This window comes from Pseudoalteromonas sp. MMG012 (assembly GCF_018100875.1).
Lineage (GTDB): Bacteria > Pseudomonadota > Gammaproteobacteria > Enterobacterales > Alteromonadaceae > Pseudoalteromonas > Pseudoalteromonas aurantia.
In genome coordinates, this window is record NZ_JAGJEF010000043.1 from 1 (window position 1) to 40,790 (window position 40,790).

At 41.8% G+C, this 40,790-nt stretch carries 36 protein-coding genes; 25 read left to right on the forward strand and 11 right to left on the reverse strand.

What is annotated here, in order from left to right:
- Nucleotides 1–574 precede the first annotated feature (574 nt).
- The 16 genes from J8L97_RS14270 to J8L97_RS14345 all read left to right on the forward strand — a co-directional run bounded on the left by J8L97_RS14270 (nt 575) and on the right by J8L97_RS14345 (nt 14,261).
- Nucleotides 575–1,492: a baseplate J/gp47 family protein gene (locus J8L97_RS14270; RefSeq protein WP_211050568.1), complete on the forward strand. Its 918-nt coding sequence runs from the start codon at nt 575–577 to the stop codon at nt 1,490–1,492.
- Complete coding sequence (locus tag J8L97_RS14275; RefSeq protein ID WP_211050570.1) at nt 1,489–2,430, forward strand: phage tail protein I; 942 nt, start codon at nt 1,489–1,491, stop codon at nt 2,428–2,430. Before J8L97_RS14270 ends, J8L97_RS14275 begins: the two co-directional genes overlap by 4 nt.
- Complete coding sequence (locus J8L97_RS14280) at nt 2,431–2,988, forward strand: phage tail protein (protein ID WP_211050572.1); 558 nt, start codon at nt 2,431–2,433, stop codon at nt 2,986–2,988. It begins immediately after the preceding gene.
- A gap of 22 nt (nt 2,989–3,010) precedes the next feature.
- On the forward strand, nt 3,011–3,817 hold the full coding sequence (locus J8L97_RS14285) for a hypothetical protein (RefSeq protein ID WP_211050574.1): 807 nt from the start codon (nt 3,011–3,013) through the stop codon (nt 3,815–3,817).
- A 2-nt stretch (nt 3,818–3,819) separates the two neighbouring features.
- On the forward strand, nt 3,820–4,071 hold the full coding sequence (locus J8L97_RS14290) for a tail fiber assembly protein (protein ID WP_211050575.1): 252 nt from the start codon (nt 3,820–3,822) through the stop codon (nt 4,069–4,071).
- A 70-nt stretch (nt 4,072–4,141) separates the two neighbouring features.
- Nucleotides 4,142–4,744 (forward strand): hypothetical protein, encoded by a 603-nt coding sequence (locus tag J8L97_RS14295; protein WP_211050577.1) that lies wholly within the window; start codon nt 4,142–4,144, stop codon nt 4,742–4,744.
- Nucleotides 4,745–4,746: 2 nt separating this feature from the next.
- Nucleotides 4,747–5,427 carry a phage baseplate assembly protein V gene (locus tag J8L97_RS14300; RefSeq protein WP_211050579.1) on the forward strand — a complete coding sequence of 227 codons (681 nt, stop codon included), beginning with the start codon at nt 4,747–4,749 and terminating at the stop codon, nt 5,425–5,427.
- A gap of 2 nt (nt 5,428–5,429) precedes the next feature.
- Complete coding sequence (locus J8L97_RS14305; protein ID WP_192507061.1) at nt 5,430–5,729, forward strand: PAAR domain-containing protein; 300 nt, start codon at nt 5,430–5,432, stop codon at nt 5,727–5,729.
- A 40-nt stretch (nt 5,730–5,769) separates the two neighbouring features.
- Nucleotides 5,770–6,105 carry a GPW/gp25 family protein gene (locus tag J8L97_RS14310; RefSeq protein WP_192507062.1) on the forward strand — a complete coding sequence of 112 codons (336 nt, stop codon included), beginning with the start codon at nt 5,770–5,772 and terminating at the stop codon, nt 6,103–6,105.
- Nucleotides 6,106–6,209: 104 nt separating this feature from the next.
- Nucleotides 6,210–7,544, forward strand: a complete 1,335-nt coding sequence (locus J8L97_RS14315; protein WP_210997006.1) for a phage tail sheath subtilisin-like domain-containing protein — start codon at nt 6,210–6,212, stop codon at nt 7,542–7,544.
- Nucleotides 7,544–8,053, forward strand: coding sequence for a phage major tail tube protein (locus J8L97_RS14320; RefSeq protein ID WP_192507064.1), 510 nt, complete (start codon nt 7,544–7,546; stop codon nt 8,051–8,053). Before J8L97_RS14315 ends, J8L97_RS14320 begins: the two co-directional genes overlap by 1 nt.
- 6 nt (nt 8,054–8,059) lie before the next feature.
- Complete coding sequence (locus J8L97_RS14325) at nt 8,060–8,317, forward strand: phage tail assembly protein (protein WP_010364460.1); 258 nt, start codon at nt 8,060–8,062, stop codon at nt 8,315–8,317.
- Nucleotides 8,318–8,780: 463 nt separating this feature from the next.
- Nucleotides 8,781–12,560, forward strand: a complete 3,780-nt coding sequence (locus tag J8L97_RS14330; RefSeq protein WP_211050581.1) for a hypothetical protein — start codon at nt 8,781–8,783, stop codon at nt 12,558–12,560.
- On the forward strand, nt 12,560–13,006 hold the full coding sequence (locus J8L97_RS14335; RefSeq protein WP_210997004.1) for a phage tail protein: 447 nt from the start codon (nt 12,560–12,562) through the stop codon (nt 13,004–13,006). Before J8L97_RS14330 ends, J8L97_RS14335 begins: the two co-directional genes overlap by 1 nt.
- A 12-nt stretch (nt 13,007–13,018) precedes the next feature.
- Nucleotides 13,019–13,240 (forward strand): tail protein X, encoded by a 222-nt coding sequence (locus J8L97_RS14340; protein ID WP_192507067.1) that lies wholly within the window; start codon nt 13,019–13,021, stop codon nt 13,238–13,240.
- 10 nt (nt 13,241–13,250) lie between these two features.
- Complete coding sequence (locus tag J8L97_RS14345; RefSeq protein WP_211050583.1) at nt 13,251–14,261, forward strand: phage late control D family protein; 1,011 nt, start codon at nt 13,251–13,253, stop codon at nt 14,259–14,261.
- Between the two features lie 410 nt (nt 14,262–14,671).
- On the opposite strand, the gene J8L97_RS14350 is transcribed toward J8L97_RS14345, so the two are convergent.
- Nucleotides 14,672–15,568, reverse strand: coding sequence for a DMT family transporter (locus J8L97_RS14350; RefSeq protein WP_211050585.1), 897 nt, complete (start codon nt 15,566–15,568; stop codon nt 14,672–14,674).
- Between the two features lie 170 nt (nt 15,569–15,738).
- On the opposite strand from J8L97_RS14350, the gene metA reads away from it, so the two are divergent.
- The 6 genes from metA (at nt 15,739) to hrpB (ending at nt 25,866) form a co-directional block, all read left to right on the forward strand.
- Entirely contained in the window at nt 15,739–16,686 is a 948-nt protein-coding gene (gene metA / locus J8L97_RS14355) for a homoserine O-succinyltransferase (RefSeq protein WP_211050587.1), read from the forward strand.
- Nucleotides 16,676–17,746 (forward strand): homocysteine S-methyltransferase family protein, encoded by a 1,071-nt coding sequence (locus tag J8L97_RS14360; protein WP_211050588.1) that lies wholly within the window; start codon nt 16,676–16,678, stop codon nt 17,744–17,746. The genes metA and J8L97_RS14360 overlap by 11 nt, the downstream gene beginning before the upstream one ends.
- 10 nt (nt 17,747–17,756) lie before the next feature.
- Nucleotides 17,757–20,387 (forward strand): methionine synthase, encoded by a 2,631-nt coding sequence (metH, locus tag J8L97_RS14365; RefSeq protein WP_211050589.1) that lies wholly within the window; start codon nt 17,757–17,759, stop codon nt 20,385–20,387.
- A 221-nt stretch (nt 20,388–20,608) separates the two neighbouring features.
- Entirely contained in the window at nt 20,609–21,490 is an 882-nt protein-coding gene (locus J8L97_RS14370) for a hypothetical protein (protein ID WP_210996998.1), read from the forward strand.
- Between the two features lie 29 nt (nt 21,491–21,519).
- Nucleotides 21,520–23,331: a diguanylate cyclase gene (locus J8L97_RS14375; protein WP_247688684.1), complete on the forward strand. Its 1,812-nt coding sequence runs from the start codon at nt 21,520–21,522 to the stop codon at nt 23,329–23,331.
- Nucleotides 23,332–23,439: 108 nt separating this feature from the next.
- Entirely contained in the window at nt 23,440–25,866 is a 2,427-nt protein-coding gene (gene hrpB / locus J8L97_RS14380) for an ATP-dependent helicase HrpB (protein WP_211050594.1), read from the forward strand.
- Nucleotides 25,867–26,022: 156 nt separating this feature from the next.
- On the opposite strand, the gene ygjK is transcribed toward hrpB, so the two are convergent.
- From ygjK to J8L97_RS14410, 6 genes are all read right to left on the reverse strand, one after another.
- Nucleotides 26,023–28,302, reverse strand: coding sequence for an alpha-glucosidase (ygjK, locus tag J8L97_RS14385; RefSeq protein ID WP_211050596.1), 2,280 nt, complete (start codon nt 28,300–28,302; stop codon nt 26,023–26,025).
- Between the two features lie 114 nt (nt 28,303–28,416).
- A complete protein-coding gene (locus tag J8L97_RS14390; protein WP_192507077.1) occupies nt 28,417–29,355 on the reverse strand; it encodes a LysR family transcriptional regulator in 939 nt (312 codons plus the stop codon).
- Nucleotides 29,342–31,090: a bifunctional isocitrate dehydrogenase kinase/phosphatase gene (aceK, locus tag J8L97_RS14395; protein WP_211050598.1), complete on the reverse strand. Its 1,749-nt coding sequence runs from the start codon at nt 31,088–31,090 to the stop codon at nt 29,342–29,344. Before aceK ends, J8L97_RS14390 begins: the two co-directional genes overlap by 14 nt.
- A 77-nt stretch (nt 31,091–31,167) precedes the next feature.
- On the reverse strand, nt 31,168–31,641 hold the full coding sequence (locus J8L97_RS14400) for a DUF4124 domain-containing protein (RefSeq protein ID WP_211050604.1): 474 nt from the start codon (nt 31,639–31,641) through the stop codon (nt 31,168–31,170).
- Nucleotides 31,642–31,703: 62 nt separating this feature from the next.
- Nucleotides 31,704–33,197: a DUF3413 domain-containing protein gene (locus J8L97_RS14405; protein WP_211050606.1), complete on the reverse strand. Its 1,494-nt coding sequence runs from the start codon at nt 33,195–33,197 to the stop codon at nt 31,704–31,706.
- A 4-nt stretch (nt 33,198–33,201) separates the two neighbouring features.
- Nucleotides 33,202–33,414, reverse strand: coding sequence for a DUF1414 domain-containing protein (locus J8L97_RS14410; protein WP_192507081.1), 213 nt, complete (start codon nt 33,412–33,414; stop codon nt 33,202–33,204).
- Nucleotides 33,415–33,479: 65 nt separating this feature from the next.
- On the opposite strand from J8L97_RS14410, the gene yejK reads away from it, so the two are divergent.
- Nucleotides 33,480–34,493 (forward strand): nucleoid-associated protein YejK, encoded by a 1,014-nt coding sequence (gene yejK, locus J8L97_RS14415; RefSeq protein ID WP_211050608.1) that lies wholly within the window; start codon nt 33,480–33,482, stop codon nt 34,491–34,493.
- A 56-nt stretch (nt 34,494–34,549) separates the two neighbouring features.
- On the opposite strand, the gene J8L97_RS14420 is transcribed toward yejK, so the two are convergent.
- Genes J8L97_RS14420 through J8L97_RS14430 form a run of 3 tightly spaced genes read right to left on the reverse strand, consistent with a single transcriptional unit; the run spans nt 34,550 to nt 37,810 of the window.
- Nucleotides 34,550–35,575 carry a hypothetical protein gene (locus J8L97_RS14420; protein WP_247688685.1) on the reverse strand — a complete coding sequence of 342 codons (1,026 nt, stop codon included), beginning with the start codon at nt 35,573–35,575 and terminating at the stop codon, nt 34,550–34,552.
- Nucleotides 35,523–36,137 (reverse strand): penicillin-binding protein activator LpoB, encoded by a 615-nt coding sequence (locus J8L97_RS14425; RefSeq protein ID WP_211050610.1) that lies wholly within the window; start codon nt 36,135–36,137, stop codon nt 35,523–35,525. Before J8L97_RS14425 ends, J8L97_RS14420 begins: the two co-directional genes overlap by 53 nt.
- A 5-nt stretch (nt 36,138–36,142) precedes the next feature.
- Nucleotides 36,143–37,810 carry a hypothetical protein gene (locus J8L97_RS14430; protein WP_247688686.1) on the reverse strand — a complete coding sequence of 556 codons (1,668 nt, stop codon included), beginning with the start codon at nt 37,808–37,810 and terminating at the stop codon, nt 36,143–36,145.
- A 225-nt stretch (nt 37,811–38,035) separates the two neighbouring features.
- On the opposite strand from J8L97_RS14430, the gene J8L97_RS14435 reads away from it, so the two are divergent.
- Together J8L97_RS14435 and J8L97_RS14440 are read left to right on the forward strand one after the other, a co-directional pair.
- Nucleotides 38,036–38,614: an LPP20 family lipoprotein gene (locus J8L97_RS14435; protein ID WP_192507085.1), complete on the forward strand. Its 579-nt coding sequence runs from the start codon at nt 38,036–38,038 to the stop codon at nt 38,612–38,614.
- A 74-nt stretch (nt 38,615–38,688) separates the two neighbouring features.
- On the forward strand, nt 38,689–40,050 hold the full coding sequence (locus tag J8L97_RS14440; protein ID WP_211050614.1) for a transglycosylase SLT domain-containing protein: 1,362 nt from the start codon (nt 38,689–38,691) through the stop codon (nt 40,048–40,050).
- A 462-nt stretch (nt 40,051–40,512) separates the two neighbouring features.
- Here J8L97_RS14440 and J8L97_RS14445 read toward each other — a convergent pair.
- Nucleotides 40,513–40,790, reverse strand: a 278-nt coding sequence (locus J8L97_RS14445) for a hypothetical protein (protein ID WP_211050616.1), incomplete at its 5' end; no start/stop codon positions are given.

Genomic DNA, 40,790 nt, shown 5'->3' on the forward strand with positions numbered 1-40,790 from the left:
GGTAAGATACACCTATGCTAGACAACAAGCTCAAAAGAGTTTGCTTTAGCATAGTGCGCTGATTTTAGGTTTTCTAAACATCTCACTTGTCCAGATTAAAGTCGGTTTAGTGTACTTTCGAGTATGGTTAAATCGGCTTTTTGTTCTATGATGTGAATTTAAGCGTTTTGCTTATATGGTAAATGGATCCTGACCTGCGTCAGGAAGACGATGGAGTGGGGTGAAGCGTAGTGACAGTAGAGCAACTGTTATCGAGCAAATTATCTACCACCTTGAAGTACATATCTTCTTCGTCTCCCTGAACTTGCTTCAGGGTCTAGTGAAGATAACGACATACAAATAAACACATTCAAAATGATTTATTTAAGCGAATCATTCTGAATGTTTTGAGAGGGTCAGCATTGACCTGTTTCAACTCCAAAAAACCGGTAAGATATACCTAAGCTGGTTAATCGAAGTAAAGAGACATAGCGCTGTTATTAAAAAGTCATAGCGCTTTATAGATTCCAACTCCACCAATTAAGCCTGCACAGTGTGTAGGCTTTTTTATTGGTGCTAATTGAAGGTGCTGCAGATGAATGTGTTTAATCTACTTGATATGTCAAAAGTACCGTTGCCAGATAGCATCACAATATTGGACTATGAGCAAAAGTTTCAAGCGCTGAAAGATAAGCTATTAGCAAAGCACCCTGAATTTTCAGATGCGCTGACCTTAGAATCAGAGCCATTGGCCATCATGCTAGAAATGATGGCGTATCAAACATTGTTATTTGACAGTCAATTAAATGATGCAGTTAAAGGCAATATGTTAGCTTCGGCGACAGGCAATGATTTAGATGCTATTGCGGCGCGATATAACTTATCTCGCCAAGCTGCGAGCTCAAATGTTCATGAAAAAGAAAGCGATACGCGTTTTAGACGCCGCATTCAAATGGTGTTTGAGGGCTTAAATACAGCAGGAAGTAAACAGGCATATCAGTTTCATGCTTTATCAGCTGATGCTCGTGTTAAAGATGTTTATGTTTATAGTCCACAACCCTGTGTTGTTGAACTCACGATATTGAGCCATGAAGGTCATGGTATACCTTCTAATGAGTTAGTAGCAAAGCTACGTAACCATTTTGGCTTATTACCCGATGGCAGAGGGCCAAGTGAAGAGGCGTCAAAAGTGAGGCCATTGGGCGATAAAGTGTCGATTTTTACCCCAAATGTTGTGCCGTATCATATTGAGGTTAACTTAGTAATTGCTCCCGGGCCTTCGGCATCAAGTGTTGAGGCGACGGTTAAAGCGGCGCTTGATGAATATATTGCACAGCAAACTTTATTAGGGCGAGACATTAGCCAAATGGGGCTCTTTAGTGCCATTAATCAACCAGGTGTTGAAAATGGCCAAGTATTAAGCCCAAGTACAGATGTACCAATATCTGCCGACTCAGTCGCACACTGCACAGGTATGGTGATTAATGCATCGGTGCGCCGAGGTGATGAATGAGTGACTTTAAAGCATTACCTGATCTGTTGCCCCATAATGCGTCACTGTTGATGCGCTCACTTGCTGAGTTATTAACATACCCTGATAAATCACGGTTATTAAAACACATTTGGCATCCACATGAATGCCCTGCAGAGCTATTACCTTGGCTTGCTTGGGCGTTGTCGGTAGATGATTGGAATGATGTGTGGTCTGAACACACTAAACGGCAAATGATTGATGATGCGTTTGTCGTCCATCAATTTAAAGCCACACCGTTTGCCTTAAAAAAAGCATTAGACAGTTTAAATATTGAAACCGATATTCATGAGTGGTGGCATCAAATAGATGCGCAGCCCGGCACCATCGTGGTTAACGCGATGGTGAACGAAAACCTTGATAGTAACGAGGAAGGGTTACTGACCAAAGCAATGCTTGCGCAAGTAAAGCGTATTATTGATACCGTTAAACGCGCTTCTATTCATGTCGAAGTGCAGTTGGGCATTTCGTTAAAAGAACAATTTGGTATGGGTATACATGCCAGTGCAGGGACGGGATTATTCTCCAAGGAAGGCGTATTCAAGGGGGTAAAGCCAGATGCGGGGTATGTTGATTTAGCCGCGTCGCTTAATGCTCAACCCGGTATTGGGTCTTTGCAACATCAAGGCGACTTTAACGGTGTGACACCGAATGACACTGAGGCAACGCTTGGCGCTGTACTTACGGGTCAAAAAGGGATTGGTGCGTTAGAGCATAATCTTGATATGACGGGGGTGGTGCCAAATGTAATGGCCGCAGGCTTAAACCTATACGGCTATGGCCAAGCGAATATTGCAGCAATGGAGGCGCAAGCGAGCTGGAAAGGTGTATGGCCAGAGTCATGTACTGCTACTACTGTGGTGTCAGCTGCATTATCTCAACTTCAACTTACTTATTTTACTCTACAAGGAGCGACGTAAATGTCTGCATTAACCTTGCAATTTACTCAAGCTGGTTTAAACGCGTTAATGACCGCCACACAGCGCGGTTTTAAAGGCAAAATCAGCCACATGGCATTTGGTGACAGTGCCTATACACCAGATAAAACTCAAACAGCGCTTAAGGGCGAAAAAGAACGGGTCGCCATTGCCGACACCGATTATTCCGATGGCGAAGGCAGCAGCTTAAAAATAGCAGGTAAGTTTGATGCGCCGATTGAATATGCGATTCGTGAAATAGGGGTATTCATTGAATCACCAAACTATAGCGGCGAAGGTGAGCTTGAGCTTATTTTACTGGGTGTGTACTCGAAACCAGATACGACGCTTGGTTATCGTACACCCGATGTAAAAGTACTCCAGTGGTTAACCTTATCGTTGGCTCAGTTACCTTCGCAGAGTGTTGAGATAAAAGTTGGCGTTGATAATCTTAACCTGATTGTAGATAGAGAGCTGGCTGATATGACCTTGGTTCAACTCAACACCATGGCGCGTCAAATTGAACAAGAGCTTCGTTTGGTTGCCCTCGAACAAGCTTAATCAACAAAGTTAAGGAAATACGATGTCAAATCAAGAAAAACCGATGAGCCAACGGCTCACGGACGTGGTGGTCGCCGCCGACAACCTAACTCAAACCGTACAAGATAAAATTGGCAATATTGATGCTACAGTAGCTGCAAAATCAGCAGAGGTTGATCAAAAAATTGCAAGTGCAGAAACAGAGTTTAATAATTGGAAAAATTCAATTGTAGAAACAATTAATGGTCTTAATGTAACGAAAATAGGCAATGAAAAACACTTTTCATTTGAGCGAATACTTAGTGCTGGAGGGTACACTCGCGAAGCTGATGGTTCTGATGCTGATTACCCATATTGTGCAAACCCTCAACCTCCATATTACATTAACATGTTGGAGTTTAAATCGACAACGAACCACCTTACATATGGTGATTATGGAGACTACTTCAAAATTGAATTTATGATGTGTCACCGAGGTATGTTTGCAACAGAGGGATATACAGATCACTTAATATTAACAGGGACTTCTTACCAAGACTCCGTTGCCTGTCAGCTAGAAGTTAAGAAAATAGCGAATGACAGTAGCTTAAGCGTATTTATTTCAGAGCCAAATAATCTAGAAAAAGAAATACCGCTAACGAATGCTATGGAAGGGACTATTCTACCTGTTTCATATCGCTCGATTGGACAAGGATACAACCAAGGCTTTGCAAGAGTGTCATTAAAAGTTGATACACGCCCACATTGTGGCTCAACTCGCGCTATTTCAGTTGATACAAAATATACGTCGCACTTAGGTCAGCCCGCTGTAAATTATATAACGCAAGAAAAACCGACATGGGAGCAATAATCATGGAAAGAGATTTAAGTTCATTAGAGTCACAAATGCCTATCGAAGATATCTTAGAGTTTGGTAAATGGTCAACAGTTAAGGCTATACGAGATGCCAATTTAAAAGCGACAGATTGGTATGTTACTAAAAGCCAAGAAACAGGTGAGGCTTTAACTGAGGAGTTTAAAAGCTACCGTCAAGCACTGCGTGATATTCCTCAAACATATACAAATCCTGATGATGTTGTTTGGCCAGTAAAGCCGGTATTGTAACCTACTTCGGTCGTATCGTCCGCCCTAAATTTCCAGCCATTCTGGCTGAGCTTTTAATCAGAGAATCACTATGAATCAACGTAGTACCCTAGTACGAAAGGTACTTGAGTGCCTCACGTCTGGATTGGGCGGTATCGCTCAGGTAGGGCTGTTAAAGCCGAGCATGCCGTATCCAGATTTAACGCAAGTCGCGCAAGTATGTGTGCAAGTCTTAGCTGAGCGTCAAGCCAGTGAGTTGCAAGCAAAAGGCGCCGACGCTGGCGTCACTTACGGGCCAACTTCAAATAAGAATTTGAGCCCTAACCCGCTCGATAGGCGGGTATTAACCTTGCAACTGGACTTAGAAGTAGAGCAGGCCGACAGTGATGCACTACTGACGCGTTTAGATGGGGTGATTGAGCGATGTGAAGCGCTGATGCAGGCGGACGATATGGCCACTCCTTGGCAGTTTTTTATTCCGTACAATATCGACTTTGCGTTTACTAAGCAGCCGAGCAGCGTAATTGGTAAAGCGACGTTAACTTGGCAGTTTTATTACCAAGTTGAGATTGTGGAAGTGTGTGATTTACCACCGGTCAGTGAAGTGTATTTAGGCCCAGAAGGGGGCGAACATTGGCTTATTGCCAAAACCCCAGCAGAGGTTGAGACGCCATCAGGCAGCGGGAGTGCTTAATTATGATAGCCAACCCATTACAAACCAATTTAGCCCAAGCCGACATGCAGCATCGGCTCGCTAAGTTAATTTCGTTAGGCACTGTGAATGAGGTGGATTACGAAAAAGCGCTAGTCAGAGTCACCATTGGTGATTGGTTAACCTCTTGGTTACCTTGGCTTACAGCGCAAGCGTTTAACGACTTAACTTGGCAAGCCCCAGAAGTCGGTGAGCAAGTGGTGGTATTGGCCCCGTGTGGTGACTTAGCGCAAGGGGTGGTGTTAGGGAGTTTATATCAACAAGACCATAACGTAGACAAAGTGGCCAGCGATGTAGCAAAAGAGAGCCGTAAACACGTGCAACGCACGGTATATCAAGATGGCTCCTTGGTTGAGTACGACCGCGAAAAGCATCGCTACTATATTGATATAAAAGGTGAAGAGGCAACGGTTGATGTTGTATCTGCCGGAACACTTAATATAACTACAGAAAAAGATATCACCGTAATTACCTCCGCCAATGCAACGGTTAACGCAACACAAAACATCACGGTTTCAGCCACAGAAGCGCTTAAGTTATCTGGTAAAACAGTCGACATTAGTGCAACTGGGGGAGATGTGACGGTGGACGCCAGTGCCGGAATTGGGATTAAAGCGGCTAACACATTAAAGCTCAATGGCGCGAATATTAGTGCACAGGAGTAAGTATGCCAGCAATCTCATTAGATGGTGCGATGACCAATGTTCACGCGCTGTTTTTACCGGGTAAAGCCAGTGCAACACAGGGCAGCTTTACAGTGGCGGGTAAGCCGGCGCTTAGAGAAGGCGACCCCATTAGTACGCATGTATTGTCAACAGACCCAAGTGTAAAACATGAAGGCAAGGCGATATCTGCGGGCGCAGGCAGCTTTACCATTGAAGGTAAAGCGGTTGCTCGTATTGGTGACCCCACCGACTGTGGCGGGCAGTTGGCGCAAGGCGAAGGCGGCTTTACAGTTGGCGGATAACGCTTAATCATCATTAATTTCAGGTATATAAGGCAACGTTATGCTTGGCATGAACGCAAAAACAGGAAAGCCCCTCGCGGGGGTTGAGCATTTAAAGCAAAGTATTCACGACATTGTGACCACACCTATCGGTAGCAGGGTGATGCGCAGAGATTATGGCTGTGGCTTATTTGACTTACTGGATAGTCCGTATTCGACCAGTATGGTGGGAGATATCACCTTGGTTGTCTCTAATGCACTAGAAAAGTGGGAACCTCGCTTTGAACTGGAGTCAGTCGCAGTGCAACCAACAGGTGATGGGAAGCTATCGATTGATATCAGTGGTTTGTATTTAATTAGTGGTGAGCCAGTGCTCATCGAAGGTATACAAATTTAATTTAGTACGGCCAATCAAAATGGCCTTACATTTTTTAATTCTCAAAAACCACGCCAAGCGTGGTTTTTTTGTTTCTAACTGACATACCCTTAAAGGAGATTCATATGTCAAAATTTCTACATGGTGTAGAGGTAATCGAGGCGCAATCAGGCACTCGTCCAATTAAAACAGTAAAAAGCTCAGTAATTGGCTTGATAGGTACGGCGCCTTTTGCAGATGAAGACGCTTTTCCTTTAAATACACCGGTACTTATTGCTGGTAAACGTGCAGAAGCGGCTAAATTAGTTAATCCTAGTAATACCGATTTTGCAGCGCGCTTACAAACTTTGCGTGATGCGGCTCTGGCTGTTGAAGTCACTAAATTCAAAGCTGAAAATAATGACACCGCGCCTACCGCGGATGAGTTAAAAGCACTGACTGAAAAAGTTAAAAAGGCGGTAACAGACGTAGAGTATGACAGAAAAGGGACTTTGGTTCCTGCTGTGGATGGTATTTTTGACCAAGCGGGCGCAGTCATTATTGTTGTGCGTGTTGCGGACGGTGATGAAGCAACGGTAACTCAACGAATTGTAGGCGGTGTGGCTGCTGATGGTTCGTATGAAGGGATGCAAGCATTCTTAGGCGCTGAATCAGTCGTGGGTGTTGCACCGCGTATTTTAGTGGCACCTGGCTATACACATCAGAAAAATGGTTCTGAGAAAAACCCAGTTGTAACAGACATGGTGGCGATTGCGAACCGTTTACGTGCTGTGATCATCGCTGATGGTCCAAATACCAATGATGACGATGCAAAAGCATATCGTAAAGACTTCGGTTCTCGTCGTGTATTTGTGGTTGACCCTGCGGTGCGTGTTTTCCGTGATGGTCAATCAGTAGTTGAACCAGCCAGTGCACGTGTTGCAGGTATGATTGCAAAATCAGACAACGACCGTGGTTTTTGGTGGAGCCCAAGTAACACCAATATGAATGGTATTGTTGCTACAGCACGCCCAATCGATTTCCAATTAGGTGACTCAAATGCACGTGCTAATTTATTAAATGAAAATGAAGTAGCAACGATTATCCGTCAAAATGGCTTTAAGCTATGGGGTAACCGCACATGTTCTGATGACCCTAAATGGGCATTCTTATCTGTGGTACGTACAGCTGATATGATCAACGATTCATTGCTTCGTGCTCACATGTGGGCGGTTGACCGTAACATTACTAAAACATACATCGATGATGTTGTACAAAGTGTACAGGGTTACCTCGATAGCCTTAAAGCACAAGGTGCTATTTTAGGTGGCGAAATCTGGGCTGATGAAGAGCTTAACACGCCAATTAATATCCAAGCGGGTAAAGTATATTTTAGCTTTGATTTCACGCCACCAACACCGGCTGAACACATTACCTTTAAAAGCATCCTTACTAACAACTACCTAGAGGAAATCGTATAATGGCAACATCTCCTAAGATCCTAAAAAAATTCAAATTATTTGTTGATGGTAAGGGCTACCTTGGTATCGCTGATGAGATTACGTTACCTAAAGTAACGGTTAAAACTCGTGAAATAACGTCTGGTTTTCAAGCGCCTATTGAATTAGATGTAGGTCAACTTGAAAAAATGGAAGGCACAATTACGCTGCTTGAATACAGTTCAGATGTATTGAAACTTATGGGTGGCTGGGGTGGCGACACTAAACCACTTGTTGCTCGTGGTGCAATTCAAGCACAAGGTCAAGCACCAGTGCCGGTAAAAGTAACGTTGTCTGGTTTCTTCAAAGAAATGGATATGGGTAACTGGAAAGATGGCGAAGAAGCCAAATTAACCATGCAATACGCAGTACAAAAATACAAGTTAGAAATTGGCGCAGATGTGATTTATGACATCGATTTAGCCAATGATGTTCGTATCGTTAACGGTGTTGACCAAATGGCGTTACTTCGCACAGCAATTGGAGCTTAATAAGTTATGACAGATATCATTAAACTGACTTTCCCAGTCACGGTCGATGCGCATGAGTATGCAGAGCTAAAGATGAGACGACCAAAGGTACGTGATAGATTAATGGTAGACAAAACGGATTTAAGCGAATCAGAAAGCGAAATTCGTTACTTCTCACATTTGTGTGAAGTATCTCCAGACGTCATTGAAGAATTAGACTGGAGCGACTTTGTCAAACTAAGAGAAAAGCTACAGGCTTTTCTCGTATCCCGCCCAAGCGCTTAAAATCCATGGTGATAGCCCTCGCAAAATACACCGGGTGGGGCTTACAAGAATTAAACGGCTTAACCGAATCAGAGCTATGCGACTGGTTCGAAGCAGCCGTTGAATATAAAAAAGAAACGGAGGCAGGTCATTGACCTGCCTTTTTTATCTGTAGACTGCATGTTTTATGATCTTATTTAACTTCAGGTTTGGGTCAGGGTTTTTGAATAGGAAATATTCTGTAAACAAACTTACGTACAATCCAATGAGGTTATTTAAATAGATAAGCCAAATCACATTTAACACGACTCACGAAGTGGTACTCACTTATTGTTATTTGGCATATCTTTTTCAACTCTACTGGCCATCGGCCCACTATTTCACGCTTGTTATTTCAGTTATGTACAAGTCTTGCTATTGATGCAGGCGGGTGCACTGGCAGGCAAGTACTCAGCTCACTTCTTTGCATCCCCCAGGTATAGCTATGAAACGTCACGGATCATCTGATCAAAAACGCGGTGCGAAAAAATCTCCCGCAGCCAGCAAAAAAAAGGCAAATAACGCCAATAAAGTTAAAAATAAGTTACCAAAAATTCAGCAAGATCAAGCAAAATCAGCGCAGTTTATCGCTGAGGCGGTAAAGAGCATCAAAGCGTCAGGTGCAATTGTGCAGCCTGACTCAATTGAACCTGTATTGGCTCAATTGGCGAAGTTTAATGTGAATCAACTCATGCTTGACAATGGTAACGTGCTCAAAAAACAATTGGCAAATTTGAGTCGGGTGGCTGTCAGTAACCCTGGTGATAATAGCGCTGTTGAACTGATAAAGACGCAGAAAAAGTCAGCGCAAGGCGAGGCTGATACGGCTAATAATATTGCGGCAAATGAGCTTGCGGTACAAGTAGGTAAAGGTGGCAACTTATCTGAGGCTATTTCTGGATTGAGTCAGCATATTGGTGAACTTGACTTTACGCAGTTTCAGCAAGTTATTACGCAAGACTTATCGGCTCTGACACACGCCATTCCAGGGATGAGTAGCGCAATTGATGTGGCAGGGCTCACTGATATATTGTTGCAGCATAGCGCGACATTCTCCGCCAGCAATGGTGAGAAAGCACTTTCACAGCAACTTGATTTATTGACCTCGACTGCGCCACAAATCTTAGATGCGTTGAACATGTCTGAAGCGACTGACTCACTCAAAACGGGGCTGGCGACTTTTAATCAGTTAGATATTTCAGGCATGATGGATGGTGACTTGTCGAGCTTAACGGCGACAGCACCACAAGTGCTAGAGCATATGGGATTTGGCCAAGCTGCCAATGTAGTTGGAAAGGCACTGCCAGTACTAGATAAGTTAGACGCTGGCGCAGTTTTGCAGGGCGATTTAAGCGCTTTGGCAGATGCAGCTCCCGCTGCACTTGATGCGTTAAACATGCCGCAAGCGGCACAAACAATTGAGACCATGTTACCTGCATTACAGAGCATTGATACCGGTGCCATTATGCAAGGCGATTTAAGCTCGCTAAAAGATGCGGCACCAGCGCTCATTAAAGCCGTTGATATTGATGCCTTGAATCAATCAATAGCACAGAATATTCCAGCACTTGCCCAACTCGATTTAGCGGGGGCAGTAGAGGGTGACTTAAGCAGCTTATTAAATACCGGCCCAGATCTTCTGCGCATGGCTAACTTTGGCGGTGCTGCAGATGCGGTGCAAACAGCTATGCCTGCTTTACAACAGTTAGACATGAAAGGGTTAATGAATGGTGATTTAAGCTCGCTTAAAGAGGCAGCCCCTGAGTTAATTAAGACGCTTGATTTAGAGGGTATTCATAATTCTATTACACAAAAAATCCCTGCGCTGGAGCAATTAGATTTAGTGGGCGTGGCACAAGGTGACTTGACGAGTCTACTTGATACCGCGCCAGATATGCTGCGTTCAGCTAATTTGGGCGGTGCAGCAGATGCAATACAAGCGGCTTTACCAGCACTTAAACAGCTAGATCCAACAGGGATAATGAATGGTGATTTAACGTCATTAATGGACGCTGGACCTGATGCACTAAGAGCATTTGGTTTAGGCGATGCAGCTGATAAGTTTAGCGAAGCGCTCCCAGCACTGAAACAGCTTGATATGAAGGGGATTGCCAGTGGTGATATTTCGACGTTACTGGATGCTGCGCCTGGCATATTAAGTACTTTAGGTTTAGAGGGTGCTGCGAGTGCTATGGAAGCGGCATTGCCTGCGTTAAAGCAGCTAGATGTAAAAGGGATTATGGGGGGAGACCTAGATTCATTATTAAATGCAGGTCCTGATTTACTCAATGCCTTTGGGTTTGATGGGGCAGCCTCATTTATGCAAGATCATGCGGCTACATTAGCTAAACTGGACTTTAAAGGTATTCTAAAAGGTGATTTATCTTCATTGACTGGCGCTTTACCTGATTTACTAGATGGGTTTGGTTTAGGGGGAATCGCTGATATGTTCTCAAGCGGGGAAGCAGAGTCTGAATTTGACGTGCCTGACCGAGAAGATAAAGAGAAAAAAAGAAAGCCTAAAAAACGCAAGCGCAAAGGCGGTAAGAGAGGCCACAGACGCAATAGCAAAGGAAATAACAGTCGGCGAATTTACCAAGACGATAATGCTGAAAATGAAAAACAAGTGCCAAAGAGCAATAAAAAGCCTTGGGCTAAAGACTCAACAGCTGACATTAAGGCACAGCTAAAAGCGAAGCCTAAAGCAAAGCCGAAGTTATCGATTATTGACGGCGGATTATCAGAGACTGAGCAAAATCAAAAGTCAGGTAAAAATCGCACCAAGGCAAGCAATACTAAATTAGGAAAACCGGTTGCAGCGAATGATCCTATTTTCAGTAAGTCGGTAAAAAGAGGCTTTAAAGGCAAAGGGTTAATTAAAGGTATCACAAGAAGCCCATTAGGTAAGCTATTTGGCAAACTAGCAGCGCCTGTAACGGCGGTAATGGGGGCGATGGATGTCGCGTCAACCTTATCAGATGATAGCTTAACGAAAAAAGAAAAGTCACAGCAAGTAGGACAAGCCGCTGGAGGTGCAGGTGGTGCACTTGCGGGCGCCGCTGCGGGTGCAGCAATTGGGTCGGTTATTCCTGTATTTGGCACGGCCATTGGTGGCATCGTGGGTGGTGCATTAGGCGCGTTCGGTGGTGAATCGTTAGGCGGCATGTTAGGTGGGTGGTTTGGCAATACGCTAGATGACTCCGACAGTAAAGCACAAGAGCGAAAAAGCAGTAAAGCCGATACTCGTGCCAGTGAATTAGCCGATGCTAAAACAACAGGCAGCTCAGTAAAAGCACAAGGTGAGTCATCTAAAGTGCACAATACGATGCCCACAGTAAGTAAAAAAGGCGGTGTATTTAGCAAGATAATGGCAAGTCCAGTCACAAAAATACTGGGTGCTACAGGTATTGGTGCGGCATCAAATGCGCTGGGTGGTTTAATTGGGAGTTTATTTGCTGATACACCATCAAAAAGTGAAGAGCATTCAAAGGAGGGTGTAAACACTGCTTCAAGTGCTACGACACAGCCAGGCAGCTACGTAAGTACTTCGTTAGATTACGTAAAAAATAATGTCATTAATGAAGCGAATATGTTTGCCGGCATGGCTGCAGAGATGGAAAAAAATGCGGGTATTAATAATGGTCCGATGAATAAGTTATCGGCTGTAGGCACTAACGCCGGACGTATACTCAATGGGCACACGATATTAAAAGCTGCAAATGATGATTCACTATCATTAAAGCAAAAAGCAACCACTATGGGTGGTACAGCAGCAGGTTGGGGAGCCAGTGAATGGGTCTCGAACAAAATGGGTAAATCGAAAAATGGTGCTATACGCATGCTCGCACCAGTTGCTGGGTATGCAACCAATGCGATTGTGGGGGCATTAGGTGGTGGCCTCTCTGGCTTGTTGGTTGATACATTATTTGGAAAAGATAAGGTGAGTGAAGTCGATTCACCTAAATTAGTCGATGGCACAGCGACTAAAGGCAATACTTTAAACATCAAATCGTTGGCACCAACCAGTACGCGCACATCAACGGTACAATCAGGTAAAACGCCAGTCAGTGGCGGCAGTGTGACGGTCAATGCCAACATTACCGTCAATACGACGCCTGGCATGTCTGCAGTTGAAATTGCAGAACAGATAAAACAGGTACTTGAACAAAAACAATTGCAAGCGCAACGTGATTTGCGTACTCGTTATATTGATGAGGTAGCTTAATGGAAAAAGTAGGTAATGCATCACATATGATGCAATTAGGTAAGTTTAAATTTTCTGTTGGAGGCGCTGCTTTTGACAACTTAAAGTTTAATACGGATTACCGCTGGAAAACACAGGATTCGCAAACAGAAAATAGCAGCCCCGCAATGCAGTTTGTGGGGATAGGAGATCAAACGCTTAGCTTGACGGGGACAATATATCCTCAGCTGGTGAAAGATGGTCTTACCCAAATTGATAGTATGCGAGCAGAGGCAATGACTCAGCTACCACTCAAACTTACCTATGTGCAAGCAAGTGGTAAGTCAGACCCCAGTGTTGGTCGCGTTTTGGGCAATTGGATCATTATGTCAATCAGTGAAGATCGAACGTTGTTTTTGAATGATGGTATTCCAAGAGAAATTAAGTTCTCGATGGAATTAAAGCGTCATGATGCAAACACTAAATAATGAGGTGTGCCAATGAATGAGAACGGGGTAACGTATATCACCCGAGATGGAGATTGCTTAGATAATATCTGTTGGCGCCATTATGGACGCAGTAGCGGAATGGTTGAGCTCGTTTTAGAGGCGAACCACGGGCTTGCGGAAAAAGGCGCGATTTACTGTGAAAATATCGCCATTTTCTTGCCTGAAGTGATCACAAAACCGATTTCAGATAACGTCATTAATATATGGGATTGAGGAGAAAAAGATGAATTTACAACCTCAGTTTTCAATTAAAGCAAATGGCAATGAGGTGGCTGAGCGGCTACGAGATCGAATGGTCGAGGTGCGTGTAAGTTTGAAAACGGGGTTGCAAAGTGATGCATGCTACGTACGATTTGATAACCTCGGAACAGCACCAATACAAAACCCTAAGCCGACCGATATTGTTGAAATTGCCATGGGATATAAAAATGGTGCGGCCGATAAAGCGGCCAAACTTATTCCTTTAGGATCATTTGAAGTGGGGGAGTATAGCGTATCTGGACCGATTCGTTCACTTGAGTTGTTTGGCAATAAAGTGCTCTGGCAGACAGGGTTGAAAGCACCAAAGCAAAAATCGTGGCCAGCTGATCCTAATACGCCACAAAAGCTTGGGGATCTCGTCTCCGATATTGCCTCGGAACATGGTTTAGACCCAAAGGTTGGTGCGCAGTTTAGTACCATAGAGTTACCGCATATTGAACAAAGTGAAAGTGATTTACAGCTATTAAGTAAATTGGCTGAGCAGTATGATGCTATTTTGAAAATTGCCCAAGATAAATTGATATTTATGGGCAGAGGGACGGGAAAATCGTTATCAGGAAAGCCGTTAAAAGAAGTGGATATTGACGTAAGCCAGATACTATCTTGGCATTTTATGGAAGATGCCTATCGTGCTGTTGGAGAAGTTAAAGCCTATTTTTATGATATGAATGAGGCGGTGCGTAAACCAGTAACTGCGGGGAGCGGTCAGCCTGCAATCGTACTGCCCTATGTATACGCCAATGAAGCATATGCAACACAAGCAGCGATGGCTAAACATGGAAGACTTAATCGCGCAGCTAAGTCAATTAGAGCCAAGGTGATAGGCGACCCTGCCATAGGCGCTGGTGCGGTTGTAAATTTAATCGGTACAGGCACATTGGCTGATGGTAAATGGTATGTCAGTGAGGTCGATCACTACATCACGAGTGAAGGGTTCGCATCTGATTTATTGTGCGAGCAAGTTAGTAGCTAACACTAGCCCGCAGCTCTAGCTAAATAGGATTACGACATTATTGTTGATTTAGCTAGGTAATCACACCAGTGGCACCTTAACTATGCTTAATGACCAAAGAGGTTGCAGCAAATTAAAACCTCATAGATCAGCAAACGCTAATAAAAACTCAAACTTAAAAATGGCTTAACGCAATGTTAAGCCTTTTTTGTATCCAAATTATGATGCTTTATGACATTTTTTGTAAAGCAAATAACCTTCTTCTATAACCCTACCTAGACACTCCTTTCTCCATATGGGCTATCCTCGCTTGCAAAAGCGGGCTCTGGCCTCCTTCCTACATTTTTGTATATCGTGCTGTGAGAGTTAATATGTTCAGCGCAAAATTATGTACCTAGTAATTATGTACTTAATAACTGCGTACTTAATAATTATGCACTTAATAATACAGCCACACCAAAGAACGCGAATACCCCGCCTATAATCATATTTCGAGTGATCACTTCTTTTTTTATCAAAGCCAATGTCATGACCATTAACGGTGCGGTGGCTAGCAGAGTTTGCGCGATAGCTGGGTCGGTATATTTGACCGCACCAAGCTGTAACCATAGACCGATAAAAGTGCCAAAGAATACCGCAACGATCAGCCATTTCTTATTACTGATCCCGCTCAGCTTCACAGCTTGATTAATGCTGTGATCCTTCAAAAATACAACCAGCATAGCAACTGTCATGGTGCCTGAAAATAAACGGATCATAGCTGCCCATAAACTGCTCGTTGCCTCATCTGCCATTCCTGCCTTAGACATGACCATTCCGGCTGCTTGACACGCGGCCGCCAGTAGCGCAAAGCACGCCCCAATTTTGTATTTTTTCTTATCAAGAGGAGGCAATTTTATACGTGGTTTAATCGCTAAGATGACGCCCATTGTGGTAACAATAATACCGGTCCATGCCATGGCATTTAGGTAGGTGCCTAGTATTAAAATGTTGAGTATGCCAGCGATGGCAGGTGCCATAGATTCAATCACTAATGTTCTTGCTGGACCTATATTTCTCAGGGCTGCAAAATACGCACTATCTCCCACTGCAATTCCAATTATGCCACTGGCAACTAACCATATCCATGCACTTGTTTCACTGGGTATGGCACTATCTTGCAGTAGCACTAGGCTAATACACATCATGGTGCAGGCCATTACGCCTTTACTTATGTTTAATTCTAACGGTGATAAAGAGTGACTAAAACGTTTGTAGATGACTGTTGAACTTGCCCATACCATTGCTGCACTGATAGCTGCAATCTCTCCTAATCCCACATTCAACATCTGTTGTCCTTATATTTACTGAATTATTTGTCATATTTTTTGATTATTACAACTTCAGGCAAAGAAACAATCAAATAAAGTATAAATGTTTAGACGTCTGTACATCTAGAGGTTGAAATTTCTGTGGTTGTGGTCATAATAACAAGGTATCTTAAACTCAGGAGAAGCGTGTGCCGATCACCGTCAAAGACGAATTACCTGCTATTGTGCAATTGCGGCAAGAAAACGTGTTTGTAATGCCAAAAAGTCGTGCGAAGTCGCAAGAAATTAGACCTATGCGGTTGGCAATTCTAAACTTGATGCCTAACAAGGTAGAAACCGAAGTACAGTTTATTCGTTTATTGGCCAACTCTCCTTTACAAGTCAATGTTGACCTATTGCGTTTAGATACGCACCGCAGCTCTGAAAACTCAGAGCAACACCTAGATATGTTTTATCGTTATTTTTCAGATGTGAAGAATCAAAATTATGATGCTTTAATTGTGACTGGTGCACCCCTTGCACATCTTGAATATGAAGACGTAACTTATTGGAATGAACTACAAGTATTTTTTGATTGGGCTGAAGGTCATGTGACATCGACGTTGTTCTCGTGTTGGGCAGCTCATGCTGGGCTATTTCATCATCATGGTTTAAAGCGAGCGCTGAAAAAGAATAAACTCTGTGGGGTGTTTAAACATCGTTGTTATTTTGAACATGGTGCGTTGACCCGAGGTTTTGACGATGAGTTTGTCGTACCACACTCACGGTATGGCCACATAGATGAAGAGAAAATACGCCAAACTGAGGATCTCATTACGTTGGCTGGTTCAGAAAGGGTTGGTGCGTATTTGGTTAAAAACCAATCTGGCAGTCAAGTGTATTTAACGGGTCATCCTGAGTATGATGCAGATACACTGCAAAAAGAATATAGGCGTGACCTCGAAAAAGGCCCCGATGCCGCAATGCCTGAAGGATATTTTCCAGATAACAATGCTGATAAAACACCTTCAAAAACGTGGCAAAGCCATGCCTTTTTGTTATTCTCAAATTGGTTAAACTACTATGTTTACCAAACCACACCGTATGATATTAATCTCGTTAGCCAAGATGTAAGGACTAACAACTATGCCGAATAATTTACCGCAGAATAAAAGTATCGCTTTAGCCGAGGCGATGAAAAATCGTATTTTGATCCTTGACGGTGCAATGGGGACCATGATCCAAGAATTCAAATTTGAGGAACAAGACTATCGTGGTGAGCGCTTTAAAGATTGGCATGTGTTGATCAAAGGTAATAACGATTTATTAAGCCTGACTAAGCCTGATGTGATCAGAGATATACACAGCCAGTTTTTAGCTGCTGGTGCAGATATTATTGAAACCAATACATTTAATGCCACGACTATTTCGATGGATGATTACGAGATGGCAAGTCTTAGTCGTGAAATTAATATAGAGTCGGCTAAATTGGCAAGAGCGGTGTGTGATGAGTTTACAGCACAAAACCCCAATAAACCGCGTTATGTTGCAGGTGTACTAGGGCCGACGTCAAAAACATGTTCAATTTCACCAGACGTTAACGATCCGGGTTATCGTAATATCACCTTTGACAAATTAGTTGCAGCGTATGTCGAGTCAACGCTCGCCCTTATTGAAGGTGGAGCAGATCTCATATTAATAGAAACTATTTTTGATACGCTCAATGCAAAAGCGGCATCATACGCGGTAGAAGAAGCGTTTGAACAAGCGGGCGTAACCTTACCTGTTATGATATCAGGCACTATCACAGATGCATCAGGGCGTACTTTATCTGGGCAAACAACGGAAGCATTTTACAACTCTATTCGCCATATTAAGCCCATTTCAATTGGCTTAAATTGCGCGTTAGGACCCGATCTATTGCGTCAGTATGTTGTCGAGTTATCGCGAGTGTGTGAGACATTTACATCGGTTCACCCGAATGCCGGTTTGCCCAATGAATTTGGTGAATATGATTTAGAAGCAGATGAGATGGCGAAAGAAATCGTTGATTGGGGAAAGGAAGGTTACATTAATATTGTTGGCGGATGTTGTGGTACCACACCCGCGCATATCAAAGCCTTTGCTGATGGTCTCGAGCATGTAGCTCCGCGGCCATTACCAGAGTTAGACGTGCGAATGCGTTTGGCTGGTCTTGAAGCCTGTAATCTGAATTAGGAAGTCGTCAATGAGTCAAGCTACAGCAGTATTTACTAACGTTGGTGAGCGTACAAATGTCACTGGTTCTGCGCGTTTTAAACGCCTTATATTAGAAGAAGATTATGAAACCGCTTTGAGCGTTGCCCGTGAACAGGTTGAAAGTGGTGCCCAAGTCATTGATATTAACATGGATGAAGCCATGTTGGACTCAAAAGCAGCAATGGTGAAATTTTTAAATTTAATTGCTTCTGAACCTGATATATCTCGAGTACCAATTATGGTTGATTCGTCAAAGTGGGACGTAATCGAAGCAGGTTTAAAGTGTATTCAAGGTAAGGCTATTGTTAACTCGATCTCTTTGAAAGAAGGGGAAGCGCCATTTATTCATCAAGCGAAGATCATTAAGCGCTTTGGGGCTGCAACGGTGGTGATGGCATTTGATGAAACAGGGCAAGCGGAAACACAAGAACGAAAGTTCGACATATGCCAGCGTTCATACCGAATTCTAGTCGACCAATTAGGTTTTCCGCCTGAAGACATTATTTTTGACCCGAATATTTTTGCTGTGGCAACCGGTATTGAAGAGCATGACAATTATGCGGTTGAATTTATAGAGGGCACACGTCGTATAAAACAAGGTTTACCGCATTGTAAAGTGTCAGGTGGGGTATCGAACGTCTCATTTTCGTTTCGTGGTAATAACCCCGTTCGTGAAGCAATTCATTCGGTGTTTTTATACCATGCCATCAAAGCCGGTATGGATATGGGGATTGTAAATGCAGGGCAACTTGCTGTTTATGATGATATTCCACAAGAGCTCAGAAAAGCCGTTGAAGATGTGGTACTCAATACCGACCCGGGTGCTGGTGAGCGGCTGGTGGAGCTTGCGCCTAAATATTCAGGTATGGCACAAGCTGAAAAGGTGGAAGATCTAGAATGGCGTACTTGGCCAGTTGAAAAGCGTCTCGAACATGCTTTGGTAAAAGGTATTACTAACTACATTGATGAAGACACTGAGGAATGTCGTGCCAGTATGGATAAACCCATACAAGTTATTGAAGGGCCATTAATGGATGGCATGAATGTGGTGGGGGATTTATTCGGCGCAGGTAAAATGTTTTTACCTCAAGTGGTTAAATCTGCACGGGTAATGAAACGTGCGGTAGCTTATCTAGACCCTTTCATTGATGCAGAAAAAGAAGAAGGCGCAACCAATGGTAAAATCATCATGGCGACCGTAAAAGGCGACGTACATGATATTGGTAAGAATATTGTGGGTATTGTTCTACAGTGCAACAACTACGAAGTAGTCGATTTAGGTGTGATGGTGCCAGCGGAAAAAATCTTGCAAACAGCCATTGATGAAAAGGCAGATGTGATTGGCCTCTCGGGATTGATCACGCCTTCGCTTGATGAAATGGTCCATGTTGCCAAAGAAATGAAACGTCGTAACTTTGAACTACCGTTATTGATAGGCGGTGCGACAACGTCCAAAGCACATACCGCGGTTAAGATTGAGCCACAATATGACAAAGGAGTTGTGTATGTTAACAATGCCAGTCGTGCGGTGGGGGTGGTGTCAAGTCTATTGAGTAACACCCAAAAGAGCGAGTTTTTGGCTAAAACATCCGCTGAGTACGTCAAAGTACGCGAACAACAAGCGCGTAAAAAGCCGCGTTCTAAACCTGTTACATTGCAGCGAGCGCGTGATAATGCGATTCAAATTGACTGGAAAAACTATACGCCACCGGTACCGAAAAAGTTAGGTGTGACGGAGTTTCGTAACGTCAGTATTAAAACGCTACGTAAGTATATCGACTGGACACCGTATTTTATGACTTGGTCATTAGCGGGCAAATACCCACGTATACTTGATGATGAAATTGTCGGGGAAGAAGCGAAGAGCTTGTTTAAAGATGCGAATGAGATGCTTGATGAGTATGAAAAAAGTGGCGCACTTCAGCCGCTCGGTGTTATTGGCCTGTTTCCGGCAAACCGAGTCGGGGATGATATTGAAATTTATACTGATGAAACTCGCTCTGAAGTACTTACTAAATCGTGTCACTTGCGTCAGCAAACAGAAAAAACCGACTTTCCAAATTACTGCTTAGCTGATTATATAGCGCCTAAAGGTATTGCCGATTATTACGGTGGATTTGCGGTTACAGGTGGGCTTGAAGAAGATGATTTGGCAGATGCATTTGATGCCAAACAAGATGATTACAACAAGATCATGGTAAAAGCGGTGGCTGATCGTTTGGCTGAAGCGTTTGCTGAGTATTTGCACGAGCAAGTGCGTAAAGAGTTCTGGGGATATGCACCTGATGAGAATTTAACGAATGAGGAACTAATTCGTGAAAATTATCAAGGTATACGTCCAGCACCGGGCTATCCTGCGTGCCCTGAGCACACTGAGAAAAAGAAGATTTGGCAGTTGTTAGATACGGAACAACGTATTGGTATGCAATTAACCAGCTCTTATGCAATGTGGCCAGGAGCAGCAGTATCCGGTTGGTATTTCTCTCATCCTGAATGTAAGTATTATGCTGTTGCCAGTATCCAAAAAGATCAGGTGGAAGACTATGCTCAGCGCACCAATATGTCGCTCACCGAAGCTGAACGTTGGTTATCGCCTAACTTGGGATATGAACCCGAATAAAGTTTTTTGACTGCGCATGACAATGTGTGATGTGCAGTCTGTATTCTATCTGTTTTTAGTTTGATATTTCTCCTCCTACCCAGCTGATATTCAATAATAAATCATATCCATTACCCCCCCTTCTTAAATAATGTTTCTATTAGGTTAACCAAAAAAGATTTATTCTTGTATAATTAAGTGTCTAGAATATTTTTTCTTGTTTTTGTTTATTGGAAGTGTAAATGAAGTGGTGCCTATTTTTCCTATTCTCGTCTTTTTTTGTTCAGGCCCAAGCACCTCTGGTGGTTGATATTATTAGTAGTGAAAACTTTAGTTTACGATATGAAGAGTTTTTAGACGGTCGTTCTGTATTAGACGTTGAAGACTTTCATCCATCAACAAAAGGGTCTCATATTGAGATCATTGAAATGGTTCTTTTGCAGCAAGCGCTTCACCTTGGAGGTGAACAGCGAAAGGTGATCTTTAACCCAAAACCGTCAGTTAATATCATAGAGTTTTCGGACCTTATCGCCGGTGAGAGCTTAGTACTTGCACGCTCGACGTGGCATGAAGATCTACTCGATTACAAAGGTTCCTTGTTTGTGAGTGAACCTTTAGTTGAATATGGCGAGTACGAAGCGGGTTTTTATGTTGCAAAACGCAATATTGCATTGCATAACATGCCAGCAGAACGATTAAATCAGTTAACAGTGGTGGCCAATCCTCGGTGGAAAGTTGACTGGCGCGCGTTAAATAATACAGACGTTAATATTGTTAGCTTTATAGGCCCTTGGGAGACCATGCTGGAAATGGTAGAAACAGAAATTGTTGATGCTATGCTGGTTAATTTCAGTGTTAGTCAGTCATTGGTGTTAAATTTTGAAGGGCGAGAATATGTGCCAATTAATGAATTGAAACTATTTCTTCCAGATTCACGCCATTTTGTTGTCAGTAAACGCCATCCAGATGGGAAACGAGTATTTGCAGCCTTGAATAAAGGGCTGGCAATTTTAAAAGAGCGCGGTATTTTAAGAAAAGCACTGACTGAGTCAGGCTTTATTAATGAAAAAGTAGCGCCTTGGCATATGGTAAATGAAGCGATGTTAATGCGAGGCATACAATGAGCTGGCTTAAAGGATGTTGGTGCTATTGTATGTTGCTCATTGCTTATGAAGCACATAGTGCAGATACGGTTACCCAACAAAAACAAACAATCAGTGCGGCTTTTGAGCAACTAAAGTTTCAGATGAAAAGTGGTTATGAGTTAAGCTCCTTACCGCAATTAAGGGTGATCAGAAGTCAAGCAGCGCATTACGCTCAGCGTGAAATAGTTATTCATACGATATTGATTGAAGCCAGTATTCGTCAGCACTTTGGTGATTATAAACATAGTTTATCAATGCATTACGAAGCACTGGATATGGCTGAGCAATTAAGTAACCCTCGTATTATGGTCAAAACACTGCTTGCGGTTATCGACTTAGAGTTAGACTTAGAACGATTTGACCATGCAGCACGGTATATTAACCGAGTGGTACAAATTGGGAACAGTTTACAACCTGGGGATGAGTTGTTGGTGCACATTAAATTGTGGCAAGCAAGAACGCATCTTGAGCGTGGAAGTTTTCGTCAAGCACAGTATGAATTAGATTTAGGACGAAAACTTCCTCTAGAAGATGAGCGCTTATCAGCAGAGTTATTATTGACCGAAGCGCAAGTGGCGCTAAAACTTGGTGATTATTTATTGAGTCAAACGCTGCTGAGTGAATTTTCTGCCAAATATATGCTGGTGGCAGATACAAAAGCAAAGCTGAATTACCAACTTGCTTTGGCAGCAAGTACCTTACAGGCAGGTATGTTTACAGAAGCTATCGCACTGGCTATGACTGGGCTTGATCAAACGTTTCACACACGATACTTAGAAGAACAGTCAAGTTTGCAGCGGCTATTGGCCAGTGCTTTTGCGCAAGTGGGAAATTATCAACAAGCTCACTTGTATTTAAAACGTTACTCACTGACCGAACGTGCACTTGACCAACAAAAACGGAACAACAAAGTACTTCAGCTTGAAGCACAATATGCGTTGGCACATCAACAACAGCAAGTGAGCCTACTGGAAAAAGATAACACATTAAAAGCGCAACAAATTGTTCAGCATAGGCAGGTATTAGAAAACTCTAAGTTGACTCAGCAGCGTTGGTTATTGATTGGCGTATTGTGTGCTGCTGCCATCGTGTTTGTTTATTGGCGCTGGCAAAATATTCGTTATACAACTCGTTTAGAAACGCAAGTAGCACAACGCACAGCAGAATTGAAAGAGCGTAATGAACGTCTGCAAGCATTGAGCTTTACCGATAGTTTAACGGGACTAAATAATAGACATTATTTTTTCAGCACCATTGATAGTCAGATAAATGCACTAAAGCCTAAGCATGACATTATATTTTGTATGATAGACATAGATCATTTCAAAAGGATTAATGACACTTATGGTCATGCGGCGGGTGATTTAGTGCTGCAAAGCTTTGCTGATATATTGAAACAGTGCACCCGAAGTAGTGACTTATTAGTAAGGTGGGGCGGAGAGGAATTTTTATTGGTTATGCCGGATATGTCGACACGTGATGCACAAGAGGTGGTTGAGCGAATACGACAACAGGTCGAGCGCTTTCCGTTTATTGTTAATGGTGAAACTGTACAATGCACTTGTTCAATTGGATTTGCACCTTACCCGTTAATGACAGGTGAATTTAAGCAAGCATCATGGGAGCAGGTATTAGAGTTGGCCGACAGTGGCTTATACTTGGCCAAAGAAGTAAATAGAAACACATGGATAGGGTTAGACTCTGTATCCGCCTCAGAGCCGATTGATTTTGACTATTTATTGAAAAACTACAAAGAACAAGTCAGGCTGGGGAGTATTGTTATATCAAGTAGTTATGAAGGGTTGCAAGTGCCTGTTTGATTTCTACCTAAGGAGATAACGAGGCCATTCAATTGGGCCTTCTAAAGAGTGCTAATTACTTATCTTAACGTGTTAATATAGCGCTAAAATGTTTTTTCAGAGTATGTTGTGTTACCCATCGAATCAGTTTATAACTCCCTTATTGATACATTAAAATTACATAGCAGTGTGCTGCTACAAGCGCCACCAGGGGCAGGTAAGTCAACTTGGCTGCCATTAAAAATGGTCAGAGATGGGCACTTCAAGCATATTATTATGCTGGAACCAAGAAGGCTAGCAGCGAGAAATATCGCTAGTTTTTTAGCCAGTCAACAGCAAGAATCAATTGGGGCTAGTATAGGGTTACGAATAAGAAATGAAGTGAAGGTTTCTGCTGATACGAGATTAGAAATAGTCACTGAGGGTGTACTGACAAGACGGCTGCAAAACGACCCGGAATTGACAGGGGTTGACCTTGTCATTTTTGACGAGTTTCACGAGCGTTCAATGGCGGCCGATACTGCACTGGCCTTAGCTTTGGAAACGCAAGCCGCATTTCGTGAGGATTTAAAACTATTGGTAATGTCAGCGACGCTAGACACACACCGGTATCAAGCATTTTTAGAATGTCCTATTGTTGTGTGCGAAGGTCGCAGTTTTCCTGTTGATACGATTTATACCTCGTTGGCAAATGAGACGCGATGGTTAGATGCGGTTGCCCCCCTTATTCGTCAAGCGTTGCAAGAGCAAGACGGGAGTGTGTTGGTCTTTTTACCGGGGCAAAAAGAGATTACGCACGTGGCTCAATCTTTAGCAGGTTACGAATTGTCCGATACTGAGGTGGCTCCGTTATATGGTAATCAAGATAAACGCCTTCAGCAGGCGGCGATCGCCCCAGCCAAAGCGGGTTATCGAAAAGTGGTTTTGACAACGAATGTGGCGGAAACATCTTTAACCATTGAAGGTATCAGAGTCGTTATTGACAGTGGAAAGCGTAAAGTTGCCCAGTTTAATTTAAAAAGCGGTGTGACAGAACTGGTAACGGCCTCCATATCAAGGTCATCAGCGGTGCAACGAGCTGGACGGGCAGGGCGAATCGAAGCTGGGGTTGTGTATCGTTTGGGAAGCCACGAGCAATTTGAACGTAGAGAGGGACATGACACACCCGAAATTTTAAGCTCAGACATAAGTGGTTTACTATTTGAGGCTAAAGTCTGGGGCAGTGACATTCGTGCTTTACCATTACTTGACCATCCTAGTGAGATACAAATTCAGCAGGCTACTCAGTTATTAAAAATGCTGGAAATTCTCGACAACAATGAGAAACTCACCACGCTAGGCCAGAAAATTCATCAATTTGGTACAGAGCCGCGGTTAGCCCACATGCTAGTAAAAGCACAGCAATTGGAAACTGAATATTCAGGAATTAGTACGTTAGCATGTTACCTTGTGGCCTTGATAGAAAGTCGAGTAACGAGTAGCCCTGAACTTAGGGTTGCCTTACAAGCACAGTTTGAAAGGCCGACTAAGCTTTTTAGTCAGCAGTTGATGCCGTGGTTAAAACGACTGAGATTAACTAAACCGCGCGCGTTGGCGACTGAGCACTTGGATATTACCATTGCATTAGCATTCCCTGATAGATTAGCAAAAAGACGAGGACAAGGTTTTGTATTAGCTAATGGCGCTGGCGTTAATAGCCATGAAAGTCATTGGTTAGGCAGTGATTATATTGCTATTGCATCGTTAGGTGGCCATAAAGGGCAAAGAATATTTAATGCCACAGATGTATCTATTGAGCAACTCTTACAGGCATTACCTCATTTATTCACAAAACAGAGCGTGTGTGAGTTTGATGAAAAGAAAGAACGGTTTTTACATGAAGACCGCACGCTCATTGGCAACTTGGTTATTGAAGCAACCCCAAGTAGTCAAAAAATTGATGTGGCTGCGCGCACTCAAGCTTGGCTCATGCTTATCGAAAAGTATGGATTAAAGTTATTTAAAGATTATGACACAGTGTTACCGCTATTAACCCGTATGGCATTAGCGCAACGATATAGCCCATTGGAATTCGTAGAGCTCGATGAGCAGAGCTTGCTTGATAATATTGCTACGTGGCTTGCACCCTATTTGAGTGATATTAAGCAATTACCACAGCTGAAAAAATTTGCCCTAAAAGAAGCGATTTTGAGTAAGTTAGATTGGCAACAACAGCAACGGCTAGATGTGCTACTGCCAAAAAAAATCACTGTACCGAGTGGCTCCAATATTACCATTGATTATCAAATTGACGGGCCGGCAAAGTTATCAGTGCGTATGCAGGAAGTATATGGTTTAGTTGAGACGCCAAAGTTGTATAATGGCCAATTACCTTTGCTGATGGAGTTATTGTCACCAGCACGCAGGCCTCTACAGTTAACCCAAGATTTAAGACACTTTTGGCAATCGAGTTATAAAGACGTACAAAAAGAGATGAAGGGCAGATACCCTAAGCATTTTTGGCCGGATGATCCCGCAAACGCTCAGGCAACCAATAGAGTAAAGAGTCGGATGTAATATACCCTTCGACTATTTTTAACATGGATCATTGAGCTTGAAATTTAAGGCGCGTTATTATGGAGTAAATTAAATTTGAATAGGTTCTGTTAGCTCTTTGGTTTTATGCCAATATAAACATAAAGTATCTAAATATTCATAGATACTATGCTCGTGTTAAAATTCACTGAGTAACATGTATAGGTGTGCCGCACTCCATGAGAAATTGGGGGCACCTTGTTGTTTGCCGTTTAAAGGGTGGTAGTTTTCTCTAATGGGGCCATCTTGCTGTAAACCATCAGCGTGCTCAATAAACCGATTTATTAATGTTCTTGCATCTTCCTTGTAGCCATAATGAGTGAGTCCTTTCACCCCAAAATAGAGTTGATCTAACCAAACTCTTCCTCGCCAGTAAATGTTCGGACCAAAAGCGGGATTAGTCAGTGCCGCGGTGCCCAATGGAATATAGGTATTAAACTCTTGTGGATTGAGCATTACAGCTCTAACTTGTTTCGCCATATCGTCGGTGGCTATTTGGTTAAATAGTGGCGACCAACCTTCAGGGCCTTTTCCTCGCTTGGTGAGCGCATAGCCTGCACAGCCATTGGCTAATGGTTTGGCTTCAACTGAAATGTCGTAGTAAAATCCAGACTGAGTGTCAAACATGCATCGATTAACGTATCGGCTTATTATTGCGGCACTTTTCTCAAATGTGACAGCCTCGTCAGGTTGATTTAATACACGGGCAATTTTTGCTAAATAACGTGCGTCAGAGACCATATAGCTAGCTTGGTCAACTGACTCTTGTATTAAAGAGTACCCAGTAAGCAGCCCTTGCGTATTGTAATTTTCGGCAAATTTTACCTGCCAGTCTGATATGCTTCCGTCTTGTTTTATATATTTATTTAATTGTACCGAGTTGATGTAGCCAAAATTGGCGGCATGATCTCTACCTGATTCCCACGATGCGGCGGTTTGCGCGGGTGATGTGAGCCTGATATTGGCTTTGAGTAATGAGTTGTATAAATTTAATCCGTAAAAGGTGCGCTCATTAAATTTGAATTTAAAACCATGAACTTTATGTGTATGCGCCGCATCGAGTGTGGCACCATATTCAGGAATGCCATTTTTATTATGATCACGATTGTTTAACCACCATGATCTATAGGCTTTTAACTTTGGGTAAAGGCTGGTAAGCCACTGTTTATCCTTGGTGTGTTGATAGGTCTTATACACGGCCCATGAAGCTAAGCTTGGTTTGGTATTCCTCTCGTTCCAGTTGCCTCCATCACCGCCACGTTCAGCACTTTTATTGTATGCAATGAGATCGGGGATAAAGCCTACATCATAGCTTCTGATTGGATCATTCTCTGTGATTTGATATTCAAATACCGCGTTGATATTCGACTTAGCAATATCAGGTGCGAATTGACTCATTGCATAAGCTTGCTTCCATGAGTCCCAAGGCCATGTAAGGTTGCCTGAAAACCAACGAGCGGTAACGGATGGAGTCACAGTATCAAATGAGAGAGCCCCGGCGGCTGAACGCCAATTGCCAATTAAGGTTTCAATACTTTTAGTCATAAGGCGCTGTTTGTCGACGGGGAAATTATCAGCTACTTTGAGATAGCTTTGCCAGCGTAGTTTGCTTTTTATTAAATAGGATTCTGGGTCAGCAAAAAGCTGTCGGTTAAATTGCTGAATTTGCTGTTCTTCATCAGTATTTAAGACGTGGCTATAGGTAGTATAAAATGTTGTGTCGCTTGCTATATTGGCTGTGCTGTTAAAGCCAATAGGAGATAAACGGGTGGTGGTCGCAATGGTTTTTTGTGTGACATAAGCGGATGTACCTGAGGTAAGCAGGTCCCATTTAGCTCTTACTTTTCCAAATCGGATGATAATTGTATTATCATCCGACTCGAGCTTTGGCTGATATGTTGGAAATTGGGCACTCATGGTATTTTCTTGGTCGTATGCGGCCAACAGCTGCCCTTCAAAGTGCAACGTTAAAGGAGTGCGTGTTTTGATCTCGGTTTTGACCATTGAGGTGCGAGGGCCAACAAACCTGAGTGTCAAAGTGAGCTCAATATTTTCTCTCTTGTTTGATAAGGTTTGTACTAAAGCACCAGGGTGACTAGATACTTTGCCCTGCAAAGGAACTCGGACGCCATTTTTATAAATACTTAGTTTATCAAAGCGCTTGGCGATATAGTGTAGGTACTCTTCTGTAATTAAGGCGTGGCCAGTGAAGCCGCCAAGCTCATTATCATTAATAGGCAATAAGTGACCATGCCAAGCTCCGGCATCAAATAGTGGATTGTATGGACTATGGCCATAGTCATCCGTAGGGTGCATATAATTGGGCTCACCTTGACGATTTATGACATTTTCAAATGCGATGGCATTTTTGGGATAAACAGCCAGTAAATAGAAAAAGAGACAGAGTATAACGCGCATAAATATCCTTTTTCGGATATTGTATCCAATAATGAGTGATATTTATAGTCGATTTTTAATTTAGGAGCAGGGCTCATATGCGCAAAGTATGAGCAATTTACAAGAGGTGATAGTTTATTTAAGCGCGTTAGCCACTTCGGCAATTTTTTGTCTTAACCATACATGACTAGCATCTCGGTGCAGTAACGGGCTCCAGATCATATCTAGTTCAAATGGTGGAATTGGAAAGGGCGCTTCTAATATGGCTAACCCGGGATCATCTCTATAAATGTTGGCTGCTTTAGATGGCAAAGTTGCTACTAGGTTTTGCTCTTTAGCCAAATGAATCGCGACATGGTAATTTCGTGTGAACGTAGCAATATTTCGATGTTTACCAAAATGGGCAAGGGCTTCATCTACCCAGCCAAGCTTTTGAACATCCTCTGGGTCCATTCCTACACCAACCCCAAATCCCGTTTTACTTACCCATATATGGCGTGCTTTTAAATAAGCGTCGAGACTAAACTGTTCGATGATAGGGTTATCTGATTTAACTAAACAACAAAAACTATCCTTCCAGATCCGTTTATGATGGAATGATTGAGGTAAGTTTTCAAAGCGATTGATTGCCATATCGACTTTACCGTTTTCAACATCGTGAAAAGTGACATCGCTAGGCGTTAAAATATCTAAAGTGGTTTCTGGGGCTTCTTCGTGGAGCTTATTCAGTAATTTTGGTGCCAAAGTACTTGCCGCATAATCACTGGCCATGATGCGAAAAACGCGTTTGCTTTGCCCTGCTTCAAATTCTCGGTTTGGCGCGAGTGTTTCTTCTAAGGTCATCAGGATTCCGCGTACCACGGGTTGTAACTCTAATGCTCTTTCAGTTGGCACCATACCTTCACTAGTACGAACTAAAATAGGGTCGTTAAACAATGTTCGAAGGCGCTTTAGCCCATTACTCATTGCAGGTTGCGTAATGCTGAGTTGGTTGGCAGCCCGTGTAACATTACACTCTCGTAGTAACGTGTCTAAATATACTAGTAAGTTAAGATCTATTTTACTTATGTTCACGACGTTCCTTTATTTTTGTTTGTTCTAAATGAGCGAATCGTTGTTGTTGAGGATATGGGTAGATTTGTTTATTTACTTTATTAATGACATCTCGCTGTGCTTGTAACCAGTAGGAAACGGTTAATAACTCTGGATGAGCATCTTTAAAGATAGCTCTGAGTTTAGGGTTTGTTAGCACAAATGTATATAGTTGTTCTGGGAATACGTCTTGAGGGGCGATAGATTGTTCATCCATACCTGAATATAAATCATCTAGTGAAACTTTTGGAATAGCTCGAAAATTCATATCGGTTAAATACTGAACCTCATCATAGTCATAAAAAACAATTCGCATGTGTTTTGTTACCCCGAAATTTTTCAATAACATATCTCCAGGGAAAATGTTTGCGTGGAGCATTTCTTTTAGGGCTTGTCCATAATCAATCATTGCGTGATGAACTTGTTGCTCACTGGCGTTATTGAGGTACAAATTAAGAGGCGTCATACGTCGTTCAATATATAAGTGTTTTATCACGACAAAGTCGTCTTCGACTTGCACACTGGTTGAGATGGTTGCCATAAGTTGCGTTAAAAGTGTTGCTGAAATGCGCTCCTTAGGGATCACCACATTGGAGTATTCATGGGTATCGGCCATGCGGCCAACACGGTCGTGATTTTTAACTAATTGATAGCGCTTGAGTACGGTATCTCTGCCAAAAGGTTTACTCTCTGAGAAGGTATCTTTTATGACTTTAAATACATACGGGAAGTTCGGGAGCGTAAACACCATCATTACTATGCCCAAAGTACCGGGGGCGATGACGAACTTATCTTCACTTTGTGCTAAATAATGTAAAAACTCTCGGTAAAACTCCGTTTTTCCTTGCTTATGAAAGCCGATGGCATTGTACAGTTCGGCTGGGGTTTTGCTTGGCATAAGCTGATTTAGAAATCGCATTAGCGCTGATGGAGCATGTGTTTCAACGAGGAAATAAGCGCGAGCAAAGCCAAAAATAACGCGCATTTGTGATGAGCTGGTCAGTAGTGCGTCAATATATAAACCACCTTGGCTATGATGTAATACAGCGATTATAAAAGGTTGCACACCACTGGTGGACACAACACGGCCAACGATATAGGCTGCTTTGTTGCGGTAAAATGGCTTTGAAAGCATATCAAAACGCATCATGTGACCCTGATGGTGTGTGTCAGGTGCTTGTTTAATAAATGCTTTCATTAAGTTGCGAATATCTAGATCTAAATCTCTGAAGCTACACTGAAAATCTATGTGATCGATGATACTTTTTATTGTGGGTCGTAATCCATTAACTACTGGAAAGTAACTTCGATATTCAGCCTCGATAGGAAGCGCAGGGGCATACTGTAGCGTGGTTTCAACGAAAATAAATGTGTTATTAAAATAACGACGATGAAACAGCCGACAAAAAACAGAGTTGTAAAAAGTTTCTGCTAATTCTGCTTGTGGGTGAAACGTTAACAAGCTTAGATATTGCTGTTTTATGTCATACCATAATGCTTCGTGTAAATGAGCACAGGGTAGAGCATTTTTTAGATGCTGTATTGTTTCGTCTACACGCTCATCATAATGACTGATCCGAGTGGTGCTTATTGATTGTATTTTATCCCAGTCTTGGCTTGCAAAAGCACTCGGGGCGTCAGAAGTGATTGACTGAAATAACCGGTAGTGCTTTGTAAAGCCGGCTAATATCATCTGCGCTATTAAAAAGGGTTTCATACAGCTCATTAATTAAGTGGTCAGACCTGATGTTAGAGTAGCATGATTTATATGGACGGAGTCAAGTGCTTAGCATATTACTCATACCGTTTTAGTTTTTTCTCAAGCGTTGCTATTTGTTTCGAAACAACTTTTACTTCCTTTCGGTGTTTTTTATTGAGAGATTTTAATTTCTTTTTAATGTCTTTCACCGTTTCTTTGCGCTTTTTATCATCCATAATATGTCGCATGCGTTCTTGCTGATCACGGGTAGCTCTATCAAGATCTCTATTTAATATGGCCACTTGGTAACGTTTAGCACGTAATGACTTTTTCAAATTACGTACAACTTGTTTTTTCTCAAGCTGATTTAGGGTTTTGAAATGCTGTTCAGACGGTGTCGACTTGTTGGGATTCGAATGGGTTAGGGTGTGTTGTGTGCCATTACTACCGCAAGGAAATTGGCTGTATGTAGTTCCTCTTTTTGTTACGCATTTATAATAGTTAACTACCGTCTTTGCCTGAATAGTGGTACTCAGAAAGAGTAATAATACAAAAATCATCCTAAACATAGTGCATCCTTCAGCTATCTTCATATTAAAAAGATAGCTGTTTACAGGTTAATGGCAAGTTATCAGGTTGGGGGAGGGTTAGAAAACTGTTTAAGCGTCTTTATACTTTGGATTAAAAATGGCACATTTAACTTTTGTTCAATGGCAAATCCATCAGTGCCGGAAATATGCTCGTAGCTGCCATCATGCTTGATTAGCGTGATCCGATCCTTTTTAAACGCGACAAGTACACCTTGGGTAAAGTTAACGCCAACACTGGTACGACTATTAATTAAGTCCCTACCAATCATGGTGGCTTTAGCAAGCTCTGAGCATTCTAAATGAGAAGCGAGCAGAGTATACGTGATGTCTTGTAATTGTTTAAACCCGTCAATCTGTTGTAGTTTGGTTACGTTTGTAAAATAGGAACTTGTGCTGATAACATCACTGTTTTTTGCTGCTAATGCAAAAGCAAAGTAAAGATGTTTGGGGTCAAATTTTACGGCACTTTCAGAACCATTAATGATGATAAGTGAAGCATTTTCTCCCTCTTCAGCTGCTGTATCGTCTAGGTGCTTAGGAAAAATCAACCGTTTTGATGGATCCCAACTTGGATGAGCGTGTTGAGTTTGCGGGTTCCTATAATATGCAGGTAGCCCGAAAGTCAAATTAAACCGCGCATCATCGTGATTTGTCGGCTGAATTAATTGTGAAACGGCAACTAATTCATCGTGGTCATTCGTGAAACTAAGCAGTTCAGCGAGTGTTTGAAAATAAACAATGTTGACCGATGCTTTTCTAGGTTGGCAATTAGGCAGCGCACGGGGGAGTTGATATTGGCTGTCATTATGATCAAATTGTATATCAGTTGCTTGCTGATATTTTTCAATATCGAGTAAGTCATGCCTGGCAAGTAATTTTTTAGCTGTAGTTGGATAAGATAGTGGTAAAACATTGTCTTGCTTAGTAATGTCAAAATACGTATTTGCATCAGCCCATATATGAATTGTATGACTCATTGCAAAGCAAGATACCAGTGCACCAGTTGCATAACGAGGAAATCGATATTGCTTTAATTTTGCAAGATTGTGCCAAGCATGATTTCCCGCAACCAGTTCCAGAGCAAAAATAATCAGTATAAATCCGCCCGCTGCCACAGTTGCAATAATTGGATGACCAATGATTGTTTTCCATAGAACGCTGACAATATCAGACAATGATGAAAAATTGAGGTGATATCCGAGTTTATAATAAACAAATGCATCAAGGCTCAATAAAGCTATCCCCAGAGTCGCTAAAATTGCCGCCATACCTCTAATATGTCGAGGGTATGGAAAGACCATACTCAAAGGAAAAATCGTGAGCACAAATGCACTGAACGTTATAAAGCTGGTATGGCTAATCCAAGTGATCAACATGTAGAACCAACCAAGTAAAGTCGTTGGACTTTTATCAGCGAAAAGGTAACTACTGCTGATCAGCAGGACTAATCCAATATTAGCAAAAGTGAACCAATGCCCCCAACTGAGTAACTGGCTTGCTTTTGATGAAAAAGGATTTTGAGGGGATAAATTCATTCAGTTATTTTACCGATTGCTGTAATGCTTTTGCAAAGTTATTGGCAACAGCTTGTCTTTTTCCTTCAGGCACATGTTCTTTTAGAATATGCGTGATAGAATTTCCTAAACACATAAGGCTCAAGTCAACAGTAGAATGTTGCTGAGTAAGTACGTTTAGTAGCTGGTCAACAATTTCTTCAACTTGCTCGTTGGAGTATTTTGATTGGATAGGCATCAGTAAGTTCAATATTAAAGTGTTATAATTTATTTATTTTAACACTAGGGGCGTGAAAAACAAAGATGAGCATTGAGGTGAATAAACTTGTTGTACATTATGTAGACAAGAAAGATGAAGATACACAAATCCATTTGCGCAATGATGAAATGCAAGTTAATGACCGTGTAAATGTGTTTATCGAACAGTTACATCACGCTTACAACGGAAAGCCGGGTAAAGGGTATTGCGCGTTTAGTGGAGATAAAAACAGTCAGGTGTCGGCTGCTATGCAAAGTTATCGAAATGATGAACTTGGATTTTGGCACATGACGGAGCAGGCGACTGAGGTATTAAAAGAAGAGTTGAATAAATATGCTTTTAATGAGACAGGTTATTTAGTTTTTTGCCATTATCAATACGTTGCAACCGATTATATTTTAATCGCCCTAATTAATATTAAAGACCATTATTCGATAACATCGGACCTTGATTTGTCATCATCTCGACATTTAGATATTTCCCGTATGCAACTGGCCGCAAAAATTGATTTATCAGCATGGGACACTCAACCAGATGACGCGCGATATATTTCGTTTATAAAAGGTCGAGCGGGTCGTAAAGTAGCTGACTTCTTTTTGGACTTTTTGGGCTGTGAAGAGGGAATAGATCCGAAGCAACAATCTCAAGTCATGCTAGAGGCGGTAGAAGACTACTTGAGTGAACAGCAGTTTGATAAGCAAGAAAAAGACGCGTTGCGAAAAGAAGTATTTGATTATTGTAATGATTGTATCGCATCAGGAGAAGATGCCAATATTGAAACGTTATCAGATACATTGTCGAAATCAGGCGATACACAATTTGATGATTTTTATAAAGATCAAGATTATGCCTTAGAAGAGTCATTCCCAGTAGATAAGAAAACCGTAACAAGTATGGTTAAGTTTTCTGGTCTTGGAGGTGGTGTAAGTATAGGATTTGAACGCAAACATTTGGGCGAGCGAGTGACTTATAACGCTGCGACTGATACCTTAACAATAAAAGGGATCCCACCTAATTTGAAAGATCAGCTTGAACGCCATTACGATGAAAGTGAATGAATCAAGGGTTGTTTGAACAAAGGCCACTAGCGTGGCCTTTATACGCGTTATGCCGACTACGAATGACCAGAAATAATAAATTTAGCAAGCTGTGTTGATAATTTCTCGGCGAGCTTAGTCATTGCATTGCTCTTGGCTGTGTCTTTGAAGGAAGAGGCTGCTTTAACACGGCTATTAAAGTGTGCTTTTTCTTCCCCATTTTCAATAACGACCATATAACTTTCTGCAACAGAATAATAAGTACCTGACTGGTATTTCTCTTGCCACTCAACTCTAAAACTTAAATCGAAATCAGCATTAGATTGTGTAACTTTTATGCCATTACGAGTAAGGGCACTCGAGAGAAGGTCATCTACTTTTGCGTGCTGCATATTATCAGAGACAACATTGAAACTAAGGTTGTTTAGTATGAGCTCGCTTGTTTCTAATTGCTTATTTACTTTAGCCGGTATATTGACGAAAGGGCTTTGGAGCATATGTAAATATGCGTTCAGTTTACTACGCTTAGCCGCAAACGTTTTTATTTTAACTGCTTTTTTTAGCAGCTCTGATTTACTAGTGCCTTGTATATTAAATTCACTTATCTGAGTATCGAGCGCATTGATACTGAGTTCAGTTTGCATTATGGCTTCAGTGCGATTAAATGAAGCAAGTGCATAGTTAACATCATTGAACTGATATTCTTGTTCTATCTTCACTCCTTGCAGCTGAATCGTCGGGACGTTAGAGCTTATCAATTCATCAACATGAAATTGCATCGACTTTTCATTGGCAGTTTGTTGTACGGTGGTGGTTCCTGATATTGATACATTCAACTGTTTTGCAAGCTCCAAACGAGCAGCTTCTTGCGCAGCAAGTTGAGCTTGGCGCGTGTTGCCTATGTTTTTGGCACTGCCAACACCATATACCAAATATGCTGATGTAGGTGTGGTCGTCAGCCAAGTGGGTTTGGTTATATTTTCAGAGCTGTTCTGAGTGGTTTTACATCCGCTTAGTAATGCAACAGAGACACAAAATGCCACGCTGGTTTTAGAAACCAAAGCGTGAGCGCTCTTGAACTTTTTGAATTTTCTTCTGGCCATTCCATACCTCCCGGTTTGTTGTCATGTCAATTAAACGTAAATCTACTTGATAGAAAGTCACGCGGCTGCCTCCTTGTTCATCTAAAAAAGAGTTAATGGTGCCAGATAGGGCGTAGTCAGCGCCTTGCTCTTGGCCCATTTCATTTTGTGTTGCTAAGCTTGAGTTAAGCTCCTGATCTTTTCGCTCATTTCTAATCTCACCGCGTAAATCTGCGCTGGCAACAAAATCAGCTTGTCCAGAGCGCAAAATTGCGCGTTTTAAATCGTTTAAAAAAGTATCAACAGCAATATGCTGATGAGATTTATTGCGAACTGATTGAATAATTACCGCAGGCTTTGTACCTTCCTTAGCTAGATGATCGTTAACCCACGGAAAGCTCAGCATGTCGTTGACCATTGCTTCTGATACAAGTTGGGAGTCTTTGCCATTCCATTTATCAGATAGAGCAACTTCTTGATTCGAGTCTACGCGACGTACCTCTGTGCTTTTACACCCTACCAAAGCAAGAGATAGAGCAACAAAAAGAGGGGCCGTTGTGATTAATTTAGGTGTTGTTTTCATACCATTTATTCCAAAGTAAAAATTGATTGTGCAGATGATGTCGGTTGCTTTTGCGAATTAATAAAAGTTCTGGTTTGCCACAGGGACATGGGTCCTTTTACATCAACATTGTCCGTTTGTTCTATTACACGTCCAGAATTCAGTACTGTTTTGATGGTGACTTGGTGTTGCCCCACTGGCAACGGTATTTGAGACACTCTTATTTCTGCGGGTAAAGACTGCCATTGCCGTGTATCTGCAGAAGCCGTGACAGCATTAACGGCTGACGTTGCTAATTTGGCGATACCACTGAATACATTATTTTCTTGTAAACCTGTTTTATTTAGTAATTGTTGTGCTGTTATCGCTTTTACAACTTCGCGAGTCAAAGCTAATTGGATCTCAGTATTAGCATTTTCTAGTGCATTCTGCAGTGTTAATAATTCAATTGAATAAAAAGTTTTTAGCTCTGATTGCTTTTTGCCATTAACCCAAACTTCTGAGCCTTGGACTCTCGTTTCTGAAGGGGATAAGTAGGTAACTGAAATTCTTCCTCCATATTCTAAAGCATCAATCAGACCTACTTTCTTAGCATCGTCCCATAACCCACCGAGAGGAATACGCTTTGTTAATAGTCCAAGTGCGACGTCAGAGATGTCACCCATTGCATAGTTTTGCATCATGTCGAATAAACTGGTGTCAGCGAAAAGCATTTGAAACCATTTCATCTGAATTTGTTGTTCTCGGTGTGAGCCCATCGGAATAGGTGTGATGACCAACGCTTTGGATTTGTGATCGGCCCTTAGAATGAGGTTAAATTGTTTACGCTTTGGCGCCACACCAAGGTTCTGTAAAATGGTCAATTGGCTGCCAGCATAAACGTTATCAGGTTGGACTTTCGATTGGATATGACTGAGCTCTTCTTCATAACCTCCAGCCTGTTTCATGACTCTTACTAAATTTTTATAAACCTGCTCGGTGGTTTGATTTGGCAATTGGTATTGTTTTGCAAACCCTTTTTCATACGCCAGTGCCGCACGTTGATATTGTAATCTAGCGCTATCCAACTCACCACTTTGTTCATTAAGTAGGCCACTTAAATAATGTGCAAAGGCATCATCTTTATATTCAATATTAGTGAGTAAATCGCTCGGTGAAAAGAGAGGTTGAAAAATGGCATAAACTTGGTTGGTTAATTCATCACTACTTGGCGCATGATAACCACCTGTTTCTTCCGTTAATCCTTCTAAGTAAACGTTTAATTGTCGCATTTCAATCAGTGACGCGTCTAGCATCTCTTGCCTGCGAGTAGGTTGAAGCGTGCCAAGTGCATTGTAGTTCATGGCTTTCATCATATGTAGCAATGGACGGTAATATTTTTGACCATGAAAAGTAGTATAAGTAGGACCACTAAATTGCGACAATGCTTGCTCAGAAATACTCTTCGTGTAAAAAGAGTCAAGTAGGTCTTTTGCTTCACTTAAGTGTTCATTACTTTGCGCATATTTTTTTTCTAATTGGAAATAAGTGGCAAGTTCAAGGTGATATAAAAGTCTATTCTTGCCTTGACTACTATAGTTACGTTTTATAGTTGTTCTTGCTGAGACAAGTTCACCTTTTTGAGCCAACGCAATCGCATTGTTTTTTTGAAAGTGCGTGACGTTGCAAGCACTTAAACATGTTAAAGTACTCATTAGTACTAATTTTTTTAGGGTGTTTATGACGTTTAAATTCAAAAATGCGTCCTTTGCACTCAATTATAATTGAGAATATATTACAGTAACTTCCCTAAGTTAGATAAAAAGAAATGATATTTAAAGCAATAAATTGTTAAAAATCGTTTTTACACTTTATTACTGTTAATGCGATGTATTTTTGCTAGATTAACTCTAAACCGCTCAATGCTAAAAGGAACCACTATGAAATTGAAACCAATGTTAACAACTTTGATTATTGCTGGGATGCTATCTGCGTGTAGTTCAACTAAAAATGACGCTGCATCAAGCTCGAGTGTAAATATACCAGAGTGGGTATTGAACCCTGTTGTAGAGAATGGGATCGCAGCGGCTGATTGCATTAAATATTCGGGTAATATTTCAATAGACCAAAAAATGGCTGTTGCGAATGCACGTCTCGCGCTTTCTCAGCAGATAGAAACGCGTATAGAAGGCTTAGACAAAACTTTTGCAAACAGGACTGATGCGAATGAAGAGACAACAGTCGGTACTACATTTAGTTCGGTTTCTAAGCAGTTAACTAAACAAACACTCAGTGGATCTCGTATTGTTAAAGCTGATGTTGTGGAGATTGGTGGTAAAGATTATTTCTGTGCATTGACTACGTTATCTCCTGAGCTGACAAAAACGCTTTTTAAAGACCTCATAAAAGAAACTAAGCCAAAGATAAATGCCAAAGATGAGCAGTTTCTATATCAAGAGTTTAAAGCATTTAAAGCAGAGCAAGATTTAGAAAAGGAAATTGCTAAGCTGACAAACTAATCATGGCTCAGTATTCGCGTAATAGCACGTTATTACGCGAATACTGTATTTTATCTATTTTGGAGAACAGCATAATGAAAAAATTTATCGCATTTGTTGTTGCCACTCATCTTCTACCGACCCAACTTCAAGCAAGTCAAGCGCAATTATACGCCGAGTTAGATGAGGCTATGAATGGTTGGCAAACAAGTCAACATTCAGTGCAAGACAACGATGAGTTTGAGCAGTTTAAGACACAGCACCTTAATGAATACCACAAATATGTTGAAGAGCACTTTGCAGAGTTTGATGCTTTTAGAGATAAGTTGATTAAACAATGGGGTGATGCTCAGACTTCGACAACAAGTCGGTATGTACATTATTCTCAAGCTGAAAATACCAGATTAATTGTCGATTTCGAGCAAGATCAATTAGTGGTTGGTATTAAGCATCATGCTGATACTGATGTTTCTCAGGAAAATGCACAGGCTGTATTTAAACGATTTCTACAATCAAATAGTGCATTATTAACTGAATTCTTTAAAACACAATCAGTCAAAGAACAGCAAGCTACAATTGAAAAAAGTGAATCTTATATTATTGATAATAAAGTACGAGCAAAAGCACTGCTTGATGCAAAGCGGCAAATACAAAATCAAACACAACAACAGCAGCAATTGCTTGAAAAGCAGTTTGACGTGCTATTAGCGGGGGAAAATGATGTATTATCTCCTAATGCGTTGACTAACCCCCAAAACTATAATGCGCAACAAGTACTTGAGAAGAAAAAAGCTGACCTACAGACATTGCAAAACAATAGACTCAAAAACCTAAAAGAAAGTATCAAAGAGTTACCATCTGGGCGCAGTGACAGCTCTGTTACAGAGTTTGTGATAAAGTTGCCAAAAAATACACTCGCTAAGCAGAGAGCGAGCAGTTACCTCAATCAAATAACCGCTCACAGTAAGCGGTTTGATATTGACGGTAGTTTAGTACTCGCGGTGATGCATACCGAAAGTCACTTTAACCCACTGGCTAAGTCTCATATTCCAGCCTATGGATTGATGCAAGTTGTGCCAACCAGTGCAGGCGTTGACGTAAATCGGTTTTTGTATGATATAGATGAGCCTATGTCAGAACCTTACTTATATGTTACTAACAATAATATTGAAGCGGGTACTGCATATTTACATATATTAAATGATCGATATTTAAGACATATAGAAGACCCCATAAGTCGTAAGTACTGTACTATAGCAGCTTACAACACTGGAGCAGGCAATGTTGCTAGGGTATTTAATAGTGATGATTCACGAAATATAAAGAAGGCGAGTCGTGTAATTAACTCGATGTCTCCTGAGTTAGTTTTAGAAGCACTCCAAAGTCGCTTACCCTATGATGAAACAAAGCATTATCTAGAAAAAGTGTTATCAAGAGAGGCATTTTATATTCAATAGAATATGCATCACTTAGTAAATGATAAAAGAACAGAGTTTAAATCGGCCGCAGCGATATGTGGCTGATCACACACTAGGCAAATAAGTTATGTGACATCTACAAACCATGCTGAAATTAACACTGCCTTTACTATGCTACCTTTACTAGACTTAAAGTATTACTGTCGCTTTTCATAGCGGTGCAGTCTTATCGCAATCAATCTTCTTGTCACAAGCTTTCTTTGCTGAGTTAAGCAATAAAACTGTATAGATTAATAAACTATTATTAGGGCGTGTTCGCGTATGCTCTTGAAGGGTTTGTATTGATGTTCCGTAAAAGTTATTGATAGCTTAATAGGTTGGAGGAGATCAGAACTATTGGTTTGATTAAGGCCTTTACCGTTATCAACATAGGTAGGAGTGTATTTGTATTAGGATAAAAAAGGCCGCAAAAAAGCGGCCTTTTAATTGAGTTTTTATGTTTTAGCCAACTTGAGCAGGTGATGCCATAGCCGCACTAGCTCGTCCTGCTGGGGCTTTAGAGCCTGCAGAAAGGCCTGAGTTTTCTACTAACTCTCGGGCTTCATGTGGCATTGCAGAAGGGGTTATTACAACACTAGAGTCTTCTACACTACTGGCCTTTTTCATCGGTGCACTCGCATTTTGATTAAAGCGGATACGAGACGTAGCGTGAGAATTATCAAGCACTGGCGTGTTCACAGCTGTCGCTTCAACTACAGGTGCTTCAACTACCGGAGTTG

Coding starts and splice junctions, on each gene's coding strand:
- J8L97_RS14270 (WP_211050568.1), top strand. CDS start 575: ATGAATGTGTTTAATCTACTTGATATGTCAAAAGTACCGTTGCCAGAT.
- J8L97_RS14275 (WP_211050570.1), top strand. CDS start 1,489: ATGAGTGACTTTAAAGCATTACCTGATCTGTTGCCCCATAATGCGTCA.
- J8L97_RS14280 (WP_211050572.1), top strand. CDS start 2,431: ATGTCTGCATTAACCTTGCAATTTACTCAAGCTGGTTTAAACGCGTTA.
- J8L97_RS14285 (WP_211050574.1), top strand. CDS start 3,011: ATGTCAAATCAAGAAAAACCGATGAGCCAACGGCTCACGGACGTGGTG.
- J8L97_RS14290 (WP_211050575.1), top strand. CDS start 3,820: ATGGAAAGAGATTTAAGTTCATTAGAGTCACAAATGCCTATCGAAGAT.
- J8L97_RS14295 (WP_211050577.1), top strand. CDS start 4,142: ATGAATCAACGTAGTACCCTAGTACGAAAGGTACTTGAGTGCCTCACG.
- J8L97_RS14300 (WP_211050579.1), top strand. CDS start 4,747: ATGATAGCCAACCCATTACAAACCAATTTAGCCCAAGCCGACATGCAG.
- J8L97_RS14305 (WP_192507061.1), top strand. CDS start 5,430: ATGCCAGCAATCTCATTAGATGGTGCGATGACCAATGTTCACGCGCTG.
- J8L97_RS14310 (WP_192507062.1), top strand. CDS start 5,770: ATGCTTGGCATGAACGCAAAAACAGGAAAGCCCCTCGCGGGGGTTGAG.
- J8L97_RS14315 (WP_210997006.1), top strand. CDS start 6,210: ATGTCAAAATTTCTACATGGTGTAGAGGTAATCGAGGCGCAATCAGGC.
- J8L97_RS14320 (WP_192507064.1), top strand. CDS start 7,544: ATGGCAACATCTCCTAAGATCCTAAAAAAATTCAAATTATTTGTTGAT.
- J8L97_RS14325 (WP_010364460.1), top strand. CDS start 8,060: ATGACAGATATCATTAAACTGACTTTCCCAGTCACGGTCGATGCGCAT.
- J8L97_RS14330 (WP_211050581.1), top strand. CDS start 8,781: ATGAAACGTCACGGATCATCTGATCAAAAACGCGGTGCGAAAAAATCT.
- J8L97_RS14335 (WP_210997004.1), top strand. CDS start 12,560: ATGGAAAAAGTAGGTAATGCATCACATATGATGCAATTAGGTAAGTTT.
- J8L97_RS14340 (WP_192507067.1), top strand. CDS start 13,019: ATGAATGAGAACGGGGTAACGTATATCACCCGAGATGGAGATTGCTTA.
- J8L97_RS14345 (WP_211050583.1), top strand. CDS start 13,251: ATGAATTTACAACCTCAGTTTTCAATTAAAGCAAATGGCAATGAGGTG.
- J8L97_RS14350 (WP_211050585.1), bottom strand. CDS start 15,568: ATGTTGAATGTGGGATTAGGAGAGATTGCAGCTATCAGTGCAGCAATG.
- J8L97_RS14360 (WP_211050588.1), top strand. CDS start 16,676: ATGCCGAATAATTTACCGCAGAATAAAAGTATCGCTTTAGCCGAGGCG.
- metH (WP_211050589.1), top strand. CDS start 17,757: ATGAGTCAAGCTACAGCAGTATTTACTAACGTTGGTGAGCGTACAAAT.
- J8L97_RS14370 (WP_210996998.1), top strand. CDS start 20,609: ATGAAGTGGTGCCTATTTTTCCTATTCTCGTCTTTTTTTGTTCAGGCC.
- J8L97_RS14375 (WP_247688684.1), top strand. CDS start 21,520: ATGTTGCTCATTGCTTATGAAGCACATAGTGCAGATACGGTTACCCAA.
- ygjK (WP_211050596.1), bottom strand. CDS start 28,302: ATGCGCGTTATACTCTGTCTCTTTTTCTATTTACTGGCTGTTTATCCC.
- aceK (WP_211050598.1), bottom strand. CDS start 31,090: ATGAAACCCTTTTTAATAGCGCAGATGATATTAGCCGGCTTTACAAAG.
- J8L97_RS14400 (WP_211050604.1), bottom strand. CDS start 31,641: ATGTTTAGGATGATTTTTGTATTATTACTCTTTCTGAGTACCACTATT.
- J8L97_RS14405 (WP_211050606.1), bottom strand. CDS start 33,197: ATGAATTTATCCCCTCAAAATCCTTTTTCATCAAAAGCAAGCCAGTTA.
- J8L97_RS14410 (WP_192507081.1), bottom strand. CDS start 33,414: ATGCCTATCCAATCAAAATACTCCAACGAGCAAGTTGAAGAAATTGTT.
- yejK (WP_211050608.1), top strand. CDS start 33,480: ATGAGCATTGAGGTGAATAAACTTGTTGTACATTATGTAGACAAGAAA.
- J8L97_RS14420 (WP_247688685.1), bottom strand. CDS start 35,575: ATGGCCAGAAGAAAATTCAAAAAGTTCAAGAGCGCTCACGCTTTGGTT.
- J8L97_RS14425 (WP_211050610.1), bottom strand. CDS start 36,137: ATGAAAACAACACCTAAATTAATCACAACGGCCCCTCTTTTTGTTGCT.
- J8L97_RS14430 (WP_247688686.1), bottom strand. CDS start 37,810: ATGAGTACTTTAACATGTTTAAGTGCTTGCAACGTCACGCACTTTCAA.
- J8L97_RS14435 (WP_192507085.1), top strand. CDS start 38,036: ATGAAATTGAAACCAATGTTAACAACTTTGATTATTGCTGGGATGCTA.
- J8L97_RS14440 (WP_211050614.1), top strand. CDS start 38,689: ATGAAAAAATTTATCGCATTTGTTGTTGCCACTCATCTTCTACCGACC.